The following is a 46,879-nucleotide window of genomic DNA, read 5'->3' as shown; positions in this document are numbered from 1 at the left end:
ACCCGGAAGCTAAGCCTTACAGCGCCGATGGTACTGCAGGGGGGACCCTGTGGGAGAGTAGGACGCCGCCGAACAATCATTGCGAGGAAACCCCGCACCGGAAACGGTGCGGGGTTTTCTGCGTTCAGGGGGCGTTGAAAACGAGTTTGGGCGGGGCCTTTCGGCCCCGCCTTTTTTACAGGCGGCCTGTCGCTTTGAGTTCCAGGTAGGCGTCTGCGAGGGCCGGGGGAAGCTCGTCCGGGGTCGCGTCGACGACCGTCACACCGCGTCGGCGTAGTTGGTCGGCGACGTGACGGCGTTCCGACTGGGCCTGTGCGGCCGCCGCGGCCTCGTAGACGGCGTCCGTGTGGCCGCGTGCTTCGGCCATCCGCGCGACGTGCGGGTCGGCCACCGAGGCAACGAGGACCGTGTGGCGTTGGGTCAGCTGCGGCAGGACAGGGAGCAGCCCCTCTTCGATCGGGGCCGCGTCGAGTGTCGTGAACAGCACGATCAGGGACCGGCGGGGGGCCGACCGGAGAGCGGTGGCGGTGAGGCCGCGCGCGTCGGTCTCCACCAGCTCGGGCTCCAGGGTTGCCATGGCGTTGACCAGGGAGGGAAGGACGTCACCCGCCGTGCGGCCCTGGAGCAGGGCGCGTACCCGGCGGTCGTAGGCGAGGAGGTCGACGCGGTCGCCCGCGCGGGAGGCCAGGGCGGCCAGGAGGAGAGCGGCGTCCATGGCGGCGTCGAGGCGAGGGGCGTCGCCCACGCGGCCGGCGGAGGTACGGCCGGTGTCGAGGACGAGCAGGATGTGCCGGTCGCGTTCGGGGCGCCAGGTGCGTACCGCGACGGTGGAGTGGCGGGCTGTCGCGCGCCAGTCGATGGAACGGGTGTCGTCGCCGGGCACGTATTCGCGCAGGCTGTCGAACTCCGTGCCCTCCCCGCGGGTGAGGACGCTGGTGCGGCCGTCGAGTTCGCGGAGCCGGGACAGCTTGGAGGGGAGGTGCTTGCGGCTGGCGAACGGGGGGAGGACGCGTACCGTCCAGGGGACCCGATGGGTGCCCTGGCGGGTGAGGAGTCCCAGGGGGCCGTAGGACCGGATCGTGACGCGGTCCGCGTGTCGGTCACCGCGGCGGGTGGGGCGCAGGCGGGTGGTCACGCGGCGGCGTTCGCCGGCGGGCACTGTCAGGCTGTGGCGGGAGGCCGTCGTCTCGGTGCCGGGCCGCCAGCTGCTGGGCGGCCAGGCGTCGCGCAGACGGGCCCGGAGTGGGCGGCCCGACGGGTTGGTGACCGTCAGGGTGACGTCGGCGGTCTCGCCCAGCCGGGCGGAGGTGTCGCCGGAGCGGGTCAGGCCGAGACGCCGTACGGGGGCGGCCAGGGCGAAGTCGCAGGCGCAGGCGGCGGCCAGCGGGGCGTTGACCGCGAGGATGCCCGTCCAGCCGGGGTCCCAGATGCCGATGGGGACGGAGCCCAGGGCCGCGATGAGCGCGGCGCGTCCGGTGAGTGCCATCAGCGGGGGACGGGGACGTGGGCGAGGATCGCGTTGATGACCGAGTCCGTGGTCACGCCCTCCATCTCGGCCTCCGGGCGGAGTTGTACGCGGTGCCGGAGGGTGGGGAGGGCCAGGGCCTTCACATCGTCGGGGGTGACGTAGTCGCGGCCCGTCAGCCAGGCCCACGCGCGGGAGGTCGACAGCAGGGCCGTGGCTCCACGCGGGGAGACGCCGAGGGTGAGGGACGGCGACTCACGGGTGGCGCGGCAGATGTCGACGACGTAGGCGGTGATCTCCGGGGAGACGGTCGTCTTGGCGGCCTCCGCGCGGGCGGCTTCCAGGTCGGCGGCACTGGCGACGGGGCGTACGCCGGCGGCGTGCAGGTCGCGCGGGTTGAAGCCGGCGGCGTGGCGGGTGAGGACGTCGATCTCGTCCTGGCGGGTGGGGAGGGGGACGGTGAGTTTGAGGAGGAAGCGGTCCAGCTGGGCTTCCGGGAGGGGGTAGGTGCCCTCGTACTCGACCGGGTTCTGAGTGGCCGCGACGAGGAAGGGCTCGGGGAGCGGGCGGGGCGTGCCGTCCACCGTGACCTGGCGCTCCTCCATCGCTTCGAGGAGGGACGACTGGGTTTTCGGGGGCGTCCGGTTGATCTCGTCGGCGAGGAGGAGGTTGGTGAAGACCGGGCCGGGCTGGAAGGAGAACTCGGTGGTGCGGGCGTCGTAGACCAGGGAGCCGGTGACGTCGCTCGGCATCAGGTCGGGGGTGAACTGGACGCGTTTGGTGTCGAGTTCGGTGGCCGCGGCGAGGGTGCGGACGAGGAGGGTCTTGGCGACTCCGGGGACGCCCTCCAGGAGGACGTGGCCGCGGCAGAGCAGGGCTACGACGAGACCGGTCACGGCGGCGTCCTGGCCGACCACGGCCTTGGCGATCTCGGCGCGCAGAGCTTCGAGGGCGGCGCGGGCGTTGCCCGGGGCCGCGGTCTGCCCGGCGTTGTCAGTGGTCGGGTCCATCATGGACGGCGTACCTCTCTTTCGAGGGCGTCGAGTTGGTCGGCGAGTGCGATGAGGGCCGCGTCGTCGCCGGGCGGCGGGCCGAAGAGGAGGGTGTGCAGGGCCTGTCCGTCGCCGGGTGCGCCGTGGAGATGGGCGGACAGGGCGGGGAGCAGGGACTCGGGCGTGTGCGCCTGGGTGACGGGGACGCCTACGAGAGGGGCGAGGCGGGTGCGGGTGGCGGAGCGAAGAGCGGTGGCGGCGCGGTCGCGGGCGTTCGCCTTGCGGTAGAGGCGGGCGCGGCCTTCGACGGTTTCGGAGGCGCGGATCGCGACGGGGAGTTTTTCGGGCACCAGGGGGCCGAGCCGGCGTGCCCGCCACAGGGCGGCGAGGGCGGCGGCGACGAAGAGTTGCAGGGTGCCCCAGAGCCAGCCGGACGGGAGCAGGTCGAAGAAGCTCCGTTCGTCGTCCGGGTCCGGGAGGTCGGAGAGGGAGGGGAGGTACCAGACCAGGTGGTCGCGGGAGCCGAGGAGTTGGAGGGCGAGCGAGGCGTTGCCGTGCTCGTCGAGGCGGTTGTTCAAGAGGATGTCGCGGGCGCCGAGGACGACGGTGTCGCCCGGGGTGCCTTCCGCTGGTGCCTGCGCGGAGGGGTCGGGGATGCGCAGCAGGGTGGCCAGTCGCCGGCTGGGGTAGCAGGTGTCGGCTTCGAGGTGGGTGATGTAGCGGATGCCGCCCGTGTCGGCGTTGCCCGCGCGTCGTGCGGCGGGCAGGTCGCAGGCGGGGGCCAGCGTCGAGTCGAAGCTGAGTGCCGGGTCGGCGGTGACGCCGGGGGCGAGGCGTTCGACGGCACCGCCGCCGGGGGCGACGAGGACCGTGCGGCCACCGGAACCGGTCGTCGCCGAGTGCAGTCGCGTCTGCTGGCGCTCCGTCAGGAGATCGGGCACGGCGACGAGCAGGGTGGTGTCCGGGCCGGCCGCGGCCCGCGCCTCGTCCAGGGTGGTGACCACGCGCGTGGAGACCCCCCGGTCGGCGAGGAGTTCGGCGACGGCGCGGCTGCCGTAGGGGTCGGCGGAGCGCGGGTCGAGTTCCCCGTGCCGGGCGTCGGAGCGGACGACCGCGATGGCGACGGCCCCGGCGAGCAGCAGGACGAGGGCGAGCGCGATGCCTCGCGCGCGGGTCCACACCTGGCGGGCGGTGGGCGAGGCCGCGGTGGCGGGGAGCGTGGCCTCGGTCATTCGGCGGCTCCCCGGCGGGTGTCCCGGTCCGCGTCCCCTGCGGGGCCGCCGATCGCGCTGCCGGCCAGGTGCGGCTTGCTGCGTTCCAGGTCGTGGTCGAGTTCGGCGAGGCGGCGGTACGACGGTTCGCTGCCGGACCGGCCGCCGTACGCGACGTCGTCGAAGTCCCGGGCGGCGGCGCGCAGCCGGTTCCGGTGGGCGGGCAGGGCGTGGCCTGCCTCGGTGGCCGCCTCGTCGGCGGTGCGGCCGGGACGGATGTCGAGCAGGGCGCGTTCCTCGAGGGCGCGGACGATGGCCCGCATGCGTTCCTGGACGGCCTGGCTCCAGTGTGCTTGGGCGGCGTGTGCCTCGGCGGCGGCGCGGTGGTCGGCGGCGCTGCGGGGACGGTCGTCGAAGAGGGCGGGGGCGGAGACGGGACCGCGGCGGGGGGTGCCCAGGCGCCACCAGAGGGCGCCCAGTACCGCCAGGACGGCCACGATGACGACGACCAGGCCGAGTGTCCCCCCGGGAGTCGCGGTGGACGCCCTGCTGAAGAGCCCTTCGATCCAGTCCCAGAAGGCGTTCAGGGCCCGCTGGAACCAGCTGGGGTCGTTCTCGTGGTACATGCGTTTGGACAGCTCGCGCCGCGCGGCCTCCCGTGCGGGGTCGCGCGGGATCGTCACCGGCGGTTCGTCGCCGGAGCGCGCGACCGTGCGTACGGCGGTGCGTGACAGCACCTCGGTGAGCACTCCCCCCGCCGGTCCCACCCCGTCAGCTCCCCGGGACGGCGCCGGAGGTGCCGGAGCCCCGGGTGCCGGCGGCGCGGGTCAGTTCGAGGTCGAGGGCCTCGCGGCGGATGCGCTGGTCGATGTACAGCAGTACGGTCACGCCCGACGTGATCGGGAAGGTGATCATGGAGCCGATCACCGAGCCGATGCCGCTGACGATGAGGAACGTCCAGCCGAGGTCGCCGGTGCCCTCCAGGAAGCCGCCGACGCCGTCGCCGCCGAGGGTCGCGGCGAGGAAGGTGAAGGGGATCACGATGATCGACGCGACGATGTTGGCGATGACCGTGGCGAGCAACTGGATGCCGAAGACCCGCCACCAGGAGCCGCGCACCAGCTTCACCGAGCGGCCCATGGCCTTCTTGATGCCCTGCTTCTCCAGCATCAGGGCGGGCGACGCCAGCGAGAAGCGGACCATGAGCCAGATCGCGACCACGCCGCCCGCCAGGAAGCCCAGGGCGGTCAGGGCCACCCCGGCCTCGCCGCCCGCGGTCGCCGTGACCAGGAGACCGGGTGTCATGCCGGCCATGAGGAGTCCGGCGACGATGAGCAGCAGCAGGACGATCAGGCCGAACAGCTTCAGCACCTGGGGGCGGGCGTCCCGCCACGCCTCGCCGGTGGTCACCGGCCTGCCGAGCACCGCGCGGCTGGTGACGGTGGTGAGCAGGGCGGTGGCCAGTACGGTGCCGATCAGGGAGATCAGGAAGATGACGCCCGAGTTGATCGTGGTGTCGGCCAGCGCGTCGCCGAGTTCGCTCAGGGTGGCGTCGGGGTCGTTGAGCGCCTCGCTGCTGGTGTCGTCCAGGACGAGGCCCTGGAGCAGCACGACGATGACCTCGGTGAAGATGGCGACGGTCAGGGAGATGCCGAGGACGGTGCGCCAGTAGGTGCGCATGGTGGAGACGGCGCCGTCGAGGATCTCGCCGACACCGAGCGGGCGGAGCGGGATCACGCCGGGCTTGGCCGCGGGCGGGGGACCGCCCCAGCCGCCTCCCCAGCCGCCGGGTCCACCGGGGGCGCCGTAGCCGCCGTAGCCCCCGCGCTGGCCGCCGTAGCCTCCGGGAGGCCCGTAGCCGCCCCCGGGGGGTCCGGGTGGCGGGGTGCCCCAGCCCGGGCCCGGCGGTGGCGGAGGCGGGGCCTGGCCCTGGTCCGCGGGGCCGGTGGGCGCGGACCACTGGCCGGGGGGCGGCTGCTCCTTGGACCACTTCGTGCCGGGGCTCGTCGGTTCCGCACCCGGCCGGTCCGCGGGCGGCGCGGGCTGATCGGTGCCGGCGGCGGCAGGTTGGCAGCCATCGTGCCATGGGGGCGTCGGGCGCGGACCGGGCGCGGTAGGGGCTGCACACCTTCAATTGTCCGTCGTACAGGGGGCAGACTGACCGCATGGCTGATCAGGACGCGCGAAGCGGCGAGGACAAGCGGCCGACCGGGATACCGGCCCTTCGCTGGGAGGAACCCCCCGAGGGCCCGGTGCTGGTGTTGCTGGACCAGACCCGGTTGCCGGCCGAGGAGGTCGAGCTGGTGTGCACGGACCCGGCCGCGCTGGTGGAGGCGATCCGCTCGCTCGCCGTGCGCGGGGCGCCACTGCTGGGCATCGCGGGCGCCTACGGGGTCGCGCTGGCCGCCGTGCGCGGCTTCGAGGTCGAGGAGGCCGCGGCGGCGCTGGCGGGGGCCCGCCCCACCGCGGTGAACCTCGCCGTCGGAGTACGGCGGGCGCAGGGCGCCCACCAGGAGGCGTTCGCCAGGACCGGGGACACCCGGCAGGCCGCCGCCGCGGCGCTGGCCGCGGCGCGGGCACTGCACCAGGAAGACGCCCAGGCCAGCGCCCGGATGGCCGTGCACGGGCTGGCGCTGCTCGACGAGCTGCTGCCCGCCGGAGGGCACCGCGTCCTCACGCACTGCAACACCGGTTCGCTGGTGTCGGGGGGTGAGGGGACCGCCTTCGCGGTGGCGCTCGCGGCGCACCGGTCGGGGCGGCTGCGACGGCTGTGGGTGGACGAAACGCGTCCGTTGCTGCAAGGTGCTCGCCTGACGGCATACGAGGCGGCCCGCAACGACATGGCGTACACCTTGCTCACCGACAACGCGGCGGGTTCGCTGTTCGCGGCGGGCGAGGTGGACGCGGTGCTGATCGGCGCGGACCGCATCGCGGCCGACGGTTCGGTGGCGAACAAGGTGGGGAGCTATCCGCTCGCGGTGCTCGCGCGGTACCACCATGTGCCGTTCATCGTGGTGGCTCCGGTCACGACGGTGGATCCGGACACACCGGACGGGGCGTCCATCGAAGTGGAGCAGCGCCCCGGACATGAGGTGACCGAGGTCACAGCACCCCAGGTGCCGGTGGCGGGAGCGGGAGGCGGGATTCCGGTGGCACCCCTGGGGACCCAGGCGTACAACCCGGCGTTCGATGTGACTCCGCCCGAACTGGTGACGGCGATCGTCACCGAGGAGGGCGTGGTTTCGCCCGTGACGACCGAGGCCCTGGCCGCGCTGTGTGCCAGGTCACGCCAGGTAACGATTAGCTAATGGGATGATGTCGTTTATGAAGGGACGAGTCCTTGTCGTCGACGACGACACCGCACTGGCCGAGATGCTCGGCATTGTGCTGCGTGGTGAGGGTTTTGAGCCATCTTTCGTAGCCGACGGCGACAAGGCGCTGGCCGCCTTCCGGGAGACCAAGCCCGACCTGGTACTGCTCGACCTGATGCTGCCCGGCCGGGACGGCATCGAGGTGTGCCGCCTGATCAGGGCGGAGTCGGGTGTGCCGATCGTGATGCTGACGGCGAAGAGTGACACCGTCGACGTCGTGGTGGGTCTGGAGTCGGGCGCCGACGACTACATCGTGAAGCCGTTCAAGCCGAAGGAGCTGGTGGCCCGTATCCGGGCGCGCCTGCGTCGGTCGGAGGAGCCGGCGCCGGAACAGCTCGCCATAGGCGACCTGGTCATCGACGTGGCCGGTCACTCCGTGAAGCGGGACGGGCAGTCGATCGCGCTGACGCCGCTGGAGTTCGACCTGCTGGTGGCGCTGGCCCGCAAGCCGTGGCAGGTGTTCACCCGCGAGGTGCTCCTCGAGCAGGTCTGGGGCTACCGGCACGCCGCCGACACCCGCCTGGTCAACGTGCACGTCCAGCGGCTGCGCTCCAAGGTCGAGAAGGATCCGGAGAAGCCGGAGATCGTGGTGACCGTCCGCGGCGTCGGCTACAAGGCCGGACCGAGCTGACATGGCCAGGGACAGTGCCGCTTCGGCGCCCGGGTCCGGGGCCCGCGCCGGACGGCCTGTCGGCCACCGGAGCGCCGGCTCCCGCTTCTTCAGCCAGGTGCTGGAGGGCGGGCTGCTGCACGGCGGGGTGCAGGGCAGCCCGGTGCTCCGTCTGTTCATGCGCTGGGTGCGTCGTCCGCTGCTGCCGGTCATGCGGCTGTGGCGGCGCAACATCCAGCTCAAGGTCGTCGCCACCACCCTGCTGATGTCGCTGGGCGTGGTGCTGCTGCTCGGCTTCGTGGTGATCGGGCAGGTCCGCAACGGACTGCTGGACGCCAAGGTGAAGGCCTCCCAGAGCCAGGCCACCGGTGGCTTCACCGCGGCCAAGCAGAAGGCCGAGGAGGCGGCGAGCACCAACGGCGACGACGGCACCCCCGCGGACGGGCGTCCCTCGCAGAACGTCATCCAGTGGATGAGCGAGCTGGTGAAGTCGCTCTCCAGCGGTGGTCAGAGCGCCTTCGACGTGGTCACCCTCCCCATGGGCGGGGAGAGCGGCAGCGGGCGCGGTCCGCGCGCCTCCGGATCGGTCGACTGGGCGGTCAGCGTCCCCGAGGACCTGCGGGAGCGGATCGACGGCGACACCGCGGCCGCCCAGAGCTACACCCGGATCGTCTACAACTCCGACCAGGCGTCCCAGCCCGGGCTGGTCATCGGCAAGCAGGTCAACGACCCGAACGGCGAGCCGTACCAGCTGTACTACCTCTTCCCGCTCACCCAGGAGGAGAAGTCGCTCAGCCTGGTCAGGGGCACCCTGGCGACGGCCGGGCTCTTCGTCGTCGTACTGCTGGGGGCCATCGCCTGGCTCGTGGTGCGCCAGGTCGTCACGCCCGTACGCATGGCGGCGAGCATCGCCGAGCGGCTGTCCGCGGGGCGGCTGCAGGAACGGATGAAGGTCACCGGCGAGGACGACATCGCCCGGCTCGGCGAGGCCTTCAACAAGATGGCGCAGAACCTCCAGCTCAAGATCAGCCAGCTGGAGGACCTGTCGCGGATGCAGCGGCGGTTCGTCTCCGACGTGTCGCACGAGCTGCGGACGCCGCTGACGACCGTACGGATGGCGGCCGACGTCATCCACGACGCGCGCGTGGACTTCGATCCGGTGACCGCGCGGTCGGCCGAACTGCTCGCCGACCAGCTGGACCGGTTCGAGACGCTGCTCGCGGACCTGCTGGAGATCAGCCGCTTCGACGCGGGCGCCGCCGCGCTGGAGGCGGAGCCGATAGACCTCAGGGAGGTCGTACGGCGCGTCGTCAGCGGTGCGGAGCCGCTCGCCGAGCGCAAGGGCACGGGGATACGCGTCGTCGGCGACCAGCAGCCCGTCGTCGCCGAGGCGGACGCCCGGCGCGTGGAACGCGTGCTGCGCAACCTCGTCGTCAACGCCGTCGAGCACGGCGAGGGCCGGGACGTCGTCGTCAGGCTCGCCGCCGCCGGGGGCGCGGTCGCCGTCGCGGTGCGCGACTACGGCGTCGGGCTCAAGCCGGGCGAGGCCACCCGGGTCTTCAGCCGCTTCTGGCGGGCCGACCCGGCCCGCGCGCGTACCACCGGCGGTACGGGACTCGGCCTGTCGATCGCCCTGGAGGACGCGCGGCTGCACGGCGGCTGGCTGCAGGCCTGGGGCGAACCCGGTGGCGGCTCGCAGTTCCGGCTGACGCTGCCCAGGACCGCGGACGAGCCGCTCAGGGGTTCGCCGATACCACTGGAGCCGAAGGACTCGCGCCGCAACCGCGGTCTGCACGACGCGGGCCTCGACAACACGGCGGTGGCGCACGGCGCGGACCGGCCGGTCGGCGTCCCGGCGCAGGCGTCGGCCGGGCGGGCCTCCGCGGTGCCCGCGCGGGGGCCGATAACGCCGCGGCAGGCCACGGTGGCCCCCACGGCCGATCCGACGGCACTGCCGGGCAACGGCGCGCGCGTGGTGCCGAGGCCCGCGTCGGGCGCCCGCAGACAGGACGGCGGGGGCCGGCCCGCGTGATGGCGTACGCCGTCGGCGGTGTCGTACTGCTGGCCGGATGTGCGTCCATGCCGGACAGCGGGGACCTCCGGGGCGTGGAGTCCACCCCCCGGCAGGACCCGCAGGTGCGGGTGTTCGCGATGCCGCCGCAGGAGGACGCCCCGCCCTCCGACATCGTGCAGGGCTTTCTGGAGGCGCTGACCAGCGACGACCCGCACTACGAGACGGCGCGCAAGTACCTGACCGGCGCCGCCGCGAAGAACTGGCGGCCGGACGAGTCGGCGACGGTGCTCGCGGGCGGGCCCGGAACGGAGTCCGACCACTCGGGCAACCGCGAGGACGCCAACGACTACTCGGTGACCCTGACCGGCGCCAAGGTGGCCACGGTGGACGGGCAGCAGTCGTACTCGCCGGCCGACGGCGCGTACCGCGAGTCGGTGCACCTCAGCCGGGACGGCAAGACCAAGCAGTGGCGCATCGACGTGCTGCCGCAGGGCGTCGTCATGGGCAAGTCCGACTTCCAACGCAACTACATGTCGGTCAACCGGTACTACTTCGCCTCGAACACCGCGGTGCGCGCGGACGCCGATACCGGAGGTGTCCGGGAGCCGGCCGCCGTCGCCGATCCCGTCTATGTGCGCCGACGCGTGGATCCGATGACCCAAGTGGTGCGTTCCCTGCTCAGCGGGCCGACGAGCCTGCTGGGCCCCGTGGTCAGGTCCAGCTTCCCGACCGGGACGGCGCTGGCGAAGAACGACGTCTCGCTGACGCCCGACGACCGCGGCAAGCTGACCGTTCCGCTGAACGACAAGGCGGCCCGGGCCGGTGCGGACAAGTGCGACGAGATGGCCGCGCAGCTCCTGTTCACCCTGCAGAACCTCACCCCGGCGGTGGAGGACGTCGAGCTGCGCTCGGGCGGGGAGCAGTTGTGCTCGCTCTCCGAGGACCGCGCCGAGACGGTGGCGACGCGCGGCTCGGCGCAGCGGCCCGACTACCTGTACTTCGTCGACGAGAAGGACCGCCTGGTGCGGCTCGCCGCGGGCAGTAACGGGACCCGGGCCGAACCCGTGCCCGGCCCGCTGGGCGAGGGCCACCGCGCCCTGCGGTCGGTGGCGGTCTCGCGCGACGAGCACAGCGCGGCCGGGATCGGTCTCGACAACAAGTCGCTGTACGTCGGTTCGCTGGTGTCGGCCGGTTCGCTCGGCGACCCCGTGCTGACCAGCCAGGGCAAGTCGGAGACGGACCGGCTGACCCCACCCAGCTGGGACACGCAGGGCGACCTGTGGATCGCCGACCGCAACCCGGCCGATCCGCGGTTGATGCTGCTGAAGGACGGCGCGGGCGATCCGGTGGAGGTGCGGACGCCGGGGCTCGACGGGCGCGTCCAGTCCGTGCGGGTGGCCGCCGACGGGGTGCGGATCGCGCTCGTCGTGGAGAAGGACGGCAAGCGGTCGCTGCTCATCGGACGGATCGAACGGGACGGGAAGGCGGGCGAACCGCCCGCGGTCACCGTGCTCGAACTGCGCTCCGCGACCCCCGAGCTGGAGGAGGTCACGGCCATGTCCTGGGCCGGGGACGCCCGGCTCGTGGTGGTCGGCCGGGAGCGCGGGGGCGTCCAGCAGATCGGATACGTCCAGGTCGACGGCTCGACACCGGAGGCATCGGTGCCCGCGGCGCTGACCGGCGTCAAGGAGATCGCCGCGACCGAGGACGAGCGGCTGCCGCTGGTGGCGTACTCGGAGGACCTGATCGTGCGGCTGCCGTCCGGGCTCCAGTGGCAGAAGGTGACGGAGGGGACCGCGCCGGTCTATCCGGGGTGAGGCGCCCGGCCGTTCGGTGGCCGACCGGGTTTTCCACAGGGCGCCGGGCCAGGTTTTCCACAGGCCTGGCAGCTCTCCGCACACGCGGGCACAGTGGTGGCCATGCGGGGATTGCGGACAGTGCGGGAATGGTGGGCGGACGTCACGGACCTGGTGCTGCCGGCCGAGTGCGGCGGCTGCGGCAGGGCTCGCGCGGTGCTGTGCCCCCGGTGCCGTACGGCGCTGAGCGGCCACCCGCCGCGTCGCGTGCGTGCTGATCCGGAGCCGCCCGGTCTGCCCCCGGTGCACGCGGCCGCGCCGTACGCGGACGAGGTGCGGGCAGCGCTGCTGGCCCACAAGGAGCGGGGCGTGCTGGCCCTCGCGGCACCGCTCGGCGCGGCGCTGGCGGCAGCGGTGCGGGCGGGGCTCCGGGAGGCGTGGACGGCGCCGGGCGGAGCGGGTGCCGGTGACGCGGGTGGCATACCGGTGCGGGGGCCGGTGCTACTGGTGCCCGTGCCCTCGGCACGCAGAACGGTGCGGACACGCGGGCACGACCCGGCGCGCCGGATCGCCCTCGCGGCGGCGGGGGAGCTGCGGCGCAACGGAGTGCCGGCCCGGGTGCTGGCGGTGCTGCGGCAGCGGTACGCCGTGGCCGACCAGTCCGGCCTCGACGCCCGGCGGCGGCTGGACAACCTCGCGGGCGCGCTCGCGGTGGCTCCCGGCGGTGGCGGGCTGCTGTGCGGCGGCGGGTCGGTCGTGCTGGTCGACGACCTGATGACGACGGGGGCGTCGCTGGCCGAGGCGGCACGTGCGGTGCGTGCGGCGACGGCCGCCGCCGTTGAGTCGAGGGCGGGGTCCGGCACGTACGGGACGGCGAGATCGGCTGTGTATCCGGCGGCGGCGGGGGAAGGCAGAGAGGAACGGAAGACCGGGCCCCGAATGGCGGGTCAGTACGGAGGCGGTGGCGTGACCCGTGAAGCGATCTGCGCGGCAGTGGTCGCGGCTTCACCAGATGCCTTCGAAATAAACCGGAACTGACTGAAGACTTACATCGTTGCAGGTAATGACAGAGTCAATTCACCGGAACGGAGGTACGCGGCCGTAGAGGGTGACGACATCCGTCCGGGCGAGATATGTTCGGTTGTGAGGCAAAGCCGCAGGCCACACCTCTCAAATCCGAATGCCGTGCTGCGGGTTTTACCGTCATCACCCGCACCGGTGGAGTGGAGATCCCGCCCGTGGGGGAGGAGGTGGACGTCACCGAGTCCGAGGTTCCGGGATGGACCGGAACCTGGTGCAAAAGGGAGATGCTCCGCCGTCGAAGCGGAGCGATCCGGGAACGGAGTTCTGCGTGGACATCGTCGTCAAGGGCCGCAAGACCGAGGTGCCCGAGCGGTTCCGGAAGCACGTGGCCGAGAAGCTGAAGCTGGAGAAGATCCAGAAGCTCGATGGCAAGGTGATCAGCCTCGACGTCGAGGTGTCCAAGGAGCCGAACCCCCGGCAGGCCGACCGCTGTGACCGAGTGGAGATCACGCTCCGCTCCCGCGGTCCGGTGATTCGGGCGGAGGCGGCGGCGAGCGATCCCTACGCGGCGCTCGACCTGGCGGCGGAGAAGCTCGGCGCACGGCTGCGCAAGCAGCACGACAAGCGCTTCTCGCGCCGCGGCGCGCGCCGGATCTCGGCGGCCGAGGTCGCCGACCACGTACCCGGCGCGGCGACGCTCAACGGGAACGGCGACGTCGTCCCGACGGAGAAGCAGGACGGCGTACCCACCAAGAAGATCGGCTCGCTGGAGGTCCAGGGCGACGGCCCGCTCGTCGTCCGGGAGAAGACCCACGTGGCCGCCCCGATGTCCCTCGACCAGGCGCTCTACGAGATGGAGCTGGTCGGGCACGACTTCTACCTGTTCGTCGACTCCGAGACGAAGGAGCCCAGCGTCGTCTACCGGCGGCACGCCTACGACTACGGCGTGATCCACCTGACCACGGACACGATGGTCACCCAGGCGCACGCTCCCGACGCGGGGGACGCGCTCGGCGGCTGACACACCCCGCCGGGTGACAGCGATCCGGTGCCCCTGGAGCGCGTGTGCGCCCCCAGGGGCACCGTCGTGCGACGGTGCGCGAGGGTGTGCGACCCCAACGCTGCCCGTTCGGTCACCCCGCTGTCCGCCGGACATGGAATCATGGCGGCAACGGCCCAACCGGTGGGTCGTTGCTCTGGGTTGGCGATGGCTCGGGACCACGTGCCACAGCCTTCAGGGGGAGGAACGATGGCGGACAGTTTCGGACCGATGCGGGGCGCGGGCGTCGACCACGGGATCGACGACGGGGCATCCGGCATGGGCCCGGACGCGGACGCGGGCTCCGCACGCGAGGAGCCGATCAGGGTGCTGGTCGTGGACGACCACGCCCTCTTCCGCCGCGGCCTGGAGATCGTGCTGGCGGCCGAGGAGGACATCCAGGTCGTCGGAGAGGCCGGTGACGGCGCCGAGGCCGTGGAGAAGGCCGCCGACCTGTTGCCGGACATCGTCCTGATGGATGTGCGGATGCCCAAGCGGGGCGGTATCGAGGCCTGCACCTCCATCAAGGAGGTGGCACCCAGCGCCAAGATCATCATGCTGACGATCAGCGACGAGGAAGCCGACCTCTACGACGCGATCAAGGCGGGTGCCACCGGTTATCTCCTCAAGGAGATCTCGACCGACGAGGTGGCCACCGCCATTCGCGCGGTGGCCGACGGGCAGTCCCAGATCAGTCCTTCCATGGCGTCGAAACTGCTCACCGAGTTCAAGTCGATGATCCAGCGGACCGACGAACGGCGACTGGTGCCCGCGCCGCGGCTCACGGACCGAGAGCTGGAGGTCCTCAAACTCGTCGCCACGGGAATGAACAACCGCGACATCGCGAAGGAGCTGTTCATTTCCGAGAACACCGTCAAGAACCACGTGCGCAACATCCTGGAGAAACTGCAGCTGCACTCCAGGATGGAGGCCGTGGTCTACGCGATGCGAGAGAAGATCCTCGAGATCCGCTGAGCCGGTCCCGGTCAGGCGAGCAGCCGGGCCAGCTCCCGGGTGAGGGGCTCTCGCAGCTCCGGTGCCTCGACCCGCTCCACGCGTACGTCCGTGCAGTCCACCCAGCTCGCCGCCTCGACCAGCGCCTGGGCCACCGCCGGGGCCGCCTTCGGGCCGTCCAGCGTGACCTGCTTGGCGACCAGGGTGCGCCCCTCGCGGGCCGGGTCCACGCGGCCGACGAGCCGGCCGCCGGCCAGGACCGGCATCGCGAAGTAGCCGTGCACCCGCTTCGGCTTGGGCACGTAGGCCTCCAGCCGGTGGGTGAAGCCGAAGATCCGCTCCGTGCGCGCCCGCTCCCAGATGAGGGAATCGAAGGGCGAGAGCAGCGTCGTGCGGTGACGGCCGCGCGGGGGAGTCTCCAGCGCCGCCGGGTCCGCCCAGGCCGGCCGGCCCCAGCCCTGCACCGTCACCGGCACCAGGCCCGAATCGGCGATCACGGCGTCGACCTGCTCGGCCTTGAGACGGTGGTAGTCCGCGATGTCCGCGCGCGTCCCCACGCCCAGGGACTGACCGGCCAGGCGGACCAGGCGGCGCAGGCACTCGGTGTCGTCCAGGTCGTCGTGCAGCAGCGCGGCCGGGACCGCGCGCTCGGCCAGGTCGTACACCCGCTTCCAGCCGCGGCGCTCCACGCACACCACCTCGCCGTACATGAGCGCGCGCTCGACGGCGACCTTCGTGCCCGACCAGTCCCACCACTCGCTGGTCTTCTTCGCGCCGCCCAGGTCCGTCGCGGTGAGGGGGCCCTCGGTACGGAGCTGCTTGACGACGCGGTCGTAGTCGCCGTCGGGGAGGTGGTGGTTCCAGTGCGGGCGGTTGCGGTACGCGCGGCGGCGGAAGGCGAAGTGGGGCCACTCCTCGATGGGGAGGATGCAGGCGGCGTGGGACCAGTACTCGAAGGCGTGGGTGTCCGTCCAGTACGCGTCGTCGACGGTACGGCGGCCGACCGCGCCCAGGCGGGCGTACGGGACGAGTTCGTGGGAGCGGGCGAGGACCGAGATGGTGTCGAGCTGCACCGCGCCCAGATGACGGAGGACGCCGCGGACGCCCGCGCGGCGGTCGGGGGCGCCGAGGAAGCCCTGTGCGCGGAGGGCGAGGCGGCGGGCCTCGTCTGCGGACAGTTCCGTGGCGGGGGGCGGGAGGGTCGTCATACGTCCGCACGATAGGGGGTGGGTCTGACAGTGGGGTTCGGGGGGCGAGGGTGCGGGCCGGCGCCGGCCGGGTGCCTCCCCCGCGCTCGGCTTCGCTCGCGCGGGGGGACCCCCATCGCCCACCCGTGCCGCCCCAGCGGCACGACTGCCCGCAGCTACGCGGGACGGCGGCACGGCTGCCTGCGGCTACGCCTTTGCCGGCAAGTACGGGGACGTGGACGGGAGGGCGAGGTCCGAGGGGAGGAGGGAGCCGACCCAGGAGTCGCGACGCACGCCCTTGTTGTTGATCGCGGAGCGCAGCGTGCCCTCCATGGTGAAGCCCGCGCGTTCGGCCACCGCGCGGGAGGCCGTGTTGCCGACCTCGGCGCGCCACTCCAGGCGGTCCAAGGCCCGCTCGGTGAAGGCCCAGCGGGCGACGGCGACGGCGGCCTCGGTGACGTAGCCCCGGCCGCGGTGCTCCTTGGTGCCCCAGAACCCGATCTCGCCGACGCCCAGGGAGATCATCGTGACGCCCAGCATGCCGACCAGGTCCCCGGCGGGGAGGAAGAGGCCGAAGGTGAACATCGAGTCGTTCGCCCAGCCGTCGGGGACCATCTGCTCCGCGAAACTCCGCGCGTGCTCCGGGAGGTAGGGAGTGGGGACCGTCGTCCAGCGCTGGATGTCGGGGTCCTGGCAGGCGGCGTACACGGCGTCGATGTCCTGCGGGCCGACCGTGCGCAGGACGAGGCGGTCGGTGGTGAGCGTGACGGGTTCCATCGGCCGATTCTGCGGGGAGCCCGGTGGCGACGCCAATGTTTTGCCGTCCGTGAACATCCGGTCACCTCGCGTGTGATTCGCCGGAAGGGTGCGGCACCATCCGCGGGGCCCGGACGTTGAAAGGGGTGACAGCAGACAGGGATGCTGGGCGCAAGGAGTGGACGGTCCCCGATGCGGCAGGCCTCCCGGGGCGGCCGGGTCCTCGCATACGATGGCCGTTGCTCAGTCCGTCACAGGAAACCGACCGTCCCAGGCCCGACCGGCAAGGAGACCAACCCCCGTGTCCGTCCTCTCCAAGATCATGCGTGCAGGCGAAGGCAAGATCCTGCGCAAGCTGCACCGCATCGCGGACCAGGTCAACTCCATCGAAGAGGACTTCGCTGACCTCTCCGACGCCGAGCTGAGGGCCCTCACCGACGAGTACAAGCAGCGCTACGCCGACGGTGAGAGCCTGGACGACCTGTTGCCCGAAGCCTTCGCCACGGTCCGCGAGGCCGCCAAGCGCGTCCTGGGCCAGCGCCACTACGACGTGCAGATCATGGGCGGTGCCGCCCTGCACATGGGGTACGTGGCCGAGATGAAGACCGGTGAGGGCAAGACCCTCGTCGGCACCCTGCCCGCCTACCTCAACGCCCTGTCCGGCGAGGGCGTGCACATCGTCACGGTCAACGACTACCTGGCCGAGCGCGACTCCGAGATGATGGGCCGCGTCCACAAGTTCCTGGGCCTGAACGTCGGCTGCATCCTCGCCAACCAGACGCCGGCCCAGCGCCGCGAGATGTACGCCTGCGACATCACCTACGGCACGAACAACGAGTTCGGCTTCGACTACCTGCGCGACAACATGGCGTGGTCCAAGGACGAGCTCGTCCAGCGCGGCCACAACTTCGCCATCGTCGACGAGGTCGACTCCATCCTCGTCGACGAGGCCCGTACGCCGCTGATCATCTCCGGCCCGGCCGACCAGGCCACCAAGTGGTACGGCGACTTCGCCAAGCTGGTCACCCGCCTGAAGAAGGGTGAGGCCGGCAACACCCTCAAGGGCATCGAGGAGACCGGTGACTACGAGGTCGACGAGAAGAAGCGCACCGTCGCCATCCACGAGTCGGGCGTGTCCAAGGTCGAGGACTGGCTGGGCATCGACAACCTCTACGAGTCGGTGAACACGCCGCTGGTCGGCTACCTGAACAACGCCATCAAGGCCAAGGAACTGTTCAAGAAGGACAAGGACTACGTCGTCCTCGACGGCGAAGTCATGATCGTCGACGAGCACACCGGCCGTATCCTCGCCGGCCGCCGCTACAACGAGGGCATGCACCAGGCGATCGAGGCGAAGGAGGGGGTGGACATCAAGGACGAGAACCAGACGCTCGCCACGATCACCCTCCAGAACTTCTTCCGCCTCTACAAGCGCCACGACCACAGCGGCAAGGAGCAGCCCGGTCTGTCCGGCATGACCGGTACGGCGATGACCGAGGCCGCCGAGTTCCACCAGATCTACAAGCTCGGCGTGGTGCCCATCCCGACCAACCGGCCGATGGTCCGCAAGGACCAGTCGGACCTGATCTACCGCACCGAGGTCGCCAAGTTCGAGGCCGTCGTCGACGACATCGAGGAGAAGCACCGCAAGGGTCAGCCGATCCTCGTCGGCACCACCTCGGTCGAGAAGTCCGAGTACCTCTCGCAGCAGCTCAGCAAGCGCGGCGTCCAGCACGAGGTGCTGAACGCCAAGCAGCACGACCGGGAGGCGACCATCGTCGCCCAGGCCGGCCGCAAGGGCTCGGTCACGGTGGCCACCAACATGGCCGGCCGCGGTACGGACATCAAGCTCGGAGGCAACCCCGAGGACCTTGCCGAGGCGGAGCTGCGCCAGCGCGGCCTCGACCCCGAGGAGCACATCGAGGAGTGGGCCGCGGCGCTGCCCGCCGCCCTGGAGCGGGCCGCGCAGGCGGTCAAGGCCGAGTTCGAAGAGGTCAAGGAGCTGGGCGGCCTCTACGTCCTGGGCACCGAGCGGCACGAGTCGCGGCGCATCGACAACCAGCTGCGCGGTCGTTCCGGCCGTCAGGGCGACCCCGGCGAGTCCCGCTTCTACCTCTCCCTGGGCGACGACCTGATGCGGCTGTTCAAGGCCCAGATGGTCGAGCGCGTGATGTCCATGGCGAACGTGCCGGACGACGTGCCGATCGAGAACAAGATGGTCACGCGCGCGATCGCGTCCGCCCAGTCGCAGGTCGAGACCCAGAACTTCGAGACCCGTAAGAACGTCCTGAAGTACGACGAGGTCCTCAACCGCCAGCGTGAGGTCATCTACGGCGAGCGTCGCCGCGTCCTGGAGGGCGAGGACCTGCAGGAGCAGATCCAGCACTTCATGAACGACACGATCGACGCCTACGTGCAGGCCGAGACCGCCGAGGGCTTCCCCGAGGACTGGGACCTCGACCGGCTGTGGGGCGCCTTCAAGCAGCTCTACCCGGTGAAGGTCACCGTCGAGGAGCTGGAGGAGGCGGCCGGCGACCGGGCCGGCCTGACCGCCGACTACATCGCGGAGTCCATCAAGGACGACGTCATGGAGCAGTACGAGGCGCGGGAGAAGCAGCTCGGCTCCGAGATCATGCGCGAGCTGGAGCGCCGGGTCGTCCTGTCGGTCCTGGACCGCAAGTGGCGCGAGCACCTCTACGAGATGGACTACCTCCAGGAGGGCATCGGCCTGCGCGCGATGGCGCAGAAGGACCCGCTGGTCGAGTACCAGCGCGAGGGCTTCGACATGTTCCAGGCCATGATGGAGGGCATCAAGGAGGAGTCCGTCGGCTACCTGTTCAACCTGGAGGTCCAGGTCGAGCAGCAGGTCGAGGAGGTTCCGGTCGAGGACGCGGCGCCGTCGCTCGACAAGGGCGCGCAGGACGCGGTCCCGGCCCAGGCGGGTGCCCGTCCGGAGATCCGGGCCAAGGGCCTCGACGCTCCGCAGCGCCGGGACCTGCACTTCTCCGCGCCGACCGTGGACGGCGAGGGCGGTGTCGTCGAGGGCGAGTTCACCGACGGCGAGCCCGCGCAGGGCCAGACCGACGGACTCACCCGCGCGGAGCGCCGCAAGCAGGCCAAGGGCGGACGGCGCCGCAAGAAGTGACCGTGCGGTGCCCGCGGGCGCCGCGGCGGTGGGAGGGGCCGGTCATCTCGGGTGACCGGCCCTTCGGCCTGCCCGGGGAGGTCAGTGAGGTCAGTCGTCGTCCGCGCGGGGCCTTCGCGGGCCGCCCAGTTCCACCGCCGTGCAGCGCCAGCGCAGGTCCCGGCCCTGCTCCAGGCGGAACGCCATGGCACGGAGCCGGTCGCCCGCGCCGATGCGCGCGAAGACCTCCAGGGCGCCCGGCCGGGGCTCGAAGTAGCCGATGTCGCGGACGACGGGGGCGGCGCCGCGGGTGCGCAGCGGGCCCCGTTCGGCGAGGTCGGCCAGGTCGTCGTAGGCGCGGCCGAGGGTGTGGCGGAGCATCGAGTGGACGGGACGCCGCCCGCTGAGAACGCCCACGAGAAGCTCGGCGAAGTGATCGGTGGGCCGTAGTTGCGGGACGGGGCGGCGAGGCGTCTGGGCGGGGATGACAGGCGCCGCGGAGGGCCGGGCGACCCGTCGGTGGCCCTCCGGTGCGCTCCACGCCGTGACGGGGGCCGTGACGGGCCCGGGGACGGACCCCGTGGCGGGGGCGGCCGGCTTGGTGAGGGGGCCCGGCCTCGTGCCACGGCCGGGTCCGGCCGTGGGCGGACGGGTGTCCGCCGGCCGGGTACGGGACCGCTGGGACCGGCCCGGAGTGCCGGGCGGTCGCCCACCGGACGCCGCGGCACGCGCTCCGCGCGCCCCCGGGCTGCGGGGCGGCACACCGCCGGGCGCACGGGGCGCGGTGTCGCCGGGCTGGTCGGCCGGGGCGTCGCCGGGCAGGTGGGGCGCGGTGTCTCCGGACGCGCGGGTCGGCACGCGGCCGGGTCGGCCGGACGGGACGTGGTCGGGGGCGGCGCCCGGGGCTGCGGGACCGGGCGGGGGCACCGGGCCTCCGACGGCAGCACGAGGGAGCCCGCCGGGTCCGCCGGACGGCGTGGCTCCGGGGCCGTAGGGCGGGGGTGGGGTGAGAGGGCCAGTGGGTGTGGGGCGGAGCTGGGTCCTGGTCATGACCTTGCGCATGGGGTCCCCGTTCGGCGGCCCGGGTGATACCGGGCGGTAACTTCGTGGTCGGTGATCTTGTACGGGCTGGAGGGGCGGCACGGCAAGGAGGCGGGCGATCGCGTCGAGGGGGCGGAGAAGTTCACCTATCCGAGTGAGCGGAGCGGCCGCAGGGCCCGGGACGCCAGGGGTGGACCGGGTGAACGCGGGGCCCGGGATGGACGCCTCGGACGCCCCGGGTGGGGACCCGAAAGGGGACACCCGCACGTATCCTGAGGGCTCTCCCGCCGGGCCGCCGAGCGCTCCGGCGGCGTCCCCGACCACGAAAGCGGCAGACTCATGCGCGTCTACGTCCCCCTGACCCTGTCCGGCCTCGCCGAGGCGCACCGGGCGGGGGAGCTGGGGGCCGGGCCGCTCGTCGCCTACGCCGTCACACCGGCGCTGCGCGAGTGGTACCTGTCGGACGACACCGAGGAACTGGAGTACGCGGCCCTCAACCGGGCCGCCCTGGCCTCACTGCGGCTGCTGGCGGCCGACCCGGGCGCGGCACGGCGCCGGGTCGTGGTGGCCGCCGACGTACCCGACGGCGCCGCCGCGGCCGGTCCGGACCGGGGACTCGACCCGGCGGCGCTGGGCGAGGTCCGGGTCGCCGGGCCGCTGCCGCTGGCCAAGGCGGCCGCGGTGCACGTCGACTCCGCCGACGCGGAGGCGGACGTGCGCGCCGCGGCCCAGGCCCTCGCGGCGGCGGACGGCGGGGACGACGACGCCCAGTTCGTCGTGGACGGCGCGGAGGACCACGAGCTGCTCTGGTACGCGACGCAGGAGATCCCGAACCTGGTGTGACCGGGGACGTCGCATCGCGGTGTCCCGATTGTCAGTGGCGGCGGGTACGTTTTCGGGCATGGGGATGCAGACGGGCGCACACATCGTGTGGGACTGGAACGGCACGCTGTTCCACGACAACGACGCGATCATCGGGGCGACGAACGCGGCGTTCGCCGAGCTGGGGCTGGCGCCGATCACGCTGGAGCGGTACCGGTCGCTGTACTGCGTACCGGTGCCGAAGTTCTACGAGCGGCTGATGGGCCGGCTGCCCACCGACGCCGAGTGGGAGGTCATGGACGCGACCTTCCAGCGCTACTACAGCGTGCACCGCAGCCGGTGCGCGCCCGCCGAGGGGGTCACGGAGCTGCTCGCCGGGTGGCGGTCGGCGGGGCGCAGCCAGTCCATCCTCAGCATGTACGGCCACGACGAGCTGGTGCCGCTGGTCCAGGGGTTCGGGATCGAGACGCACTTCATACGCGTCGACGGACGGACCGGGCCGTCCGGGGGCAGCAAGGCCGAGCACATGGTGCGGCACCTCGCGCAGCTGGCGCTGTCCGGGGTGGAGCCCGCTCGCACGGTGGTGATCGGGGACGCCGCCGACGACGCGGTCGCGGCGCGCCACGTGGGCGCCGGGGCGGTGCTCTACACCGGGGGGTCGCACAGCCGGGCCAGCCTGGAGGTGGTCGGGGTGCCCGTGGTGGACACGCTCGGGGAGGCCGTGGTGGTGGCGGAGCGGCTGGCGGGATGACGGCGGCGTCCGGTACCCCGGACCACGTCGTTACCCGGGCGTAGCTGTGCGGAACGTCCAAGTCGAGGGCCCGGTTTTGTACACATGCGGCTCATGACGGGGAGCCCTCGGAGGGCGATAGCCTTGTGGCGTGATCAGCGCGATAGCTCGCGGGGGCACTGGTGCCCCTGCCCTGCGCCCGGCGCCCACGGACGACATCCGTGGCCGGGCGGCGGTCGCTGATCCTCGCGGGCGGGACGGGGCATCGAAGACCCCCGGTACGGCGCCGCGCACTCCCCGGACGGTGACGGCGAGAGCGAAGTCACACCCGGTGGGAGCGGCGACATTGGCTGATATGCCCCCGCTCCTCTCATCTTGCGGCATAGCGTCGGAGAAGACCGGACACCCCGTGTCCCGACGTCATGCCGGAAGGCAGGAGACCGTACTTCCTTCTACGTCACGCAACGGCGCGCGACAGGAGTCAGAGGACAATGCAGACCAAGCTGGACGAAGCCAAGGCCGAGCTGCTCGAAAGGGCTGCCCGGGTAGCTGAGAACAGCCCGGTCGGGGGGCACCTACCGACCGGGACGACGGGCGAGGGAACTCCGGACACCCCGGACGGCCCGGACGGCGCCCCGGACTACGCGTCCGTGTTCGCGTTCCTCCAGCGCTACTACCGGCACACCGCCCCGGAGGACCTCGCCGACCGCGACCCGGTCGACGTCTTCGGAGCCGCCGTCTCGCACTACCGGCTGGCCGAGAACCGGCCGCAGGGCACGGCGAACGTCCGGGTGCACACCCCGACGGTCGAGGAGAACGGCTGGACGTGCAGCCACTCCGTCGTCGAGGTGGTCACCGACGACATGCCCTTCCTCGTCGACTCCGTGACCAACGAGCTGACCCGCCAGGGCCGCGGCATCCACGTCGTCGTCCACCCGCAGATCGTGGTGCGGCGCGACATCGCCGGCAAGCTCGTCGAGGTGCTGGCCGGTCGGCCCACCGCCGACCTGCCGCACGACGCGCACGTCGAGTCCTGGATCCACGTCGAGATCGACCGCGAGACCGACCGCGGTGACCTGAAGCAGATCACCGCCGACCTGCTGCGCGTCCTGAACGACGTCCGCGAGACCGTCGAGGACTGGGGCAAGATGCGGGACGCCGCCGTCCGCATCGCCGACCAGCTGTCGACCGAGGCCACCCCGGAGGACCTCCCCGCGCGCGAGCTGGAGGAGGCCCGCGAGCTGCTGCGCTGGCTGGCCGACGACCACTTCACCTTCCTCGGCTACCGCGAGTACCGGCTGCGCGAGGACGACTCCCTCGCGGCCGTCGCCGGCACCGGCCTCGGCATCCTGCGCTCCGACCCGCACCACGCGACCGACGAGAGCCACCCCGTCAGCCCCTCCTTCGAGCGGCTGCCCGCCGACGCCCGGGCCAAGGCCCGCGAGCACCGGCTGCTGGTGCTGACCAAGGCGAACAGCCGGGCCACCGTGCACCGGCCGTCGTACCTCGACTACGTCGGCGTCAAGAAGTTCGACGAGAACGGCAACGTCGTCGGCGAACGGCGCTTCCTCGGCCTGTTCTCCTCCGCCGCCTACACCGAGTCCGTCCGCCGGGTGCCGGTCGTGCGGCGCAAGGTGGAGGAGGTGCTGGAGCGGGCCGGTTTCTCGCCCAACAGCCACGACGGGCGGGACCTGCTGCAGATCCTGGAGACGTACCCGCGCGACGAGATGTTCCAGACCTCCGCCGAGGAGCTGGAGCCGATCGTCACCTCCGTGCTCTACCTCCAGGAGCGGCGCCGCCTGCGGCTCTACCTGCGCCAGGACGAGTACGGGCGCTACTACTCGGCTCTCGTCTACCTCCCCCGCGACCGCTACACCACCGGCGTCCGGCTGCGGATCATCGACATCCTCAAGGAGGAGCTCGGCGGCACCAGCGTCGACTTCACGGCCTGGAACACCGAGTCGATCCTGTCCCGGCTGCACTTCGTGGTCCGGGTCCCGCAGGGCACCGAGCTGCCGCACCTGTCCGACGTCGACAAGGAGCGCGTCGAGGCCCGTCTCGTCGAGGCCGCCCGCTCCTGGGCCGACGGCTTCGGCGAGGCACTGACGGCCGAGTTCGGCGAGGAACGCGCGGCGGAGCTGCTGCGCTACTACGGGTCCGCCTTCCCCGAGGGCTACAAGGCCGACCACGATCCGCGCTCCGCGGTCGCCGACCTCGGCCACCTGGAGCAGCTCGACGAGGAGAAGACCTTCGCGCTGAGCCTGTACGAGCCGGTCGGCGCCGCGCCCGAGGAACGGCGTTTCAAGATCTACCAGAAGGGCGGCTCGGTCTCCCTGTCCGCCGTGCTGCCGGTGCTCAGCCGGCTCGGCGTCGAGGTCACCGACGAGCGGCCCTACGAGCTGCGCTGCGCGGACCGCACCACGGCCTGGATCTACGACTTCGGCCTGCGCATGCCCAAGGCCCCGGCCGGTGGCGCCGACTACCTCGGCGACGACGCCCGCGAGCGCGTCCAGGACGCCTTCGCCGCGACCTGGACCGGCAAGGCGGAGAACGACGGCTTCAACGCCCTCGTCCTCAGCGCCGGACTGACCTGGCGCGAGGCGATGGTGCTGCGCGCGTACGCCAAGTACCTGCGGCAGGCCGGTTCGACCTTCAGCCAGGACTACATGGAGGACACCCTCCGCAACAACGTCCACACCACGCGCCTGCTCATCAACCTGTTCGAGGCGCGGATGGCGCCGGAGCGGCAGCGGGCCGGGCGGGAGATCGTCGACGCCCTGCTCGAAGAGGTCGACGCCGCCCTGGACCAGGTGGCGAGCCTCGACGAGGACCGGATCCTGCGGTCCTTCCTCACCGTCATCAAGGCGACGCTGCGGACGAACTTCTTCCAGGAGGCGGCGGGCGGCAAGCCGCACGACTACGTCTCCATGAAGTTCGACCCGCAGGCCATCCCCGACCTGCCCGCGCCGCGCCCGGCGTTCGAGATCTGGGTGTACTCGCCGCGCGTCGAGGGCGTGCACCTGCGCTTCGGCAAGGTCGCGCGCGGTGGTCTGCGCTGGTCGGACCGCCGGGAGGACTTCCGCACCGAGATCCTCGGCCTGGTCAAGGCCCAGATGGTGAAGAACACCGTCATCGTGCCGGTCGGCGCCAAGGGCGGCTTCGTCGCCAAGCAGCTGCCCGACCCGAGCGTCGACCGCGACGCGTGGATGGCGGAGGGCATCGCCAGCTACAAGACGTTCATCTCGGCGCTGCTCGACATCACCGACAACATGGTGGCCGGCGAGGTCGTGCACCCCGCGGACGTCGTCCGGCACGACGAGGACGACACCTACCTCGTCGTCGCCGCCGACAAGGGCACCGCGAAGTTCTCCGACATCGCCAACGAGGTCGCCGAGTCCTACAACTTCTGGCTCGGTGACGCCTTCGCCTCCGGCGGCAGCGCGGGCTACGACCACAAGGGCATGGGCATCACCGCCCGCGGCGCCTGGGAGTCCGTCAAGCGGCACTTCCGGGAGCTGGGCGTGGACACCCAGACCCAGGACTTCACGGTCGTCGGCATCGGCGACATGTCCGGCGACGTCTTCGGCAACGGCATGCTGCTCAGCGAGCACATCCGCCTGGTCGCCGCCTTCGACCACCGGCACATCTTCATCGACCCGGCGCCGGACGCGGCCACCTCGTACGCCGAGCGCCGCCGGCTGTTCGAGCTGCCCCGCTCCTCCTGGGAGGACTACAACACCGAGCTGCTCTCGGCGGGCGGTGGCATCTTCCCGCGCACGGCCAAGTCGATCCCGGTCAACGCGCACATCCGCGAGGCCCTCGGCATCGAGCCGGGCATCACCAAGATGACCCCGGCCGAGCTGATGAAGGCGATCCTCAGCTCCCCGGTGGACCTGCTGTGGAACGGCGGCATCGGCACGTACGTCAAGGCGTCCACCGAGTCCAACGCGGACGTCGGCGACAAGGGCAACGACGCCATCCGCGTCGACGGCAAGGACCTGCGGGTCCAGGTCGTCGGCGAGGGCGGCAACCTGGGCCTGACCCAGCTGGGCAGGATCGAGTTCGCGCTGCGGGGCGGGCGGATCAACACCGACGCCATCGACAACAGCGCGGGCGTGGACACCTCCGACCACGAGGTGAACATCAAGATCCTGCTCAACGGTCTCGTCAAGGACGGCGACATGACCGTCAAGCAGCGCAACAAGCTGCTCGCCCAGATGACCGACGAGGTCGGCGCGCTGGTGCTGCGCAACAACTACGCGCAGAACACGGCGATCGCCAACGCGCTCGCGCAGTCCAGGGACATGCTCCACGCCCAGCAGCGCTTCATGCGGCACCTGGTCAGGGAGGGCCACCTCAACCGGGCCCTGGAGTTCCTGCCCACCGACCGCCAGATCCGTGAGCGGCTGAGCAGCGAACACGGCCTGACCGGCCCGGAGACGGCCGTGCTGCTGGCGTACACGAAGATCACGGTCGCCGAGGAACTGCTGCACACCTCGCTGCCGGACGACCCGTACCTCAAGGGTCTGCTGCACGCGTACTTCCCGACGGCGCTGCGCGAGCAGTTCGCCGAGCAGGTCGACAGCCACCCGCTGCGCCGCGAGATCACGACGACCGTCCTGGTCAACGACACCGTCAACACGGGCGGTACGACGTATCTGCACCGGATGCGCGAGGAGACCGGCGCGTCGCTGGAGGAGATCGTGCGGGCGCAGACCGTGGCCCGGGCGATCTTCAGCTCCTCCCCGGTGTGGGACGCGGTGGAGGCCTTGGACACCAAGGTCGACGCCGCCGTCCAGACCCGGATCCGACTGCACTCGCGCCGCCTGGTCGAGCGCGGCACGCGCTGGCTGCTCAACAACCGGCCGCAGCCGCTGGAGCTGGCCAAGACGGTGGAGTTCTTCGCCGAGCGGGTCGAGCAGGTGTGGTCGCAGCTGCCGAAGCTGCTGCGGGGCGCGGACGCGGAGTGGTACCAGCACATCCACGACGAGCTGACCGCCGCCGGGGTCCCGGACGAGCCGGCCACGCGGGTGGCCGGGTTCTCCTCGGCCTTCGCGACGCTGGACATCGTGTCGGTGGCCGACCGCATGGGCAAGGAGCCGCTGGACGTCGCCGAGGTGTACTACGACCTCGCCGACCGGCTCGGCGTCACCCAGCTGATGGACCGGATCAGTGACCTGCCCCGCAACGACCGCTGGCAGTCCATGGCCCGCGCGGCGATCCGCGAGGACCTGTACTCGGCGCACGCGTCGCTGACCGCGGATGTCCTGGCGGTGGGCAACGGCACGTCCACGCCGGAGCAGCGGTTCAAGGCGTGGGAGGAGAAGAACGCGGCGATTCTCGGGCGGGCGCGGACGACGCTGGAGGAGATCCGATCGTCGGACGAGTTCGATCTGTCCAACCTCTCGGTGGCCATGCGGACGATGCGGACGTTGTTGCGTACGCATTCGTAGGCGGTACGGCGTTACGGCGTTCACGCCGTCGCCGGGTGAGGCGCCCCGGGCCGGGTTCGGTCCGGGGCGCCTTCGTCGTGCCCGGCGCGGGGGGTGGGCGCGGGGTGGGGACGCGGCCCGGCGCTGCGAGGTGCCGCCGCGCCCACCCGTGCCGCCCCAGCGGCACGACTGCCCGCAGCCAGGCGGGAGGGCGACTGCCCGCAGTGGCGTCAGCGGAGGACGTTGGCCACCAGGCGGGCCGCTCTCCGTGTCCTCGGGGTGGACAGGCGCCGGGCGGCGGGGCGGAGCACGGCGGAGGTGGCTCCCACCGGCTGCCAGGTGATCTGCAGGCGGCCCGGGTTGTGGCCCTCCGGGCGGAGGGTGACGCGGTGGGGGGTGACGCCGGCGCGGTAGGGGACGCGGGCCGTGAGGGGCGGGAAGGCCGGCGGCGCCAGGAGGATCCCCGTGTGGGTGCGACCCCGGTGGCGGAGGCGGAGCACGGGATGGCGGGTGCCGGCGAAGCCGTGGAGCGGGAGACGGGCCGCCGCCAGGTCCAGGCGGACGCGGCCCTCGAAGAGGCCGGGGCGGACGGGCGAGAGGCGGAAGGCGACCGTGAGACGGCGACGGCCGGGGGAGAGGTGGAGCACCGCGCGCTGGGGGCCGACCGGCAGGCGCAGGGCCGGGTCGTAGGTGCGGACGGTGAGGTCGACCGAGGCACCGGGACCGCGCGTGACCTCCGTGATCTCGTGCCGGAGCAGGGCGGTGAAGAACGGGCGGGTGTCCAGCTCCAGATCCGTCAGGTCCAGCTCGCGCCGGGCGCCGGGGGAATCCGGAACGCCCTCGCCCCAGTACACCCGGCCGCTCTCCTCGTCCGGCGTCACCCGGCGGGGGGCCACGTCGTGGCCGAGGCCGCGGGCCGCCGTGCGCACCTCGGACAGGCGCCGGTCGCGCAGCAGGCGCAGGACGACCCGTTCGGCGCGGGGCAGCCGGGCGTAGGCGCCCTCGGCGAGCGTGTCGAGGTAGGGGTTCATCAGGTCCGCGAAGGACGACAGCCACGCGTCGTCCCGGTAGGGGAGGTCACCGGCGTACATCCGGAAGTCGTGCTTGAGGAACTTGAAGTCCTTGTCCTCGCGCAGCGCCTCGTGCCCGCTCTCGGCCAGGAACGCGTCGATGAGCCGCTGCACGTGGACGCGGTCGCGGACGTTGGTGAGCTTGTGCCGCTGGTTGGAGATGGAGGCGGAGTCGGAGGCCGCGTAGGGGGCTATGTACCAGCGGTAGACCGGCTCGGGGACCACGGTGAAGGACTTGGCCAGGCAGTACGCCTGCGCCGAGAAGAGCTGGTCCTCGTAGTGGATGCCCTCGGGGAAGCGCAGGCCGTGCCGGTCGAGGAAGGCGCGGGCGTACATCTTGCTGGTCGACAGGTGCTCGAAGAACAGCCGCGGGTCGGCCTCGATGCCGTCGAGGGTGCGGCGCTCGGCGACCAGGTGCGGCATCCAGGTCGTACGGCGCCTGCCGTCGACGCGGACGCGGTGCACGGCGCCCATGGCGAAGTCCAGGTCGCGTTCGCGGTGGGCGGCGAGCAGGACCTCGACGGCACGCTCGGGGAGTTCGTCGTCGCTGTCCAGGAACATCAGGTACGGCGCCCGGGCGATCTCCAGGGCGCGGTTGCGCGGGGCGCTGCACCCGCCGCTGTTCTCGGGCAGCCGGAGGTACACGATCCGCGGGTCGTGGGCGGCCAGCTCGCGGGCGACCTCCTCGGTGGCGTCGGTCGAGTGGTCGTCGCTGATGACGACCTCGATGTTGGCGTGGGTCTGGCGCAGCGCGGAGGCGACGGCGCGGGGGAGGCGTTCGGCGTCGTTGTAGACGATGACCGTGACGGTGACGTCCGGGATGCTCATGGGCGGCAGGAGCACGCCCGTGGCGGGGCTCGTGGTGGCTGTCCTCATGACGCGCAGGCCTCCTCGGGGCTCGGAGCCGGGGTGCGGTCCTCGACCGGCAGGACCGGGGGCAGGGTCCGCTCGTCCTCGCCGAGGAAGACCCGGCGCACGACGCGTTCGGCGGCGCGGCCGTCGTCGTACTCGCAGAACCGGCGACGGAAGGCGGCCCGTGCCTTCGCCGCGCGCTCGTCGTGCCAGGCGTCGGTGGTGAGGATCTCCGTCAGTTCCGCCTGGGTGCGGGCGACCGGTCCGGGGGCCTCGGCCAGCAGGTCGAAGTAGACGCCGCGGGTGGTGCGGTACGTCTCCCAGTCGTCGGCGTGGATGACGATCGGGCGGTCGAGGTTGGCGTAGTCGAACATGATCGACGAGTAGTCGGTGACCAGCGCGTCGGCGGCCAGGCACAGCTCCTCGACGGGTTCGTAGGAGGAGACGTCGACGAGGCGGCCGGTGCGGCGCAGGCCCGCCAGCGGGGCCGAGGGGGAGGCGGCGCTGTCGTAGAAGTAGTGGGCACGCACCAGCAGAACCGTTTCTTCGCCGAGTCGGTCGGCCAGGGCGGCGAGGTCGAGGCGCGGGGTCCAGCCGGCCTCGTAGTCGCGGTGGGTGGGCGCGTAGAGGACCGCGCGGCGGCCGGGGGCGATGCCGAGGCGTTCGCGGGCCGCGCGGACCTCGGCGGGACCGGCGGTGTAGTACACGTCGTTGCGCGGATAGCCGTGGTCGAGGGAGATGTGGCGGGACGGGTAGGCCCGCTGCCACATGCGGGTGGAGTGGCTGTTGGCGGAGACGCTGTAGTCCCACTTGTCGACGCGCTCCAGCAGGGCCTGGAAGTCCAGGCCGTGGGCGGCGGCCGGATAGGGCAGCTGGTCCACGCCCATGCGCTTGAGCGGGGTGCCGTGGTGGGTCTGGAGGTGGACGGTGCCGGGGCGTTTGACCACCGCGTCCGGGAAGTTGACGTTGTTGACCAGGTACTTGGCGCGGGCCAGCACCTCCCAGTACCGGCGGGTGCCGGGCACGACGTGGTCGGTGCCGGGCGGCAGCAGGGCGGCGCCCTGCGCCGTGACCACCCACACCGGGTGGACGCCCGGGGCGAGTTCGGCGAGCTTGGCGGCGATCGCGGCCGGATTGCAGGCCACCCCGCGGTTCCAGTACGCCGAGAACACCGCGAGGTGCGGGTCGAGGGGGCGAGCCAGGGCGCCGCGGTACTGGAGGGTGCGCAGCCGCGTGCCGGCCCGCCGTCTGCCGGTGCGCACGGCGGAGCGCACCCCGCGGCGGGCGTGGTGGGCGGCCTGGAGGGCGCGGTACTTGCCGTAGGCGCCCTCCTCCAGGAGCGACCGGCGTACGCCCTCCAGACCGGCCGGGCGCCGCAGTCCCTCGGGGCGGTGGCGCCGGGCGGTCACGGACGCCCGGTGGAAGAACTCCCGCGCCACGTCGTCCGGCATCCCGGCGCGGGCGAAGGTGTGCAGGCAGTCGCGGACCATCAGGTCGTACAGGACGCCCTGGACGGCGGGCCGGTCGGCGGCCAGGCCCAGGAGCGCCTCGTAGCGGTCGACCAGCGCGTACCGCTCGGCCGGCGTGGGCGGCGGGAGGCTCTCGGGGCGCAGCCGGCGGTCCTCGTACGCCGGGTGCGGCAGGCAGGCGACACGGTCGGCGAGCAGCAGCGCGGCGTACGCGGCGAACGGCTCGTCCTCGGTGGTCAGGAGCCGTTCGTGGGCCCGCCAGAAACCGGCGCGCACGGCGCGGTTGCCGAGCAGCGGGGTCAGGCGGAGCAGCGCCGCGCGGTCGTCCAGGGCGAGATCGGCGCGGCCCGCGCGGGCGAGCCGGGGGCCGTCGGGGGAGGGCAGCCCCGAGGCCCGCCACGAGCTGCGGACGTGGTCCAGGAGCAGGACGTCCACGGTGCCGGGCAGGCCGCCGACGTGCTCGGCGACGGCGGGCGGGGCGCCGACGGGCAGCCCGTCCTTGGCGTGCACGAAGTGCAGCCACCGGCCCCGCGCCCGGGCCGCCCCCGCCGAGCGGGCCGCGGCGTCGCCCGCCCCGTCCGGCAGGGGCAGCACGGTGAAGGCGGGGGCGTGCCGCTCGGCGACCTCCCGCGCCCAGTCCCCGACGGCGGCGACGATCACCTCGACGCCGGTGAGGGGGTGGGCGTCCAGGGAGTCGAGGAGGGCGGGCAGGTGGTCCTCGACGTTGCGGCCGTGGACGACGACGCTGAGGTGGGGGCCCGGCTGAGGGGCCGTCTCGGGGACCGTCTCGGGCATCGCGGGGACTCCTTCGCCTCGGCCTTCGCTGCGTCGCTCCCGGTCACTCCTGTGGGTCGGTTTCTATTCGGTCATAGTGACATCAATCCGGCAAAAGGCTTAATCGTGGGCGCCGCGCGTACGCCTCCCGGGGGACGACGGTGCGCTCACGCGACCGCCTTCGCCCCGGCGGCGGGCTTGGGAGCCGCCTTGGGGGTCGCCTGGGCCGCCTTGGGTTTCGCCGCCCGGTCCGGACCGCCGGTGAACTTCTCGTACTCTTTCAGCACCTCCTCCGTCGGCCCGTCCATGCGCAGCTCGCCGCGTTCCAGCCACAGCACCCGGTCGCAGGTGTCGCGGATGGACTTGTTGCTGTGGCTGACCAGGAACACCGTGCCGGCGTGCTTGCGCAGCTCCCGGATGCGCTCCTCGGACCGCTTCTGGAAGGAGCGGTCACCGGTGGCCAGGGCCTCGTCGACGAGGAGGACGTCGTGGTCCTTGGCGGCGGCGATGGAGAACCGCAGCCGGGCCGCCATGCCGGAGGAGTACGTGCGCATCGGCAGGGTGATGAAGTCGCCCTTGTCGTTGATCCCCGAGAAGTCGACGATGTCCTGGTACCGCTCCTTGATCTGCGCGCGGGACATGCCCATCGCCAGCCCGCCGAGGTACACGTTGCGCTCGCCGGTGAGGTCGTTCATCAGGGCGGCGTTGACGCCGAGCAGGGAGGGCTGGCCGTCGGTGTAGATCCGGCCGTTCTCCACCGGCAGCAGGCCGGCGACCGCCTTGAGCAGCGTCGACTTGCCCGAACCGTTGGTGCCTATCAGGCCGATCGCCTCGCCGCGGTACGCCACGAAGGACACGTTCTTCACGGCGTGCACCCGGCGCACGCCGGCGGCCTTCTCGGTCTTCTTCCGGCGCAGGATGCGGTTGAGGGCGGCGGTCGCGGAGCCGCGGCCGGCACCGGTGCCGTTGACCCGGTAGACGATGTCGACGCCGTCGGCGACGACGGTGGGTACCCGCTCGGCGGGGGTGTTGTCAGCCACGACCGTACGTCTCCTCGGCCTTCCAGAAGTAGATGAAGCCGCCGATCCCGGCGACCAGGGCCCAGCCCACCGCGAGCGCCCACACATGGGGCGGCAGCTGGCCTCCCCCGAAGGTGTCGATCAGGGCGAAGCGCATCAGGTCGATGTAGACGACGGCGGGGTTGAGCTGGAGGGCGGTGCCGACCCAGGACGGCAGGCCGCTGTCCGGGCCCGTCATGTGCTCGATGCTGAACATGACGCCCGAGGCGTACATCCAGGTGCGCAGCAGGAACGGCATCAGCTGGGCCATGTCGGGGATCTTCGAGCCCACCCGGGCCATGACCATCGCGACGCCCGCGTTGAACACGAACTGCAGCACCAGCGCCGGGACCGCGAGCACCCAGGACGGGGCGGGCGGCACGCCGAAGGCCAGCAGGATCACGAGCAGGGCCGCCATCGAGAACAGCAGCTGCTGGAGCTGCTGGAGGCAGAACGACACCGGCAGCGCCGCCCGCGGGAAGTGCAGGGCGCGTACGAGGCCGAGGTTGCCGGAGATGGCGCGGGTGCCCGCCATGATCGAACTCTGCGTGAACGTCCACACGAACACGCCGGTGACCAGGAACGGGACGAAGTCCTCCACGCCCCGCTTGGTGTCCATCAGCAGGCCGAAGATGAAGTAGTACACCGCCGCGTTGAGCAGGGGCGTCATCACCTGCCAGACCTGGCCCAGCTTGGCCTGGCTGTACTGGGCGGTGAGCTTGGCGGTGGAGAAGGCGCCGATGAAGTGCCGGCGGGCCCACAGCTGGCGGACGTACTGGGACAGGGAGGGGCGGGCGCCGCTGACCGACAGTCCGTGCCGGGCGGCGAGCGCCGCGAGGTCGTGGTCGGCGGCGGGGCCGGGGTCGGTGAGGGCGGCGGCCTGGGCCGATGCCCGGGTCGGGGGTGGGGGGTCGAGGACCTGGCTCACATCCGGTGCTTTCGCTCGGGGGAGGGGGCGAGAGGGCGACGCCCGTCGTTCACCCGGGTGACCGTGGGTGTTCACTTACGTCGGGACGGCACCGTATCGTCGTAACGTGAGCGTAGGGCGTGGCGACGCCGGAACGCAACCGTTTCGTCGTGACGCCCTATGCTTGCCCCGTATGACGACCAACGCCGCCGCCGACGAGCCGACGCCGCGCCCGCGCCGCCGGGCCCCCGCGGGGGCGGCGGTGCTCCGCGAGGACGTGACGGAGGCCATCCGGACGGCGGTCTTCGAGGAACTGGCGGCGGTCGGCTACGCCCGGATGTCCATCGAGGGCATCGCGCGCCGCGCGGGCGTCGGCAAGACCGCCGTCTACCGGCGCTGGCGCTCCAAGCTGCACCTGGTGCTCGACATCGTCTCCGCCCTCGCCGTCCAGGGCCTGCCCGCGCCGGACACCGGCTCCCTGGAGGGCGATCTGCGGCTGCTGTACGAGGTGACCTCCCGCGCCCTGCGTCACCCGGTGGCTTCCCAGGTCATCCCCGACCTCCAGGCGGAGGCGGCCCGCAACCCCGACATCGCCGAGGCGCTGCGGAAGACCCTGCGCGAGGGCCAGGACGGCGTCGCCAGCAGGATCCTCGCGGCGGCGGCCGAACGCGGCGAACTGGACCCCGCCCTCGACACCGACCTGGCCCTGGACCTGATCTCGGGCCCGCTGTACTGGCGCTCGGTGGTCGTCCGCAGCCCGAAGCTGCCGAAGGGCTACCTGGGCTCGCTGGCCCGGGCCACGGCGGAGGGCCTGAAGGCGCTCTGAGCCGGGACCGACCGTCGGTGGCGCCCGGCCCGCCCGCATACGATCGGACCGTGCCGATCACCTACCAGTGGCGAGGAGACGTCGACAACGCCCTCCTCGACGCACTCCACGCCGACGGCTTCGGCCACCCCGCCGAGGAGACCGACTGGCGCACCCGGCTGGAGCGGCACAGCCTCGGCTGGGTCTGCGCCCGGGAGGACGGCTCGCTGGTCGGCTTCGTCAACGTCGCCTGGGACGGCGGGGCACACGCCTTCCTCCTGGACACGGTGGTGGCCCGGCACCGCCGCTCCCGCGGGGTGGGCGCCCGACTGGTCGCGGTCGCCGCCGAACGGGCCCGGGCGGCGGCTGCGAGTGGCTCCACGTCGACTTCGAGGACCACCTGCGCGCGTTCTACTTCGACGCCTGCGGTTTCCAGGAGACGGCGGCCGGTCTCATCGCCCTGTGACGCGCCGGGCGGGCGGCACACTGGTCCGATGATCCCAACCGATCCCAAGGCCAACCTCCTCTTCTACCTCCAGTCCGCCCGCGACGCCCTGCTCTGGAAGCTCGAAGGGCTCTCGGAGTACGACATACGGCGCCCGGCGACGCCGACCGGTACCAACCTCCTGGGGCTGGTGAAGCACGCCGCCACCGTGGAGCTGGGTTACCTCGGCGAGGTCTTCGGGCGGCCGGCGGAGGAACCGCTGCCCTGGATGGCGGAAGGCGCCGAGGCCGACGCGGACATGTGGGCCACCGCCGACGAGTCACGCGCGTACGTCGTGGAGGTGTACCGCCGGGCGTGGGCGCACGCGGACGCGACGCTCGACGCGCTGGCGCTGGACACGGTCGGCACGGTGCCCTGGTGGCCGGCGGGCGAGGACGAGGTGACGCTGCACCACGCCGTGATCCGGGTGATCGCGGACACCCAGCGGCACGCCGGTCACGCCGACATCGTCCGGGAGCTGATGGACGGTGCCGTGGGGATGCGCGAGGACAACGTCGGTGTGCCGGCGCGTGACGCGGCCTGGTGGGAGGGGTACCGGGACCGGCTCGAGCAGGCGGCGCGGGAAGCCGGGCGCCGGGAAGCCCCGGGGCAGGACCGATGAGGCGGGCGTGGACGAGCCCGGTGCTGCTGCTGATCGCCGGAGCGGGGGCCGCGACCGGGCCGTTCGTCCAGGGGCGTCCGGGGACGGGGGCCGTGCTGTCGCTGGTGTTCGTGCTGCTGGCGGGGCTGACCTCGCCGCTGGTGTTCCCCCGGTCGATCGGTGCGCTGGAGGCGCGGCGGCGCAGCGCCGTCGACGGGCGGCCGGTCGTCTTCTGGCGGCCGGGGTGTGCCTACTGCATGCGGCTGCGCATCCGGCTGGGGCGCAGGGGCCGGCGGCTGCACTGGGTCGACATCTGGCGGGACGAGGCCGGGGCGGAGCTGGTACGAGAGGCCAACGACGGCAACGAGACCGTGCCCACGCTGCTCGTGGCGGGGCGGCCGTACACCAACCCCGATCCCGCGTGGGTGCGTGAGCAGGTCTCCTCGCCCCGCTGACCCGGCGCCGCCCCGCGCCCGGCGGGGCGTCAGTCCCGGGCCGCCTCGGGGTGGAGCCGTACCCAGCCCGCCCAGGCCGACGTGATCATGTCCTCGACGTCGTACTTGGCCTTCCAGTCCAGCTCGACGGCGGCGCGGTCGGCCGAGGCGACCACGCGGGCCGGGTCGCCGGGGCGGCGGGGCGTGACCGTCGGCGGCTGGTCGTAGCCGGTGAGGGCGTTGATGCGGTCGATCATCTCGCGGACGGAGACGCCCTCGCCCCGGCCGATGTTGAGGGTGAGGGCCCGGCCCGGGGAGGACCGCAGGGCGCGGGCCGCCGCCACATGGGCCTCGGCCAGGTCGACGACGTGGATGTAGTCGCGCACGCAGGTGCCGTCCGGCGTCGCGTAGTCGTCGCCGAAGATCCGGGGGGCCGCGGACTCCGTCAGCTTCTCGAAGACCATCGGGACGAGGTTGTAGACGCCGGTGTCGGCCAGCTCCGGGCTCGCCGCGCCCGCCACGTTGAAGTAGCGCAGGGACGCCGTGGCGAGCCCCGAGGCCTTGCCGGTGGCCCGGACCAGCCACTCGCCGGCCAGCTTGGTCTCGCCGTACGGCGACATCGGCACGCAGGGCGTCTCCTCGGTCACCAGGTCGACGTCGGGCATGCCGTACACGGCGGCGGAGGAGGAGAAGACGAAGGACGGGACCTCGGCCTTCGTGACCGCCTCCAGCAGGACGCGCAGGCCCTCCACGTTCTCCCGGTAGTAGTGCAGGGGCAGGTCCACCGACTCGCCGACCTGCTTCTTGGCGGCCAGGTGCACCACGCCGGTGACCGCGTGGTCGGCCAGGGCGCGCGCGACGCGCTCGCCGTCCAGGACCGAGCCCACCACCAGGGGGACACCGTCGGGCACGCGCTCGGCGATCCCCGTGGACAGGTCGTCGTAGACCACGGCCTTCTCGCCCGCTTCGGTCATCGCCCGTACGACATGCGCCCCGATGTATCCGGCGCCGCCGGTGATCAGCCAGGTCATTGCGGCCGTCCCCTTCGTTCAGTGGTCCTTGGTAGCCATGATCCGTCATCCCCGCGCCCGCCGGGTGCCCGCACCCCTCAGGACGGGTCGGGGGCCGGATCGGTGCCGTACGCGTCCAGCGCCGCCGTGAGCCGGTCGAGGCGGGCGCGCAGGTCCTGGACCTCGGTGAGGTCCAGGCCGGTCGCCGCGGAGATCCGGCGCGGCACCTCGATCGCCCGCTCGCGCAGCGCCGCGCCCTCCCCGGTCAGCCGCACCTCCACCGACCGCTCGTCGCGCGTGCTGCGCTCACGCCGGACCAGACCGGCCGCCTCCAGCCGCTTGAGCAGCGGGGACAGCGTGCCGGAGTCGAGACGGAGGTGCTCGCCGAGCTTCTTCACCGGCAGCTCGCCGTGCTCCCACAGCACCAGCATGACCAGGTACTGCGGGTAGGTGAGCCCCAGGTCCTTGAGGACGACGCGGTAGACGCTGCCGAAGGCGCGCGACGCGGCGTTCAGGGAGAAGCAGATCTGCTGGTCCAGGCGGAGCCAGTCGGTCGCGGGCGTGGTCATGCGCTCCAGGGTAGCCGACCGGCCCTTGGTGCGCCATTTAGTTGTGGGCAACTTAGTTGCGCTCCACTCAACCGCGTGCTCTACTTGTGGCTGTCAGGCACGCAGGTCTCCTCCCGAACTCCTGAAAGGGACGGTTCTCCCATGGACGCGCTCTACACCGCCGCCGCCACCGCCACCCACGGCCGCGACGGCCGTACCGTCAGCTCCGACGGCAAGCTCGACCTCGCCCTCGGCGTCCCCGTCGAGATGGGCGGCAACGGCGCGGGCACCAACCCCGAGCAGCTGTTCGCCGCCGGGTACGCCGCCTGCTTCGGCAGCGCCCTCGGGGTGGTCGGCCGGGCGGCGAAGGTCGACGTCAGTGACGCCGCGGTGACCGCCGAGGTCGGCATCGGCAAGCAGGGCGAGGGCTTCGCGCTCGCCGTGACCCTCCGGGTCGAGCTGCCCGAGGGGCTCGACGAGGAGACCGGCCGCAAGCTGGTCGAGCAGGCCCACCAGGTCTGCCCCTACTCCAACGCCACCCGCGGCAACATCCCCGTCGACCTCGTCATCGAGTAGCCCCCCGGGGGCCGGCTCACCCGACCCGCGCCAGCACCTCACCGGTCCGTTCGCTCCAGGCCACGACCACCGCCTCCTCGGGCACCGGGTGCCAGCGGGTCAGCAGCAGCCAGCGGACGTGGTAGCGGCGGGCGACGGCGGCGCGCCCGGCGCGGGTGGAGTCCGGCGCGAGGTACGCCTCGACGTCGGCCACCCGCCGCCCGCGCTCCCGCTCGTCCAGCGACGGGTCAGGCCAGGCGGGCGCCGCGAGGTTCGGCCCGTACCCGGCGATGGCGTGCCCGGCGTAGTACCCGTCGGTGATCACCACCTCGCCGGGCCCGATGTGCCGGGCCGCCCACGCGTACGTCGGCCAGTTCGGCGGCTGCTCGAAGCCCACCGGGTCCAGCGCGCGCGGCACCACCGCTCCCGCGTGGACCGTGAGGAACCCGAGCAGGGCGCCGGCCGTCGCGGTCCGGCCCAGCGCCGCCCGCCACCGCCCCCACGGCCGGGGTGCCGCCAGCTCCACCGCCAGGGCGAACTGCGGCGGCACCAGCGTGAGCCCGAGGATCCGCCCGTAGGTGTAGTGGCCGCTGAACCAGCCGTACGCCACCACCGCGCAGTCCAGCGCGAACATCAGCACCAGCGGGTCCCGCCGCGAGCGGCGTCCGCGCGCCCACAGGGCCGGCAGGCCGAGCAGGGCCAGCCAGAACTCCCCGGGCAGGCGGAGGTACAGCACCCGGTGCATGGCGTCCACGCTGCCGTCGCCCGCCAGCGCGAACACGTCGAAGTACGGCCAGGCCGCGGCCGCCCCCACCGCCACGGCGCCCGTCAGCGCCCACCGCCCCACCACCGGCCCGCGCCACCCGCGCTGCCATCCGGCCACCAGCGCCACCGTGCCGAGCACCGCGGCCACCGAGGTGATCGGGTGGACGAGGAGGATCAGGCCGTACAGGGCGCCGAGCCCCGCGTAACCCGGCAGGCCGCGCAGTCCGCTCGGCCCCACGTACCGCACCCGGCGCCGGTCCCGCGCCCGTGCGCCGGTCAGGGCCCAGGCCCAGAAGGTGAGCCCGATCGCGAACGTCGACGGGTAGCCGAGGTTGCCCGTCATCGACATCAGCCCGAGATAGCCGCTCCACCAGGCCCGCTCGGTCCCCCACAGCAGCGTCATCGCGCCCAGCGCGAGGACCGGCGCCCAGGGCCGCGGGGTCAGCACCCGCACGAAGCGGCCGAGGCCGGTCAGCAGCACCAGCAGGTTCAGCGGCCCGGCGAGCCGCACCACCTCCCAGCCGCCCAGCCCCGTCAGCCGGGCGAACGCGCCCTGCGCCACCGCGTAGGGCGAGTAGTACGCGCTGCCCGCGCCCGGCAGGTCGGCCATCGGATGCCGGGGGTGGAGGAGACTTTCCTTCAGGCGCTCGACCACGGCGGCGTGCTGGCCGGCGTCGCAGCACAGCGGCACCGCCCAGTACGCCAGCGTCATCACGAGGAAGAAGAGGAAACCGGCGGCCTGGTACGGGGTGGGACGCCAGGCGCGTCCGCCGCGCAGCGCCGTCGCGCCGCGCACCGGCCGCCGGACGAGGACGTCGGCGCTCACGACACAGCGGAAGTGTGGGGCATTCGGGACATTTGGCGTATGTTCCCGGCGGGGTCGCCCCCGTCAATCCCCCACCGGCCCAAGTCACCCGGCTAGCGGACGCTCAGCCGACCGCGCCCGCCCGGTCCGGCTGGCCCTGCGCCGGCAGCGGCACCCGGGCGCCCCGCACCACCGGCTCCAGCAGCAGCGGCACCCCCACCACCGGCAGCAGCCACGCCAGCACGATCAGCCGCTCGCCCCAGATGTTGATGTCCGGGTGCCCGGCCTGGGTGAGGATCCCGGTGAACGCCGCCGCGACCAGGAAGCCGCCGACCGCGCCCCCGCGGCGCAGGGCGCCCCACGCCCCGGCGGCCAGCGCCGCCACGAACAGCGGCTGCCATGCCTGCCTGCGCAGCCACTCCGCCCAGAAGTTGCCCTGCAACTGCCAGAACTCCGGCCACGGACGCGCGCGGTCGGGGCGGGCGAAGTGGCCGGTGAGCAGATCCTGGAGGCTTTCCGCCTCGGACGGATAGTGCAGCAGCCGCGCCAGCAGCAGGGTCGCGGCCACGCCGGCCAGGCCCACGGCCGCGAGCGGCAGCACCTCCCGGGGCGCCGGGCCGCCCGGCCGTCGCCGGAGCCGCCGGTGGCGACGCAGGGCGATCACCCCGCCCGCCGCCGCCAGGCACAGGCCCAGGAACAGCGCCTGGGAGTGCTTCACCGTGAACAGGGCCAGCAGCGACCCGGCGACCAGGGCGAGGCCGGTCCGCCGTCGGCCCGCCCGCAGCACCAGCGCACAGCCCCACACCGCCGCCAGGGTCAGCGCCATCAGCAGGCCCTCGGTCATCGGGCGCATCGCGGTCGTCCCGCACGGCAGCACGTAGTACAGGGCCTGCCCGGCCAGCGCGAGCGGCACCGGCACCGACAGGGACCGCAGGATGAGGAAGACCAGGACGCCGCCCGCGCCCGCGATCACGACCCCCGCCGCCCACAGGCCCCACGTCGTCCCGAAGGCCAGGACGAACGGCACCAGGAACGCGGGATAGCCCGGCCGCGCCTCGAAGATCGCCATGAAGCGCTCCGACATGTACGGCACCGTGTGCCCGCCGGTCTGCCCGGCCGCCAGCCGCGGCTCCACCACTGCCCACTCCTGCGCGCGGCACTCGGCCAGCACCTCGGCAGAGGGGTCGGGGCGGTGGAAGCGGACCACGTGCACGCTCTGGTCCCGGCGGGCCCGCTCCGCCCGGCTCGCGCACACGTAGTCGATGGTGGCCGCGGCCGCCCCGCGCTTGCTCTCCCCGGTCAGGCTCAGGGCGTACGACAGGTAGTTCCTGGTGTCGGGCGTGTCCCGGCCGGTGACGTTCGCCAGCTGGAGCGTGGCGAACACGGCGGTCAGGAGCAGCACCCCGACGACGCCGCCCGGGCCGCCCACCCGGCTACGGGGTCTCATGTGGAGGGCAGCAGGTCGCGTCCTGACGGGACGGCGCGGGCGCCGGGCACGCCGGAGGGTTCCGGCGCGGGCATCGGCTCGCCGAGGAGCAGCGTCCGCACCACCCGCTCGGCGGCCCTCCCGTCCTCGTACTCGCAGTACCGGGCCCGGAAGGACGCCCGCAGCCGCGCCGCCTCCTCGTCCCGCCACGCCCCGGACGCCAGCAGCCACGCCAGCTCCCGGTAGGAGCGCGAGACGTGCCCGGGCGCCTCCTCGGTGATGTCGAAGTACGTGCCGCGGGTCGCCGTGTACGGGCCCCAGTCGTCGGCATGGATCACGATCGGCCGGTCCAGGAGGGCGTAGTCGAACATCAGGGCGGAGTAGTCGGTGATCAGCAGGTCGGAGGCGAGCATCAGGTCCTCCACGTGCGGTTCGTCCGTCGCGTCGATCACCACGCCCCGCCGGTGCAGCTCCGCCAGGCCCAGGCCGCGCGCCGGGCCGGTGGCGAGGGACGGGTGCAGGCGCACCACCAGGGTGTGGTCCTCGCCGAGGTCGGCGGCGAGCCGGGCCACGTCGACACGTTCGACGAGCCCGCCGCGCCGGTACTCGCGCCGGGTCGGCGCGTACAGCACGACGGTGTGGCCCTCGGGGACGCCGAGCCGCTCGCGGACCCGGCGGCCCTCCTCGGCACCGGCGTTGACCAGGACGTCGTTGCGCGGGCTGCCGGTCCGCGCGGACGTGAAGTGGCAGGGGTAGGCCCGCTCCCAGATCCGCTCCGCGTACCGGCTCGCGACCAGGCTGTGGTCCCAGCGGTCGGCCCGGCGCAGCATCTGCGGCACGTCCAGACCGTGCCGGGCGCCGGGCCTGCCCAGCAGGTCGACGCCCATGTACTTGAGCGGGGTGCCCTGGTGGGTGTGGATGTGGACGCTGCCGTCCCGCTTGGTCACCGTGCCGGGCCAGTTGACGTTGTTGACGAGGAACGCCGCCCGCTCGGTCACCCGGCGGTAGGCGGCACTGCCCAGGATCACGTGCTCGGTGCCCGGCGGCAGCAGGGCGGGGTCCGCCGCGCACTCCTCGTCCCGCACCACCCACACCCCGCGCAGGTGCGGCGCCAGTTCGCGGGCCGCGCGGTGGATCGCGGCGGGGTCGCCTTGCACGCCCCGGTGGGAGAACGCCGAGTACACGACGAGGTCCGGGTCGAGGGACCGGCGGGGGAGCAGGGCGGCCGCGGCCCGGCGGGCCCGCCCGGCGGCCGTGCCGCGCACCTGCCGGGTCCTGCGCTCCAGCTCCCGCGCCGCCCGCCCGGACTGCCGGCGCAGCCGGTAGGCGGCGTACGGCCCCTCCAGCACCCGGAGTTCGGCCGGGGTCGCCGTGTCCTTCGGCCGGTACGCGCGGAACATCTCGGCGGTGCGGTGGAAGAACTCGGCCCGGTCGGACGGCGGCAGCCGGTCCGGCTTGGACAGGATGTCCAGGCAGTGCTCGCCCATCTTGGCGTGCAGGAACGGCCGCCACCGGGCCGCCAGTTCCGGGCGGGCGTCGAGGAAGGCGAAGACCCGCTCGTACTGCGCGTGGACGTCGAAGTGCTTGCGGCTGGTGGTGGACAGGATGTTGCCCTGGCGGCGCTGGCGGTAGTTCAGGCAGATCCGGTCCAGTGCGGCGATCCGCTCCGCGCTGAACATGACCGGGAAGGTCCAGGGCGTGTCCTCGTAGTAGCCGGGCGGGAAGGTGAAGCCCTCCCGTTCGACGAAGTCGCGCCGGTAGACCTTGTTCCACACCACCATCAGCAGATCGAGGATCTCGGGGTGCCCGGCCGCCGTGAACGTGCCGTCGCCCGCCTCCGCGAGCACCCGGGCCAGGACGTTGCGCCGGGTGCCGCCCCACCAGTAGGTGCGCGCGTAGTCGAAGACCAGCACGTCCGGATCGCCGGTCTCCGCGAGCCGGTCGGCCATGGCGCGCAGCGCGCCCGGGGTGAGGGTGTCGTCGCTGTCGAGGAAGAAGAGGTAGTCGCCGCTGGCGTGCGGCAGCCCGGCGTTGCGGGCCCGGCCGAGACCGACGTTCTCCTCCAGGTGCAGCACGCGCACCCGCTCGTCGCGGGCCGCGTACTCGTCCAGGATCGCCCCCGAACCGTCCGGCGAGCAGTCGTCGACGGCGATCACCTCGATGTCCCGGAAGGACTGGTCCAGGACCGAGTCGAGGCACTCGCGCAGGAAGCCCTGCACCTTGAAGCACGGGAGGATGACGCTGAAGCGGGGCACGGCGGGGTCAGCTCCTTACGAGGGTGGCGGCGGCGGGGGCCGGGACGCGCTCCGCGAGCGGGATCACCGGCGGCAGCGCCTCGGGCGGCTCGCCGAGCAGCACCCGGCGCACGACGCGCTCGGCGGCGCGGCCGTCGTCGAACTCGCAGAACCGCTCCCGGAAGGCCGCCCGCAGCGCCGTCGACTGCGGGCCCGCGTAGGTGCCGTCGGCGAAGACGCGGGCCAGTTCCTCCGGTGTGCGCGCCACCGGTCCGGGCGGAGCCGCCATGAGGTCGAAGTAGACGCCGCGGGTCTCCCGGTAGACGTCCCAGTCCTCGGCGTACACGACGATCGGGCGGTCCAGGTTGGCGTAGTCGAACATGATGGACGAGTAGTCGGTGACCAGCGCGTCCGCGGCCAGGCAGACGTCCTCGGAGGAGCGGTGCGCGGTCACGTCGACGACCCGGCCGGTGCGTTCCCGGCTCCCGCCCCGGTCGTAGAAGTAGTGGGCGCGCAGCAGCACCACGACGTCCTCGCCGGCCGCCTCGCAGAACGCCTCCAGGTCCAGGCCGCCCGCGCCGAAGCCGGACTCCCAGTCCCGGTGCGTGGGCGCGTACAGGACCGCCGTCTTCCCCTCCGGGACGCCCAGTTCGCGGCGGACGCGGGCCACATCCTCGGCGGTCGCCGTGCAGTAGACGTCGTTGCGCGGATAGCCGTACTCCAGGTGCTCGTAGGAGCCGGGGAAGGCGCGCTCCCACATCTGGGTGGAGTGCCGGTTGGCGGACAGGTTGAAGTCCCAGCGGTCCACGCGGCCGAGCAGCTTGGTGAAGCTGCCGGTGGCCGCCGCCACCACCGGGTACGTCGACTGGTCCACGCCCATCGTCTTCAGGGGCGTGCCGTGCTGCGTCTGCAGGTGCACGCTGCCGGGGCGCTTGACGACGCCCTCGGCGAAGTTGGCGTTGTTCACCAGGTACGTGGCGCGGGCCAGCACCTCCCAGTACCGGTGGCTGCCGATGACGGCGTGGTCGACGCCCTCCGGCACCGTGTGCGCCTGGTCCGGCTCGACCAGGAACACCGACCTGAGGTGCGGGGCCAGTTCGCGGGCCGCGCGGTGGATCGCGGCCGGGTTGCAGGCGTAGCCGCGGCCCCAGTAGGCGCAGTACGCGACGAGGTTCGGGTCCAGCGGGCGGCGCAGGTGGCGGCGGTAGCGCAGGCGGGTGCGCAGCCCCCGCGGCCACGGCAGGCGGCGCAGCAGGCCGGTCGCCGCCCGGTTGGCGGCGCGCAGCGCGCGGAAGCCGGTGTACGACCCCGACGCCAGCAGCCGGTGCTGCACGCCGAGCCGTCCGCCCGGTGGCCTGAAGCCCGCGGGGCGGTGGCGCCGGTACAGGCGACTCGCCCGGCGGTAGAAGGCGCGGCGCGCCCGCCGGGGCAGACGCCGGGGGTGGGTGGCCGTCTTCAGGACCACCGCGAAGAGCTGCTCGAACAGCGGTCCGCGCCGCTCGGGCGGCAGGCCCAGCCCGGCGGCGTGGGTGAGCGCCAGTTCGGCCTGGTCGAGCAGGTCCGCGTGGTGCTCGCCGGGCAGGTTCAGCCGGTTGCCCTGGCGCCGCACCCGGTGCCGTACGACCACCTCGCGCAGCACCGCCACGCGCTCGGCGCGCGCCGCGACCCGGGCGCCGAAGCCGAGGTCCGTGTAGTGACCGGCGGGGAAGTCCAGCCGGCGCTCGGTGAGGAAGGCGCGGCGGTGGACCGCGCTCCACGCGGGCAGGTGCACGCCGGTCAGCCGCGGGGCGCGGTCGGGGGCGAAGGCACCGTCGGGGGCCTTCGCCAGCAGCGGGGCGGCCGGGTTGGTGGTCTCGCCCTCCCACCAGGGCACGCGCTCGTACTCGAAGTACAGGACGTCGACGCCGCCGGTGTCCGCCAGCCGCGCGTCGAGGGCCGCCAGCGCCCCCGGCACCAGGGTGTCGTCGCCGTCGAGGAACAGCAGGTACGCACCGGTCGCCGCCCGCATCCCGGTGTTGCGCGCCCCGGCCAGACCGGCCGACGGCGGCGAGTGCACGGGCGTCACCCGGGAGTCCCGCCGGGCGTGCTCCCCGGCGACGTCCGCCGCGGGGCTGTCCGGGCCGTCGCAGACCGGGATCAGCTCGAAGTCGCCGAAGGACTGGCCGAGGACCGAGTCCAGTGCCTGGGAGAGCCGCCCCGCGACCCCATGGGACGGGACGATGATGCTGAAGCGGGGCATACTGCTCTTTCTCTCGTGGTCCTGGTCCGACTCGTCCTGGTACCAGGGGGGAACTCCCAGCGGGTAAACGGTGATCAGAGGCTGTCGGTGACGGTGCGGGGCCCCGCGGGTTGCGGCACCGTGGCCAGCGGGGTGCGGGCGAGGACGGCCGCGGCCGAGGGAGCGGGGCGGCGTTCGGCGAGCGGGACGACCGGCGGCAGGTCCGTCTCGCCCAGGACGACCCGGCGCACCACGCGTTCGGCGGCGCGGCCGTCGTCGTAGGGGCAGAACCGCTCGCGGAAGGCGGCCCGCAGCCGCGCCGACCGGGCGCCGTGCCACTCGCCGCTCGCGAACAGGCCGATCAGCTCGTCCTCGTCCCGCGCGATCGCGCCCGGCGGGAAGGAGCGCAGGTCGACATAGGTGCCGCGGGCCGCCTCGTACGCCTCCGGCTCGTGGGCGTGGATCACGATCGGGCGGTCCAGGCCCGCGTAGTCGAACATCAGGGACGAGTAGTCGGTGACCAGGGCGTCCGAGGCCAGGCACAGCGACTCCACGTGCGGGTGGCCGCTGACGTCCAGCACCCGGCCGGCGGAGGCGGCGAGCGGGCCGCCGTGCCGGGGGTGGGCGCGGGCCAGCACCATGAAGCGCGGGCCGAGGCGGCGCACGACGCGCTCCAGGTCCAGGGCGGCGCGCTGGGTGCGCCGGTAGTCGCGGTGGGTGGGCGCGTACAGGACCGCGACCGTGCCCTCGGGGATGCCGAGGGTCTCGCGCAGCCGGGCCACGTCCGCCGCCGTCGCCCGCTGGAGGACGTCGGTGCGCGGCTGGCCGCACTCCAGGGTGGTCCAGTCGCCGGGGTGGACGCGTTCCCAGGTCAGGGTGGAGTGGCGGTTGGCGGAGACCACGTAGTCCCAGGAGCCGGCCTCGCGCAGCAGCCGGGCGAAGTCGGTGCCGTGGGCGGCGGCCGGGCGCTCCTGGAGATCCAGACCCATGTGCTTGAGGGGAGTCCCGGACCGGGTCTGGACCAGGACCTGCCCCCGGCGCCTGACCAGGCCCGCGTCGAAGGCCGCGTCGCACACCAGGTAGCGGGAGCGGGCCAGGGCGGTCCAGTGGGCGGCCGTGCCCGGGGTCAGGCGGCGGGTGCCGGGCGGGACGGTGTGGTGGTGCGCGGGGGCGGCGGCCCACGCGGTGCGCAGGTGCGGCGCGAGGCGGCGGAACGCCTCCTCCAGCGCGCCCGGGTCGCGGCCGTACCCCCGGTGCCCCTCGACGGCGAAGACGGCGCGGTCGGCGCGCAGCGGCA

The 46,879-nt window shown here is 73.0% G+C and carries 33 protein-coding genes, 1 rRNA gene and 2 pseudogenes; 17 read left to right on the top strand and 19 right to left on the bottom strand.

What is annotated here, in order from left to right:
• Positions 1-74: ribosomal RNA gene (gene rrf, locus BZZ08_RS40145) — 5S ribosomal RNA — on the top strand; the annotation flags it as partial.
• A 101-nt stretch (positions 75-175) separates the two neighbouring features.
• On the opposite strand, the gene BZZ08_RS28510 is transcribed toward rrf, so the two are convergent.
• The 5 genes and pseudogenes from BZZ08_RS28510 to BZZ08_RS28490 form a co-directional block, all read right to left on the bottom strand.
• On the bottom strand, positions 176-1,486 hold the full coding sequence (locus BZZ08_RS28510; protein ID WP_104635085.1) for a DUF58 domain-containing protein: 1,311 nt from the start codon (positions 1,484-1,486) through the stop codon (positions 176-178).
• Positions 1,486-2,475, bottom strand: coding sequence for an AAA family ATPase (locus BZZ08_RS28505; protein ID WP_104635084.1), 990 nt, complete (start codon positions 2,473-2,475; stop codon positions 1,486-1,488). Before BZZ08_RS28505 ends, BZZ08_RS28510 begins: the two co-directional genes overlap by 1 nt.
• The gene (locus BZZ08_RS28500; protein WP_198601731.1) at positions 2,475-3,689 is read right to left on the bottom strand and encodes a DUF4350 domain-containing protein; all 1,215 of its coding nucleotides are present in this window, start codon (positions 3,687-3,689) and stop codon (positions 2,475-2,477) included. The genes BZZ08_RS28505 and BZZ08_RS28500 overlap by 1 nt, the downstream gene beginning before the upstream one ends.
• Positions 3,686-4,435: a DUF4129 domain-containing protein gene (locus BZZ08_RS28495; RefSeq protein ID WP_198601730.1), complete on the bottom strand. Its 750-nt coding sequence runs from the start codon at positions 4,433-4,435 to the stop codon at positions 3,686-3,688. Before BZZ08_RS28495 ends, BZZ08_RS28500 begins: the two co-directional genes overlap by 4 nt.
• 4 nt (positions 4,436-4,439) lie before the next feature.
• Positions 4,440-5,780, bottom strand: a pseudogene (locus tag BZZ08_RS28490) (glycerophosphoryl diester phosphodiesterase membrane domain-containing protein); the annotation flags it as partial.
• A gap of 53 nt (positions 5,781-5,833) precedes the next feature.
• Here BZZ08_RS28490 and mtnA point away from each other — a divergent pair.
• From mtnA to BZZ08_RS28450, 7 genes are all read left to right on the top strand, one after another.
• The gene (mtnA, locus tag BZZ08_RS28485; protein ID WP_104635083.1) at positions 5,834-6,976 is read left to right on the top strand and encodes an S-methyl-5-thioribose-1-phosphate isomerase; all 1,143 of its coding nucleotides are present in this window, start codon (positions 5,834-5,836) and stop codon (positions 6,974-6,976) included.
• Positions 6,977-6,980: 4 nt separating this feature from the next.
• The gene (mtrA, locus tag BZZ08_RS28480; protein WP_003975799.1) at positions 6,981-7,670 is read left to right on the top strand and encodes a two-component system response regulator MtrA; all 690 of its coding nucleotides are present in this window, start codon (positions 6,981-6,983) and stop codon (positions 7,668-7,670) included.
• Position 7,671: 1 nt separating this feature from the next.
• Positions 7,672-9,681: a two-component system sensor histidine kinase MtrB gene (gene mtrB, locus BZZ08_RS28475; RefSeq protein WP_104635082.1), complete on the top strand. Its 2,010-nt coding sequence runs from the start codon at positions 7,672-7,674 to the stop codon at positions 9,679-9,681.
• On the top strand, positions 9,681-11,480 hold the full coding sequence (locus tag BZZ08_RS28470) for an LpqB family beta-propeller domain-containing protein (protein ID WP_104635081.1): 1,800 nt from the start codon (positions 9,681-9,683) through the stop codon (positions 11,478-11,480). Before mtrB ends, BZZ08_RS28470 begins: the two co-directional genes overlap by 1 nt.
• A 102-nt stretch (positions 11,481-11,582) precedes the next feature.
• Positions 11,583-12,497, top strand: coding sequence for a ComF family protein (locus tag BZZ08_RS28465; protein ID WP_104635080.1), 915 nt, complete (start codon positions 11,583-11,585; stop codon positions 12,495-12,497).
• Between the two features lie 313 nt (positions 12,498-12,810).
• Entirely contained in the window at positions 12,811-13,503 is a 693-nt protein-coding gene (gene hpf, locus BZZ08_RS28455) for a ribosome hibernation-promoting factor, HPF/YfiA family (protein WP_016326377.1), read from the top strand.
• 228 nt (positions 13,504-13,731) lie between these two features.
• Positions 13,732-14,496 carry a response regulator gene (locus BZZ08_RS28450; protein ID WP_104635078.1) on the top strand — a complete coding sequence of 255 codons (765 nt, stop codon included), beginning with the start codon at positions 13,732-13,734 and terminating at the stop codon, positions 14,494-14,496.
• Positions 14,497-14,507: 11 nt separating this feature from the next.
• On the opposite strand, the gene BZZ08_RS28445 is transcribed toward BZZ08_RS28450, so the two are convergent.
• Both BZZ08_RS28445 and BZZ08_RS28440 read right to left on the bottom strand, forming a co-directional pair.
• Positions 14,508-15,683, bottom strand: a complete 1,176-nt coding sequence (locus BZZ08_RS28445) for a winged helix-turn-helix domain-containing protein (protein WP_104635077.1) — start codon at positions 15,681-15,683, stop codon at positions 14,508-14,510.
• Between the two features lie 186 nt (positions 15,684-15,869).
• Positions 15,870-16,439, bottom strand: a complete 570-nt coding sequence (locus BZZ08_RS28440) for a GNAT family N-acetyltransferase (protein WP_104635076.1) — start codon at positions 16,437-16,439, stop codon at positions 15,870-15,872.
• A gap of 280 nt (positions 16,440-16,719) precedes the next feature.
• On the opposite strand from BZZ08_RS28440, the gene secA reads away from it, so the two are divergent.
• Positions 16,720-19,563, top strand: a complete 2,844-nt coding sequence (gene secA, locus BZZ08_RS28435) for a preprotein translocase subunit SecA (RefSeq protein ID WP_104635075.1) — start codon at positions 16,720-16,722, stop codon at positions 19,561-19,563.
• Between the two features lie 90 nt (positions 19,564-19,653).
• On the opposite strand, the gene BZZ08_RS39680 is transcribed toward secA, so the two are convergent.
• Positions 19,654-20,364: an Rv3235 family protein gene (locus BZZ08_RS39680; protein WP_241965590.1), complete on the bottom strand. Its 711-nt coding sequence runs from the start codon at positions 20,362-20,364 to the stop codon at positions 19,654-19,656.
• A 558-nt stretch (positions 20,365-20,922) separates the two neighbouring features.
• Here BZZ08_RS39680 and BZZ08_RS28420 point away from each other — a divergent pair.
• From BZZ08_RS28420 to BZZ08_RS28410, 3 genes are all read left to right on the top strand, one after another.
• Positions 20,923-21,426 carry a DUF6912 family protein gene (locus tag BZZ08_RS28420; RefSeq protein ID WP_104635074.1) on the top strand — a complete coding sequence of 168 codons (504 nt, stop codon included), beginning with the start codon at positions 20,923-20,925 and terminating at the stop codon, positions 21,424-21,426.
• Between the two features lie 58 nt (positions 21,427-21,484).
• On the top strand, positions 21,485-22,156 hold the full coding sequence (locus BZZ08_RS28415) for an HAD family hydrolase (protein ID WP_104635073.1): 672 nt from the start codon (positions 21,485-21,487) through the stop codon (positions 22,154-22,156).
• A 470-nt stretch (positions 22,157-22,626) separates the two neighbouring features.
• Positions 22,627-27,588: an NAD-glutamate dehydrogenase gene (locus tag BZZ08_RS28410; protein ID WP_104635072.1), complete on the top strand. Its 4,962-nt coding sequence runs from the start codon at positions 22,627-22,629 to the stop codon at positions 27,586-27,588.
• A 209-nt stretch (positions 27,589-27,797) separates the two neighbouring features.
• On the opposite strand, the gene BZZ08_RS28405 is transcribed toward BZZ08_RS28410, so the two are convergent.
• The 4 genes from BZZ08_RS28405 to BZZ08_RS28390 all read right to left on the bottom strand — a co-directional run bounded on the left by BZZ08_RS28405 (position 27,798) and on the right by BZZ08_RS28390 (position 33,718).
• On the bottom strand, positions 27,798-29,513 hold the full coding sequence (locus BZZ08_RS28405) for a glycosyltransferase family 2 protein (protein WP_104635071.1): 1,716 nt from the start codon (positions 29,511-29,513) through the stop codon (positions 27,798-27,800).
• On the bottom strand, positions 29,510-31,753 hold the full coding sequence (locus BZZ08_RS28400) for a CDP-glycerol glycerophosphotransferase family protein (protein ID WP_104635070.1): 2,244 nt from the start codon (positions 31,751-31,753) through the stop codon (positions 29,510-29,512). Before BZZ08_RS28400 ends, BZZ08_RS28405 begins: the two co-directional genes overlap by 4 nt.
• A 146-nt stretch (positions 31,754-31,899) precedes the next feature.
• Positions 31,900-32,772, bottom strand: coding sequence for an ABC transporter ATP-binding protein (locus tag BZZ08_RS28395; RefSeq protein WP_104635069.1), 873 nt, complete (start codon positions 32,770-32,772; stop codon positions 31,900-31,902).
• Positions 32,765-33,718 (bottom strand): ABC transporter permease, encoded by a 954-nt coding sequence (locus tag BZZ08_RS28390; protein WP_104635068.1) that lies wholly within the window; start codon positions 33,716-33,718, stop codon positions 32,765-32,767. The genes BZZ08_RS28395 and BZZ08_RS28390 overlap by 8 nt, the downstream gene beginning before the upstream one ends.
• A 172-nt stretch (positions 33,719-33,890) precedes the next feature.
• Here BZZ08_RS28390 and BZZ08_RS28385 point away from each other — a divergent pair, with 172 nt between their 5' ends.
• From BZZ08_RS28385 to BZZ08_RS28370, 4 genes and pseudogenes are all read left to right on the top strand, one after another.
• A complete protein-coding gene (locus tag BZZ08_RS28385) occupies positions 33,891-34,523 on the top strand; it encodes a TetR/AcrR family transcriptional regulator (RefSeq protein WP_104635067.1) in 633 nt (210 codons plus the stop codon).
• 50 nt (positions 34,524-34,573) lie between these two features.
• A pseudogene (locus BZZ08_RS28380) lies at positions 34,574-34,968 on the top strand (GNAT family N-acetyltransferase).
• Positions 34,969-34,996: 28 nt separating this feature from the next.
• A complete protein-coding gene (locus tag BZZ08_RS28375) occupies positions 34,997-35,608 on the top strand; it encodes a DinB family protein (RefSeq protein ID WP_104635066.1) in 612 nt (203 codons plus the stop codon).
• Positions 35,605-36,042: a glutaredoxin domain-containing protein gene (locus BZZ08_RS28370; protein WP_104635065.1), complete on the top strand. Its 438-nt coding sequence runs from the start codon at positions 35,605-35,607 to the stop codon at positions 36,040-36,042. The genes BZZ08_RS28375 and BZZ08_RS28370 overlap by 4 nt, the downstream gene beginning before the upstream one ends.
• Before the next feature lie 29 nt (positions 36,043-36,071).
• On the opposite strand, the gene galE is transcribed toward BZZ08_RS28370, so the two are convergent.
• Together galE and BZZ08_RS28360 are read right to left on the bottom strand one after the other, a co-directional pair.
• A complete protein-coding gene (gene galE, locus BZZ08_RS28365) occupies positions 36,072-37,052 on the bottom strand; it encodes a UDP-glucose 4-epimerase GalE (protein ID WP_104635064.1) in 981 nt (326 codons plus the stop codon).
• Positions 37,053-37,129: 77 nt separating this feature from the next.
• A complete protein-coding gene (locus BZZ08_RS28360; protein WP_104635063.1) occupies positions 37,130-37,600 on the bottom strand; it encodes a MarR family winged helix-turn-helix transcriptional regulator in 471 nt (156 codons plus the stop codon).
• 141 nt (positions 37,601-37,741) lie between these two features.
• On the opposite strand from BZZ08_RS28360, the gene BZZ08_RS28355 reads away from it, so the two are divergent.
• Positions 37,742-38,155: an organic hydroperoxide resistance protein gene (locus BZZ08_RS28355; protein WP_104635062.1), complete on the top strand. Its 414-nt coding sequence runs from the start codon at positions 37,742-37,744 to the stop codon at positions 38,153-38,155.
• A gap of 16 nt (positions 38,156-38,171) precedes the next feature.
• Here BZZ08_RS28355 and BZZ08_RS28350 read toward each other — a convergent pair whose 3' ends face one another.
• The 5 genes from BZZ08_RS28350 to BZZ08_RS28330 all read right to left on the bottom strand — a co-directional run.
• Positions 38,172-39,725 (bottom strand): hypothetical protein, encoded by a 1,554-nt coding sequence (locus BZZ08_RS28350; protein ID WP_104635061.1) that lies wholly within the window; start codon positions 39,723-39,725, stop codon positions 38,172-38,174.
• 103 nt (positions 39,726-39,828) lie between these two features.
• Positions 39,829-41,151, bottom strand: a complete 1,323-nt coding sequence (locus BZZ08_RS28345; protein WP_104635060.1) for a hypothetical protein — start codon at positions 41,149-41,151, stop codon at positions 39,829-39,831.
• Positions 41,148-43,385 carry a bifunctional glycosyltransferase/CDP-glycerol:glycerophosphate glycerophosphotransferase gene (locus tag BZZ08_RS28340; protein ID WP_104635059.1) on the bottom strand — a complete coding sequence of 746 codons (2,238 nt, stop codon included), beginning with the start codon at positions 43,383-43,385 and terminating at the stop codon, positions 41,148-41,150. Before BZZ08_RS28340 ends, BZZ08_RS28345 begins: the two co-directional genes overlap by 4 nt.
• 7 nt (positions 43,386-43,392) lie before the next feature.
• Positions 43,393-45,603: a bifunctional glycosyltransferase/CDP-glycerol:glycerophosphate glycerophosphotransferase gene (locus tag BZZ08_RS28335; protein WP_104635058.1), complete on the bottom strand. Its 2,211-nt coding sequence runs from the start codon at positions 45,601-45,603 to the stop codon at positions 43,393-43,395.
• Positions 45,604-45,677: 74 nt separating this feature from the next.
• The coding region (locus tag BZZ08_RS28330) for a CDP-glycerol glycerophosphotransferase family protein (RefSeq protein ID WP_133169231.1) at positions 45,678-46,879 on the bottom strand (1,202 nt) is incomplete at its 5' end.

This window comes from Streptomyces sp. MH60, from assembly GCF_002939385.1.
Lineage (GTDB): Bacteria > Actinomycetota > Actinomycetes > Streptomycetales > Streptomycetaceae > Streptomyces.
Note: the sequence above shows the minus strand (reverse complement) of the source record. Positions and strands in the feature narration are given on the sequence as shown.

What these genes read in the sequence shown, in the direction of transcription:
- BZZ08_RS28345 (WP_104635060.1), bottom strand. Translation starts at nt 41,151, where the DNA reads ATGAGACCCCGTAGCCGGGTGGGCGGCCCGGGCGGCGTCGTCGGGGTG.
- BZZ08_RS28405 (WP_104635071.1), bottom strand. Translation starts at nt 29,513, where the DNA reads ATGAGGACAGCCACCACGAGCCCCGCCACGGGCGTGCTCCTGCCGCCC.
- BZZ08_RS28510 (WP_104635085.1), bottom strand. Translation starts at nt 1,486, where the DNA reads ATGGCACTCACCGGACGCGCCGCGCTCATCGCGGCCCTGGGCTCCGTC.
- BZZ08_RS28410 (WP_104635072.1), top strand. Translation starts at nt 22,627, where the DNA reads ATGCAGACCAAGCTGGACGAAGCCAAGGCCGAGCTGCTCGAAAGGGCT.
- BZZ08_RS28355 (WP_104635062.1), top strand. Translation starts at nt 37,742, where the DNA reads ATGGACGCGCTCTACACCGCCGCCGCCACCGCCACCCACGGCCGCGAC.
- mtrB (WP_104635082.1), top strand. Translation starts at nt 7,672, where the DNA reads ATGGCCAGGGACAGTGCCGCTTCGGCGCCCGGGTCCGGGGCCCGCGCC.
- BZZ08_RS28400 (WP_104635070.1), bottom strand. Translation starts at nt 31,753, where the DNA reads ATGCCCGAGACGGTCCCCGAGACGGCCCCTCAGCCGGGCCCCCACCTC.
- BZZ08_RS28465 (WP_104635080.1), top strand. Translation starts at nt 11,583, where the DNA reads ATGCGGGGATTGCGGACAGTGCGGGAATGGTGGGCGGACGTCACGGAC.
- mtnA (WP_104635083.1), top strand. Translation starts at nt 5,834, where the DNA reads ATGGCTGATCAGGACGCGCGAAGCGGCGAGGACAAGCGGCCGACCGGG.
- BZZ08_RS28500 (WP_198601731.1), bottom strand. Translation starts at nt 3,689, where the DNA reads ATGACCGAGGCCACGCTCCCCGCCACCGCGGCCTCGCCCACCGCCCGC.
- BZZ08_RS28440 (WP_104635076.1), bottom strand. Translation starts at nt 16,439, where the DNA reads ATGGAACCCGTCACGCTCACCACCGACCGCCTCGTCCTGCGCACGGTC.
- BZZ08_RS28370 (WP_104635065.1), top strand. Translation starts at nt 35,605, where the DNA reads ATGAGGCGGGCGTGGACGAGCCCGGTGCTGCTGCTGATCGCCGGAGCG.
- BZZ08_RS28450 (WP_104635078.1), top strand. Translation starts at nt 13,732, where the DNA reads ATGGCGGACAGTTTCGGACCGATGCGGGGCGCGGGCGTCGACCACGGG.
- BZZ08_RS28360 (WP_104635063.1), bottom strand. Translation starts at nt 37,600, where the DNA reads ATGACCACGCCCGCGACCGACTGGCTCCGCCTGGACCAGCAGATCTGC.
- BZZ08_RS28470 (WP_104635081.1), top strand. Translation starts at nt 9,681, where the DNA reads ATGGCGTACGCCGTCGGCGGTGTCGTACTGCTGGCCGGATGTGCGTCC.
- BZZ08_RS28415 (WP_104635073.1), top strand. Translation starts at nt 21,485, where the DNA reads ATGGGGATGCAGACGGGCGCACACATCGTGTGGGACTGGAACGGCACG.
- BZZ08_RS28445 (WP_104635077.1), bottom strand. Translation starts at nt 15,683, where the DNA reads ATGACGACCCTCCCGCCCCCCGCCACGGAACTGTCCGCAGACGAGGCC.
- BZZ08_RS28375 (WP_104635066.1), top strand. Translation starts at nt 34,997, where the DNA reads ATGATCCCAACCGATCCCAAGGCCAACCTCCTCTTCTACCTCCAGTCC.
- mtrA (WP_003975799.1), top strand. Translation starts at nt 6,981, where the DNA reads ATGATGTCGTTTATGAAGGGACGAGTCCTTGTCGTCGACGACGACACC.
- BZZ08_RS28505 (WP_104635084.1), bottom strand. Translation starts at nt 2,475, where the DNA reads ATGGACCCGACCACTGACAACGCCGGGCAGACCGCGGCCCCGGGCAAC.
- BZZ08_RS28335 (WP_104635058.1), bottom strand. Translation starts at nt 45,603, where the DNA reads ATGCCCCGCTTCAGCATCATCGTCCCGTCCCATGGGGTCGCGGGGCGG.
- BZZ08_RS28420 (WP_104635074.1), top strand. Translation starts at nt 20,923, where the DNA reads ATGCGCGTCTACGTCCCCCTGACCCTGTCCGGCCTCGCCGAGGCGCAC.
- BZZ08_RS28385 (WP_104635067.1), top strand. Translation starts at nt 33,891, where the DNA reads ATGACGACCAACGCCGCCGCCGACGAGCCGACGCCGCGCCCGCGCCGC.
- galE (WP_104635064.1), bottom strand. Translation starts at nt 37,052, where the DNA reads ATGACCTGGCTGATCACCGGCGGCGCCGGATACATCGGGGCGCATGTC.